General features: G+C 65.6%; 38 protein-coding genes and 1 pseudogene (1 of these 39 running past the window's edge). 29 read left to right on the forward strand and 10 right to left on the reverse strand.

What is annotated here, in order from left to right:
- The coding region (locus ACIBJI_RS39410) for a hypothetical protein (protein WP_397088134.1) at positions 1 to 518 on the forward strand (518 nt) is incomplete at its 5' end.
- A 178-nt stretch (positions 519 to 696) separates the two neighbouring features.
- On the opposite strand, the gene ACIBJI_RS39415 is transcribed toward ACIBJI_RS39410, so the two are convergent.
- Positions 697 to 1,905 (reverse strand): hypothetical protein, encoded by a 1,209-nt coding sequence (locus tag ACIBJI_RS39415; protein ID WP_397088136.1) that lies wholly within the window; start codon positions 1,903 to 1,905, stop codon positions 697 to 699.
- A gap of 382 nt (positions 1,906 to 2,287) precedes the next feature.
- Here ACIBJI_RS39415 and ACIBJI_RS39420 point away from each other — a divergent pair, with 382 nt between their 5' ends.
- From ACIBJI_RS39420 to ACIBJI_RS39500, 17 genes are all read left to right on the forward strand, one after another.
- Positions 2,288 to 3,094 carry a C40 family peptidase gene (locus ACIBJI_RS39420; protein ID WP_397088138.1) on the forward strand — a complete coding sequence of 269 codons (807 nt, stop codon included), beginning with the start codon at positions 2,288 to 2,290 and terminating at the stop codon, positions 3,092 to 3,094.
- A gap of 528 nt (positions 3,095 to 3,622) precedes the next feature.
- Positions 3,623 to 5,377 (forward strand): type VII secretion AAA-ATPase EccA, encoded by a 1,755-nt coding sequence (gene eccA, locus ACIBJI_RS39425; protein WP_364357231.1) that lies wholly within the window; start codon positions 3,623 to 3,625, stop codon positions 5,375 to 5,377.
- Between the two features lie 4 nt (positions 5,378 to 5,381).
- The gene (eccB, locus tag ACIBJI_RS39430; protein WP_364357228.1) at positions 5,382 to 6,932 is read left to right on the forward strand and encodes a type VII secretion protein EccB; all 1,551 of its coding nucleotides are present in this window, start codon (positions 5,382 to 5,384) and stop codon (positions 6,930 to 6,932) included.
- Positions 6,929 to 10,939, forward strand: a complete 4,011-nt coding sequence (gene eccCa / locus ACIBJI_RS39435; protein WP_364357225.1) for a type VII secretion protein EccCa — start codon at positions 6,929 to 6,931, stop codon at positions 10,937 to 10,939. Before eccB ends, eccCa begins: the two co-directional genes overlap by 4 nt.
- Positions 10,940 to 11,045: 106 nt before the next feature.
- The gene (locus ACIBJI_RS39440) at positions 11,046 to 11,363 is read left to right on the forward strand and encodes a hypothetical protein (RefSeq protein WP_364357222.1); all 318 of its coding nucleotides are present in this window, start codon (positions 11,046 to 11,048) and stop codon (positions 11,361 to 11,363) included.
- A 31-nt stretch (positions 11,364 to 11,394) separates the two neighbouring features.
- Positions 11,395 to 12,753: a PPE domain-containing protein gene (locus ACIBJI_RS39445; RefSeq protein WP_364357219.1), complete on the forward strand. Its 1,359-nt coding sequence runs from the start codon at positions 11,395 to 11,397 to the stop codon at positions 12,751 to 12,753.
- A 43-nt stretch (positions 12,754 to 12,796) separates the two neighbouring features.
- Positions 12,797 to 13,141: a hypothetical protein gene (locus ACIBJI_RS39450; RefSeq protein ID WP_364357216.1), complete on the forward strand. Its 345-nt coding sequence runs from the start codon at positions 12,797 to 12,799 to the stop codon at positions 13,139 to 13,141.
- A gap of 45 nt (positions 13,142 to 13,186) precedes the next feature.
- Positions 13,187 to 13,489: a hypothetical protein gene (locus tag ACIBJI_RS39455; RefSeq protein ID WP_364357213.1), complete on the forward strand. Its 303-nt coding sequence runs from the start codon at positions 13,187 to 13,189 to the stop codon at positions 13,487 to 13,489.
- 83 nt (positions 13,490 to 13,572) lie between these two features.
- A complete protein-coding gene (locus ACIBJI_RS39460) occupies positions 13,573 to 14,403 on the forward strand; it encodes an ESX secretion-associated protein EspG (protein ID WP_396958027.1) in 831 nt (276 codons plus the stop codon).
- A gap of 245 nt (positions 14,404 to 14,648) precedes the next feature.
- Positions 14,649 to 16,034: an AAA family ATPase gene (locus tag ACIBJI_RS39465; RefSeq protein ID WP_397088142.1), complete on the forward strand. Its 1,386-nt coding sequence runs from the start codon at positions 14,649 to 14,651 to the stop codon at positions 16,032 to 16,034.
- Positions 16,031 to 17,566, forward strand: a complete 1,536-nt coding sequence (gene eccD / locus ACIBJI_RS39470; RefSeq protein WP_397088144.1) for a type VII secretion integral membrane protein EccD — start codon at positions 16,031 to 16,033, stop codon at positions 17,564 to 17,566. Before ACIBJI_RS39465 ends, eccD begins: the two co-directional genes overlap by 4 nt.
- Complete coding sequence (mycP, locus tag ACIBJI_RS39475; RefSeq protein WP_364357201.1) at positions 17,566 to 18,924, forward strand: type VII secretion-associated serine protease mycosin; 1,359 nt, start codon at positions 17,566 to 17,568, stop codon at positions 18,922 to 18,924. The genes eccD and mycP overlap by 1 nt, the downstream gene beginning before the upstream one ends.
- Entirely contained in the window at positions 18,921 to 20,654 is a 1,734-nt protein-coding gene (eccE, locus tag ACIBJI_RS39480) for a type VII secretion protein EccE (RefSeq protein WP_364357198.1), read from the forward strand. The genes mycP and eccE overlap by 4 nt, the downstream gene beginning before the upstream one ends.
- Positions 20,655 to 20,665: 11 nt before the next feature.
- Positions 20,666 to 21,007 (forward strand): helix-turn-helix transcriptional regulator, encoded by a 342-nt coding sequence (locus ACIBJI_RS39485; RefSeq protein WP_364357195.1) that lies wholly within the window; start codon positions 20,666 to 20,668, stop codon positions 21,005 to 21,007.
- Between the two features lie 71 nt (positions 21,008 to 21,078).
- Entirely contained in the window at positions 21,079 to 22,113 is a 1,035-nt protein-coding gene (locus ACIBJI_RS39490; RefSeq protein ID WP_364357192.1) for a discoidin domain-containing protein, read from the forward strand.
- The gene (locus tag ACIBJI_RS39495; protein WP_364357189.1) at positions 22,110 to 22,856 is read left to right on the forward strand and encodes a hypothetical protein; all 747 of its coding nucleotides are present in this window, start codon (positions 22,110 to 22,112) and stop codon (positions 22,854 to 22,856) included. Before ACIBJI_RS39490 ends, ACIBJI_RS39495 begins: the two co-directional genes overlap by 4 nt.
- A 157-nt stretch (positions 22,857 to 23,013) precedes the next feature.
- On the forward strand, positions 23,014 to 27,921 hold the full coding sequence (locus tag ACIBJI_RS39500; protein ID WP_397088147.1) for an NAD-glutamate dehydrogenase: 4,908 nt from the start codon (positions 23,014 to 23,016) through the stop codon (positions 27,919 to 27,921).
- Positions 27,922 to 28,560: 639 nt separating this feature from the next.
- Here ACIBJI_RS39500 and ACIBJI_RS39505 read toward each other — a convergent pair.
- Positions 28,561 to 29,625, reverse strand: a complete 1,065-nt coding sequence (locus ACIBJI_RS39505) for an SPFH domain-containing protein (RefSeq protein WP_364357178.1) — start codon at positions 29,623 to 29,625, stop codon at positions 28,561 to 28,563.
- 198 nt (positions 29,626 to 29,823) lie between these two features.
- Between ACIBJI_RS39505 and ACIBJI_RS39510 the strand changes: the two genes are divergently transcribed.
- Positions 29,824 to 31,356, forward strand: a complete 1,533-nt coding sequence (locus ACIBJI_RS39510) for an amino acid permease (RefSeq protein WP_364357175.1) — start codon at positions 29,824 to 29,826, stop codon at positions 31,354 to 31,356.
- Between the two features lie 371 nt (positions 31,357 to 31,727).
- Positions 31,728 to 33,950, forward strand: a complete 2,223-nt coding sequence (locus tag ACIBJI_RS39515; RefSeq protein ID WP_364357172.1) for a tetratricopeptide repeat protein — start codon at positions 31,728 to 31,730, stop codon at positions 33,948 to 33,950.
- A gap of 12 nt (positions 33,951 to 33,962) precedes the next feature.
- On the opposite strand, the gene ACIBJI_RS39520 is transcribed toward ACIBJI_RS39515, so the two are convergent.
- Positions 33,963 to 34,316, reverse strand: coding sequence for a DUF1707 domain-containing protein (locus tag ACIBJI_RS39520; protein ID WP_364357169.1), 354 nt, complete (start codon positions 34,314 to 34,316; stop codon positions 33,963 to 33,965).
- Between the two features lie 169 nt (positions 34,317 to 34,485).
- Here ACIBJI_RS39520 and ACIBJI_RS39525 point away from each other — a divergent pair, with 169 nt between their 5' ends.
- Both ACIBJI_RS39525 and ACIBJI_RS39530 read left to right on the forward strand, forming a co-directional pair.
- Positions 34,486 to 35,220: a MerR family transcriptional regulator gene (locus ACIBJI_RS39525; RefSeq protein WP_364357166.1), complete on the forward strand. Its 735-nt coding sequence runs from the start codon at positions 34,486 to 34,488 to the stop codon at positions 35,218 to 35,220.
- Between the two features lie 223 nt (positions 35,221 to 35,443).
- Positions 35,444 to 36,025, forward strand: a complete 582-nt coding sequence (locus ACIBJI_RS39530) for a hypothetical protein (protein WP_364357163.1) — start codon at positions 35,444 to 35,446, stop codon at positions 36,023 to 36,025.
- Between the two features lie 271 nt (positions 36,026 to 36,296).
- On the opposite strand, the gene ACIBJI_RS39535 is transcribed toward ACIBJI_RS39530, so the two are convergent.
- The 3 genes from ACIBJI_RS39535 to ACIBJI_RS39545 all read right to left on the reverse strand — a co-directional run bounded on the left by ACIBJI_RS39535 (position 36,297) and on the right by ACIBJI_RS39545 (position 38,746).
- Positions 36,297 to 36,584 carry a hypothetical protein gene (locus ACIBJI_RS39535; protein ID WP_364357160.1) on the reverse strand — a complete coding sequence of 96 codons (288 nt, stop codon included), beginning with the start codon at positions 36,582 to 36,584 and terminating at the stop codon, positions 36,297 to 36,299.
- Between the two features lie 362 nt (positions 36,585 to 36,946).
- The gene (locus ACIBJI_RS39540; RefSeq protein WP_364357157.1) at positions 36,947 to 37,522 is read right to left on the reverse strand and encodes a hypothetical protein; all 576 of its coding nucleotides are present in this window, start codon (positions 37,520 to 37,522) and stop codon (positions 36,947 to 36,949) included.
- An 18-nt stretch (positions 37,523 to 37,540) separates the two neighbouring features.
- Complete coding sequence (locus tag ACIBJI_RS39545) at positions 37,541 to 38,746, reverse strand: phosphotransferase (protein WP_396958031.1); 1,206 nt, start codon at positions 38,744 to 38,746, stop codon at positions 37,541 to 37,543.
- Positions 38,747 to 38,947: 201 nt separating this feature from the next.
- Between ACIBJI_RS39545 and ACIBJI_RS39550 the strand changes: the two genes are divergently transcribed.
- Together ACIBJI_RS39550 and ACIBJI_RS39555 are read left to right on the forward strand one after the other, a co-directional pair.
- A complete protein-coding gene (locus ACIBJI_RS39550; RefSeq protein WP_397088149.1) occupies positions 38,948 to 41,722 on the forward strand; it encodes an AAA family ATPase in 2,775 nt (924 codons plus the stop codon).
- Positions 41,723 to 41,760: 38 nt separating this feature from the next.
- Positions 41,761 to 42,090 (forward strand): cytochrome P450, encoded by a 330-nt coding sequence (locus tag ACIBJI_RS39555; RefSeq protein WP_397088151.1) that lies wholly within the window; start codon positions 41,761 to 41,763, stop codon positions 42,088 to 42,090.
- On the opposite strand, the gene ACIBJI_RS39560 is transcribed toward ACIBJI_RS39555, so the two are convergent.
- The gene (locus ACIBJI_RS39560; protein WP_397088153.1) at positions 42,087 to 42,731 is read right to left on the reverse strand and encodes a class I SAM-dependent methyltransferase; all 645 of its coding nucleotides are present in this window, start codon (positions 42,729 to 42,731) and stop codon (positions 42,087 to 42,089) included. The two genes, ACIBJI_RS39555 and ACIBJI_RS39560, sit on opposite strands and share 4 nt — an antisense overlap.
- Positions 42,732 to 42,906: 175 nt before the next feature.
- On the opposite strand from ACIBJI_RS39560, the gene ACIBJI_RS39565 reads away from it, so the two are divergent.
- From ACIBJI_RS39565 to ACIBJI_RS39585, 5 genes are all read left to right on the forward strand, one after another.
- Entirely contained in the window at positions 42,907 to 43,347 is a 441-nt protein-coding gene (locus tag ACIBJI_RS39565; protein ID WP_397088159.1) for an FAD-dependent monooxygenase, read from the forward strand.
- A 43-nt stretch (positions 43,348 to 43,390) separates the two neighbouring features.
- The gene (locus ACIBJI_RS39570) at positions 43,391 to 46,474 is read left to right on the forward strand and encodes an AAA family ATPase (protein WP_397088155.1); all 3,084 of its coding nucleotides are present in this window, start codon (positions 43,391 to 43,393) and stop codon (positions 46,472 to 46,474) included.
- Positions 46,475 to 46,553: 79 nt separating this feature from the next.
- Complete coding sequence (locus ACIBJI_RS39575; protein WP_396958033.1) at positions 46,554 to 47,723, forward strand: FAD-dependent monooxygenase; 1,170 nt, start codon at positions 46,554 to 46,556, stop codon at positions 47,721 to 47,723.
- A 149-nt stretch (positions 47,724 to 47,872) separates the two neighbouring features.
- On the forward strand, positions 47,873 to 48,850 hold the full coding sequence (gene egtD, locus ACIBJI_RS39580) for an L-histidine N(alpha)-methyltransferase (RefSeq protein WP_396958034.1): 978 nt from the start codon (positions 47,873 to 47,875) through the stop codon (positions 48,848 to 48,850).
- Entirely contained in the window at positions 48,847 to 50,253 is a 1,407-nt protein-coding gene (locus ACIBJI_RS39585) for an MFS transporter (protein ID WP_364357133.1), read from the forward strand. The genes egtD and ACIBJI_RS39585 overlap by 4 nt, the downstream gene beginning before the upstream one ends.
- Before the next feature lie 467 nt (positions 50,254 to 50,720).
- Here ACIBJI_RS39585 and ACIBJI_RS39590 read toward each other — a convergent pair.
- The 3 genes and pseudogenes from ACIBJI_RS39590 to ACIBJI_RS39600 form a co-directional block, all read right to left on the reverse strand.
- A pseudogene (locus tag ACIBJI_RS39590) lies at positions 50,721 to 51,374 on the reverse strand (response regulator transcription factor); the annotation flags it as partial.
- A gap of 330 nt (positions 51,375 to 51,704) precedes the next feature.
- On the reverse strand, positions 51,705 to 53,150 hold the full coding sequence (gene gndA, locus ACIBJI_RS39595; RefSeq protein ID WP_396958035.1) for an NADP-dependent phosphogluconate dehydrogenase: 1,446 nt from the start codon (positions 53,148 to 53,150) through the stop codon (positions 51,705 to 51,707).
- Between the two features lie 183 nt (positions 53,151 to 53,333).
- Positions 53,334 to 57,671, reverse strand: the 3' end of a protein-coding gene (locus ACIBJI_RS39600) for an MFS transporter (RefSeq protein ID WP_397088157.1). 11,598 nt of this gene lie beyond the right edge of the window; 4,338 of the gene's 15,936 nt are visible here — the last part of the coding sequence; its start codon lies off the right edge, out of view; the stop codon is at positions 53,334 to 53,336.

Here is a 57,671-nt window from a genome sequence, read left to right on the forward strand (position 1 = left end):
CCGCCGCTACGGGCACACCGGTATCAGCGAATCCGAACGCGATGGTCGATGCGAAAATCCCCGGCCTCGGAGATGTGAAGCTGCCGGCGGGGCCGATCGCCCAAGCCTTCAACCATGCGATCAACGAACCGAACGTCGCCGACGCGCAGGCCGCATATACGGGCACGTCAGGGCAGGAAATGCATACGGGCACGGGGGGGCAGCAAACCGACACCTGGACGAACATCAGCGAGAGTCAGGTAAAAACCGGGGACGTGGTGCAATTCGAGCACCGGAGCGCGCTGGTTTATGTCGATGGTGAAAATAAACTCTTCGCCATTGTGGGCGGCGGCGCGATACCGCTGAACACCGCGTTTCCACCGGATTCCAGCTTCGGCGGCTTCGTGACATTCAAGCATCCCTCTGGACTCGATGGCATCGGCAATGCCACCCAACAGGCCGCGCTTCCGCCGGTGACCGCCGCGGCGACGGCACCGTCGTCTACGCCGCCGGTTACAGCTGCCACGACCGCGACCTGAGAACCCGATCTCGCGGCGGGAAGGCTCTACTCCGCCGCGAGATTCCGGAGTTCTTCAATCCAGATGTGATAGCGAATGCCCGCTGCCCGGAACATATTCCGGGTAATAAACCGGTCGGCGCGGGCGTGCAGCCGCACATCCAGGGCTGAGGGGCTCAGCACATGCCTGGACTAAGCCGTCAGGCCTGGGCTGCGGGGGTGACAGCCGGGGGCGCACTCGGATCGCTCGTCACGGATGGAACGGGCGCGGCGGGTGCCTGCGTCGCAGGTGTGGTGACTGCTGGCGCGGCCGTGGCCGCCGCGTTGGGGTCGGCAGGTACTGTCGCCGCGGCGGTGGCGCCCTGTGCCCCAGGCGCGGTGGCGCCCTGCGCCGCCTGCTCGGCCTTGGCTTTTTCTTCCTCTTTTTCCCTGCGCTCTTTATCGTTCTCCATCAGCGCCGTGACCACGGGTGTCGCGGCCATGACTCCCACCGGGACCAACATCGCGAGCGTCTGGAAAATCTGCCCGAGTCCGCCGTCGCCGCCACCGGAGCCACCACTACCGCCCGACGAATTGTTGCCGGAGGAGCCGTTACCGGAGGAGCCTTTGTCCGAACTGCCACTACCGGAGCCGTCGGCGCCACCCTTTCCGGCCATGTTCTGGTTGTTCTGGTAGACCGCCTCGACCTTCCGGTACACCTGTTCGACCGCGGTGGCGATCTTCTCCATGAGCTTCATTTCCTGCTCGGCCTTATGCTTACCAGTGATCGGCACCTTGAGGTCGGTCTGCAGGGTGTGCACGATTTCCATGATGGCCGCGAGCGTCTCATCCTTTTTGGCGACGACTTCGATCGCGGTTTTGGCGACCTCATTGTCGTACTGGAGCAGTGAGGTCTGCCGGGCACGCACGGCATCCATGGCCTGCTGGTAGGCGACGGTGGCTTCGCCCTTGCCGAGCGCTTTGTACACCACTGTCCGCAGCAGATCACCGACCTCGGGCGGCGGTTCCGGAACACCACGACCGAGTAGATCCACTGCGGACTGAATTGCGGCCTCGGCCATGGCGACAAATGATTTCAGCGCCGCTGAGGCGCCCGGCGGGGGATCCAGTTCGATAGGCGGCCCATAGTGCTTCGCCGTGGTGGGCGGCTTGTCGCGGGGATCGGGCCGCTTGTCCTTATCCGGCGGCGGGTTTTTGTCGCCGGGCGGATTCTTGCCGTCGGGTGAGTTCTGGCCTCCGGGCGGCGGGCCTTGCGGATCGGGTGGCAGCTTCTTGTCGGCACCGGTGGTGTGATCGGCGGTGGCGCTGGGCGCACTCGCCCAGGCGACTGTACCGGTCGCGACCTGGTGGTGCTGGGTCGCAAGCTGACCCAATACGCCAGGGTCGATTTCCGTGCTCCCGTCCGCCATACGCAATCAGATCCTTTCCCGCCACCCGACGTCCACCATTGTCCAGCCTTCCCGCAACTGGGAAGTGGGATCGTTTCCGTTTCTCGGCGCGATTGCCGCATAGTCGTGTGCGACTTCGTAGTTCGAGAAGCTTCTACATTTCGTCGGCGACATGACAGCTGCGTCGATTCGGAAGGCGGTCGATGATGAGCGATGGCGGGTCGGTCCGATGACGCCGCAACTCACACTCGACCTCAACGGGGTCTTGAACTCTTTACTCGGACTTTACGGTTCGGGCCAACCGAGTCCGAGTACGATCGCGACCACCGTATCGTCGGTTGCGGCCCGCACAGACGACGGCCATCGCGGTTCATTGATGGTCGGCTACGGCGACATGCGAGGTATGCATCATTCTGTCGCCGAATCCCACGCTGGCAAGGACAATCTCGTGAACCGGGCGGTCGCCTCGTCCGGTGACGGAACCATGGTCGGCCGCAACATGGTGAACAATCAGATCGCCGATCTGCAGACTCGTCTGCAGGCGATCGCGACAGTCGGCGATACCCGCTTCAGCGGTCCGGCGCTGCTCGATGCCGCCCAGAACACCATCACCAAAGTTACCAAGCAGGTCGACGCCGATGTCTCGGCGGCGCGGCACCAGGCGGCTCAGATCATGCCGCCAGCCGTACCGCAGGTCACGCGGGGCCGCGTAACAGGTGGTGGGAGCCGTCGCCGTCGCCGGAGCCGAGCGCGCACCACGGCGCGGACGGCGGGCCGTGCGACCTCACGATTGCAAGCGATCGCCGGGCGTCCCGTGCCGTCGGACGGAACCACCGGCAGTAAGGCGGTCAGCGCGGCCAGTGCCTGGCTGGGCACGCCGTACATCTGGGGTGGCGGCGGTGCGGGTGGTCCGAGCGGCGGCGGCTTCGACTGTTCCGGACTCACCCAGTATGCCGTCGCACAGGCCACCGACGGTCGAGTCGTATTGCCCCGCACCACTTATGATCAGATCTACTCCGGTGTTCGAATTTCCCCGCACGACGTCCAGCCCGGCGACCTGGTTTTCCCGGCGAGCTCCTTCAGCGCGCGGGGGCCCGAGCATGTCCAACTCGCCGCAGGCAACGGTCTGGTGATCGAGGCGCCGTACTCGGGTTCGACGGTCAAATGGTCGCGCATGTCCAATGACGCCGTTGTTGTGCGAGTGATCTGAAGTCTGGACACAGCACAGCGGCCGATGGCTGCTGAATGCCATCGGCCGCCAGGGGAGCCGTCGGGGATGGGGGGTTCGGCGACTCGCCACGGATGTGGGGAATCCGTTCCGCACGGCGGCCTGTTGCCGGGTTGCGACTCCAGGCCGCCGCTCGAGGTTGTGGGCTGTCAGGATGAGGACCGCCAGCCCACTGTGAACTCTACCGCTAAATAGCGGTGCGATCAATAGTGTGCCGTTAAGTGAGCTGCGACCGGTCGGTCGATTCTTGATCTTCGCAGGGGTAGCGGTCGGCATCTGGGGAAAGAGCCGGGCCGACCGCTGTCATGGCCACCTGAAGGAGTGGGATTGGGAAGCGCCCAGGTGAATGTTACCGTTGAATGACGGCGCTATTTGTAACGGCTCTTTACTTGGGGGTGTGCGTTTTCGCTGCCCACCGGGGCTTCCCAGTGTTGGGAATTGGGTGGCAACGGCGGCCGCCTCGGAATGTCTATCGTTCCCGCAGGCGAGAGTGGCGGAAGGGAAGTCCAGGTGTCAGCGGCCGAGGACGCGTTCTACACAGGTGTTCAATCTTTGGGATTGCTCGCCGGGGGAGTGCGAAACGAACAGCATGCGGTGGCAGCGTTCCGAGCCGCCACCGATCTTGATCCGGATATGTGCGATGCGTGGCTCGGCTGCGCCATGGCCGGTGAAGTCACCTCAGAGGTGATCTACGGTGCCTACCGGTCCGTGCACAATCTCTATCGCGACCAGCAGCGCGCGGGTCTGGTCGACCGCTCGCTGTGGTGCCAGGTCGAGATCGGCATGTACGGACTGCGCGTCGCGATGGCCGATCGCGACCAGATCGCGATCGCGCAGGCGTGTTCGTACGCCGAGGGCGGTGAATGGCAAGAGGCCGCGGCGATTCTCGATCAGGTGCCCAGCGACGATGTGGCCGATTTCGTCCGCATGTCACTGTTCTTCCGAACCAAGCAGTGGCTGGACGTGCTCGGTGCGCGCAGTGCGAAGCCCGTGCTCGAGGACGGATTGCTGGATATCGCGGCCGAACTGATGACCGCCCAATCGCTGGCCCATCTGGGTCGGATGGGCGAGGCGATGCCGCGCGCGCAGCGCATCGCCGAGGATGCCGCCTCGGGCAATCTGTCCTACATCTGGGCGGATGCGCACTTCCTGTTGGGCATGCTGTATCGGCATAACGGCGATCACGAGAACGCCGACCGAATCCTCAAGGGGCTGCAGGGATCCGGCCTGTGGACCGAGCGGGAAGAGTGGCAGCGCGCAGTCAAGGACAAGTCGTATCGGCTCGAGATCACCACGCCGGACCTGCTCGCCTCGCGCACCGACAAATGGGATCCGAAGACCGGCGCGGATCCGGCCGAGGCCGCGGCATCGGCCGCGCGCGAGGAGCGCGAGACACTGCTCGCGGAAGCCTCGGAGCTGCTGCAGTCGCAGATCGGTATGGATTCGGTCAAGGAGCAGGTCGACCGGCTGAAGTCGGGTGTGCTGATGGATCAGGTGCGGGCCAAGCGCGGTCTGGCCGTGGAATCCAAGTCGCAGCATCTGATCTTCTCCGGTCCGCCCGGCACCGGTAAGACCACCATCGCCAGAGTTATCGCGAAAATCTTCGCGGGCCTGGGAGTGGTGGAGAATCCCGAGGTCGTCGAGGTATCGCGCAACGATATGGTCGGCACCCATCTCGGCCACACCGCACCCAAGACCAATGCGCTGATCGATTCGGCGCTCGGTGGCGTGCTGTTCATCGATGAGGCCTACACACTGATTCAGGAGGGCCTCTCCGGCGGCGACGCGTTCGGCAAGGAAGCCGTCGATACGCTGCTGGCGCGGATGGAGAACGATCGCGACAAGCTGGTCGTGGTCATCGCCGGATACGAGGACCAGATCGACCGGTTCCTGGCGTCCAACGACGGTCTCGCCTCGCGCTTCACCAAGCGCATCCGGTTCTCCAGCTACGGCGCCGACGAACTGACGCAGATCGCCGATCATATTGCGCGCAAAAAGGATTCGCTGCTGTCTGAATCGGCGCGGGAGATCCTGCGGGATCGCTGCGAGCAGCTGGCCGGACAAACGAAGAACGGCCGCAGGTTGATCGATCTGGCCGGTAACGGTCGCTTCATCCGCAATGTCGTCGAGGCCGCGGAGGCCGAGCGCGACTATCGCTTCACCAAGGAGAATGTGGATGTCGCGGCGATGAGCAATGAGGAATTGATGACCATCGACGCGTTCGACATTACGGCCGCGCTGGCAGGTTTGGCGCCGACGGGCTGAGCCGGTGGCGCGTTTCCGGGTGGTGACCAAACACCAGATATCCGGCTGGCGATTTCTCCTGCGCCGTATCGAACATGCCCTGGTGCGCCGCGATGCCTCGATGGTCGACGACCCGCAGCGCGGGCGGTCCACCGCCCTGTCGATCGGCATCGCGCTCGCCTGTGTGGTGGTGGCGGGTTCGGCCGTGCTGGCATTTTTCAAGCCGGCCAAACAGGTCGGCAACTCGAATATCGTCTCGGAGAAGGACAGTGGCGCATTGTTCGTGCGCCTCAACAACCGGTTGTATCCGGCGCTGAATTTGACTTCGGCGCGGCTGATCGCGGGTACAGCCGAGAATCCGGTGCCGGTCTCCCGCGATGTACTGGCGAAGTATCCGCGCGGACCGTGGGTCGGCATCCCCGGGGCGCCGGGCACCATCGTCGACAGCGGTACTCGGGATTCGTCGTGGGCCATCTGCGATACCGCCTACATCGGTTCGGCCGCGCCGGTGAATCAGTCGACCGGACTGCCCACCACGGCCTCCTCCGCGGTCCGCACGACCGCGATCGGTGGCTCGCTCACCGTCGACGGTGACGCCATCCGCCCGCTCGGTGCCGATGAGGCCCGGTTGGTGCGCAACGGCAACGACACCTGGTTGCTGTACAACGACGGCGAGAAGGGTGTGGTCCGCGCGGCGATCAGCCTCGCCGACTCCGCGGTCACATTGGCACTCGGCATCGACCCGACCGCATCGGTGCCCAACGCGTCCAGCGGACTCATCGATGCGACGCCGGAAGTGCCGCCGGTACGGGTACCGGATGTCCCGGGCGCGGGCGGTTCGACCACATTGAGTTCCGGACTGTCGGTCACGATCGGCTCGGTGTTGAGCATGTCCACGCCGGATCGCGGCGCCTCGTACTACCTGGTGTCCCAATCGGGCTTGGTCCAGGTCAGCGCGGTATTGGCGGCAATCATCCGCAATGCCGACTCACACGGTATGCCCGCGACCACGGCTGTCGGGCCGGATATCATCACGGCCAATATGCGACCGGGAGCTTGGCCGGGCACGGCCGATTATCCGGCTCGCCCGGTCAAGATCGTAGATGCCACCCGTTTCGGGGTGAGTTGCTACCACTGGTCACGTGACAACGGTGATCCGAATGCCCGTACCGAGTTGCTCGTCGGTCGGCAGCTGCCATTGACGACCGAGGAACAGGTTCGCGTCGTCGATCTGGTGACCGCGCCGAGTTCGGGTGGCGCCACTGCGGATTCGGCCTATCTGCCCGGTAGCAGCGGCCGTTTCGTGCAGGTCACCGGGGCCGATCCCGCCTCACCTCTGCGTGAATCGCTGTATTGGATCTCCGACAGCGGGGTGCGCTACGGCATCGATCCCGGCGACACCGGTAGCCAGACCTTGTCCGCACTGGGTCTGCGCAGCCCGGTGCCCGCGCCGTGGAGCATCGTCTCACTGTTCGCCGTCGGTCCGGTGCTGTCGCAGAAGGATGCCCGCGTTCAGCACGACGGGATTCCCACCGACAAATCGGCCACCGGCCTGAGAACGGGCGGTACATCATGACGACCACGCGTCGCTTCGTGCGCCCGGCGCGCGCCGTCCGCGGTCCCAAGGCGCCCGCCGTAACCGAGCTGCGCTTGCAGCCACCCACCGAACTGCCCAAACCGGTGCCGCCGTCCCGAATCAAAATGATCATGCCCGTGGTGATGGTCGCGGGTATGGGCGGAATGATGGTGATGATGTTCCGCAATGGCGGGCAGATGTCACCGATGATGATGATGTTCCCGGTCATGATGCTGGTATCGATGTTCGGCATGATGGGCGGATCGATGGCGGGCGGTGGCGGCGGCAACGCGGCCTCGCTCAATGAGGAGCGCAAGGACTATCTGCGCTCGATCGCCGATAACCGCAAGACCGTCCATGCCGCGGAATCGGAGCTCTTCACCTTCCTGCGCTACACCCATCCCGGCCCCGCGGAGATCTCCCGATTGGTCGGCGGCACCCGGATGTGGGAGGTGCAGGTCGCGAGTCCGCAGTTCCTGCGGGTACGGGTGGGGCGGGGCCGGATCGCCAACCAGGTGCGCGTGATCGTGCCGGAGGCGGCGCCCACCGCGGATCTGGATCCGGTGGGCGTTGTCGAGGTCACCCGGTTCGCCAAGGCCTATTCGACCGTCGGCGGTATGCCGGTCGCGATCAACCTGCTGTCGGCGCCACAGGTCGGATTCGACGGTGACGAGGGTGCGGTGGCGGCGCTGGTGCGCGCGATGATCGCCGAGATCGCGGTTTTGCACGGACCCGACCAGGTGGCGATTGCGGCGGTGCTGTCGGACCCGGACGGACCGGAGTGGTCCTGGCTGAAGTGGTTGCCGCACACACAGCATCCCAGTGAGACCGACGCCATCGGATCGAGCCGGATGGTGTACCGGTCCATATCGGAATTGCGCACAAAGGTTCTCGCCGGTCTGAATCGCGGTCCGTTCTCCGCCAACTCACAACCCACACTCGACCGCACGCACTACATCTTGATCGTGGATGTGGGCGGGGCGGCCAATGAGCGCGATATCTCCGGTGTCGACGGCTGCACCTGGCTGCGGCTCGGCGCGGCCGAACAGACGCTGCCGCGGGCGCTGAAATTCATGGTGAGCGAGAACCGGGACCTGCACGAGGTTACCGCGCGTGGTCCGCGCCGGGTCGGGACGTCCGATGCCATGTCGGTACCCGCGGCAACCGCGTTGGCGCGCAACCTTTCTCCACACCGCCTGTCGACCGTGGTGGAGGCAGTGGCCGCCGAACAGGCCAGCGGCGGTACCTCCTGGGAGGATATGGTCGGCATTCTGGATCCGGGCAATATTTCGGTCGAATTGCACTGGCCGCGCAGGCGTGACAGCGATCGGGCGCGGCTCAATATTCCGTTCGGCCACGATCCGACCAGTCAACTCGTCTTCCTCGATATCAAGGAATCGGCCGAGGAGGGCATGGGCCCGCACGGCATGTGCATCGGCGCCACCGGCTCCGGAAAGTCGGAATTCCTTCGCACACTGGTGCTTTCGGCAGTCGCGACGCATTCGCCGGATGTGCTGAACATGCTGTTGGTCGACTTCAAGGGTGGTGCGACCTTCCTCGGCTTCGACCGGCTGCACCACGTCACCGCCGTGGTCACCAATATGGAAGAGGAAGCCGATCTCGTCACCCGTATGGAAGACGTGATCAATGGCGAAATGGCCCGGCGGCAGCGGATTCTGCGCGATGCGGGCAACTTCGCCAGCGTCGCCGATTACGAACGGGCCCGCGAACAGGGCGCACAACTACCGCCGCTACCGACCCTGCTCATCATCCTGGACGAATTCGCCGAACTTCTCGAACAGCATCCGAATTTCTCCAAGCTGTTCGTGGCCATCGGTCGACTCGGCCGCTCGCTGCGCATCCACTTGTTGCTCGCCTCGCAGAAGGTGCCCGCGAACCGTATGGGTGAGCTCGAGGCACATCTCTCGTATCGAATTGCGCTGCGCACCAACCAGACCGCTGATTCCCGCGATGCCATCGGCACCGCCGATGCCTACCATTTGCCGAAGAAGCCGGGCTCGGGTTATCTGCGGGTCGGTTCGGGTGATCTGCAGCGATTCCAGGCCGCCTACGTGGGTTCCAGCTACACCGCACCTGCCCAGGCCGCCACGGCCAGCGCGCAGCGCGCGCGTCGAATCGGCGGCGGATACCGGCCGCCACAGCGGTTCACCGCCACCCAGATCATCAATGTCCGGTCGGAGCCGGTTGTCGCACCCGACCCGATCGCGCCCGAGGCGGATCCCGACGGCGAACCGGTCACGCTGATGGAGACCGTGCTGCAGCAGTTGGCCGGTCATGGTCGTCCGGCGCACAAGATGTGGCTGCCGCCGCTCGGCGTCCCACCCACCCTGGATCGGCTGGTCCGAACGGTCACTCCCGGCGCACTGCAGATGGCGCTGGCGATCATTGACAAGCCGCGTCAGCAACGTCAGGACGTGTGGACGGTGGATCTATCCGGCGCAGGCGGGCATATTGCCGTCGTCGGTGGTCCGCAGTCGGGCAAGTCGACCGCACTGCAGACCTTCGTGATGTCGGCCGCGCTAACCCACACTCCGGAACAGGTGCAGTTCTACTGTCTCGATTTCTCCGGTGGTCTGACTCCATTGCGCAATGTTCCGCACATCGGATCCGTCGCCTCCGCGCGCGACGGTGACCGGATCCGGCGCACCTTCGCCCTGATCACCAATCTTCTCGCGAGTCGGCAGGCGCTGTTCTCCGAACTCGGTATCGAGTCGATGCGCGAGTTCCGGCGTCGCCGCGGGGTGCCGCGGGAGTCGTCGGAGCTCACGGCCCACGGTGACGAACATGGCGATGTCTTCTTCGTCATCGATGGATGGGATATCGGTTTTTCGGTCAACGGCCCGTACTACGACGAATATGTACCGGTCATGGAGTCGATCGCGCTGCAGGGTCTGAACTATGGCGTGCACCTGGTGGTCAGCAGTTCGCGCTGGGCCGCCATCCGCCCGAACATCAAGGATCTGCTGCAGACGCGTCTGGAAATGCGCCTGGGTGACCTCACCGACACCGTCTTTTCACAACACCGCAGCGTGGTGACGGCGATTCCGGCGGATCGTCCAGGACGCTGCCTCTCCAACGATGGGCTGCATATGCTCACCGCGCTGCCGCGCATCGACGGTGTCGGGGATGCCGAGTCGGCGCCCGCTGGTATCGCGGGCGCGATCGAAGAGCTCACCCGTCGATACCAAGGACGCCGGGCACCCGAGGTCAAGCTGCTGCCAGATCGGATCACCCTGGCCGAGATCCGTGCGAATCGGCCGGATCCGACCACTCTGGCACAGCGACTGATTGTGCCGTTCGGTGTGCGGGAATCCGATCTGCGACCGGCCGCCATCGATTTCGGTGTCTCGACACATATGGTCGTGCTGGGCTCGTCGGGCTGTGGCAAATCGACGGTGCTTGCGGCGATGCTGGAGTCGATTCGGACGCAATTCACCAAGGACCAGGCCCGGGTACTCCTGGTGGACTACCGCCGCCAGCACATGGAGACAATTCCGGATGAACAGCTTGTCGGGTATCTGACCAGCGAGCGCGATCTGAAGGACGGGCTGCCTGCCTTCGCCGCGAAGATGCGCGAACGCCGTCCACCTGATGGAGTCACCCCGCAGCAGTTGCGGGACCGCTCATGGTGGAACGGACCGGAGATCTTTGTGGTCGTCGACGATTACCACATGGTGGCGCCACGCGGTTCGATCAACCCGTTGGACGCGCTGCGCGACCTCATCGTCGACGGCCGCGATACCGGTTTCCATCTCATCGTGGCGCGCAATATCGCCCAGGCCGACATGGCGCTTTACGACAACGTGCTCGGGCAGCTCAAGAATCTCAACAGCTCCGGACTGATCATGGATGGTTCAAAGTTGGACGGCATGCTCATCGGTGATGTAAAGCCGAGCAAGCAGCCCGTCGGGCGTGGGATCTTCGTCGAGCCGTTGCACTCCCGCAAGGATCTCGTGCAGGCCGCCTGGACTCCGCAGCCGGAATGATCCCTGGTCAAGGACTTTTCCGTGCGCATTCCCAGAGTTGGGAATGCCTTAGCGTTCTTGGTGTATCGACTCGCGAAGAGTCGGCACCTCTCGTTAGGAGACTTCCATGAACCTGGATGTTGTTCCGGACTATCTCCCGGTTATCGCCTCGCAGCTCGGTGTCAGTGCCGCCGATCTGATGCAGATGCTCGGTTCGGTCGCGACGGTGGCAGTCCCGTTTCCGCCGGGATTGGACGATGTGAGCGCATGCATTCCCACCGCATTCGGTCGGCAGGCAGAGCTTGTAATCCCTTGCACCGCAAACGGAGTCGTACACGGGGTGAACGGTGCGGAGGCACTACCCGAAGTGGGTGTCTCGTACGCGGTTACGGATGTGGGTGGCGGCGTCGAGGTCATCAGTAACACCGTGATGGTCGGCAAGTAATCGAGGATAGCCCGAGCGAAAGCATGATGATATGCTCGTGCCTTTTTTCATCGCGCAAACACCCGAGGAAATAATTGCCCGACTACTCGGCGGTCCCGGGATCACGGGAACGCTGCTGACGTCGGCGGGCTATCAGGCCATGGCCATGCAGTTGCACGCTGCTGCTGCGGCTACCGAGGGCTCGATGACCCAAATGAGCGGATCGTGGCAAGGGCTGTCGGCGGAGAAGGCGCAGCTGGCATTTCGCAACCATGCGATGTGGTTGCGCGAGCAGGCCACTGTGGCCGAGCAAACCGGCCTGTTGGCCGACCAGGTGGCAAGTATCTACTCCGGCGCGGAGACCGCCATGGCGGGGGTAGCCGCGTGGCTGGCCGAGTTCCGGTTGAAGGAGGCCGCCTTGGTGGCCACGACCGCCATGGGGGCGCCGACCGGTCCATTGCTGATCGCCCAGGAGATGGAGTATTTCGCGATCAAGGCGGCTGCTACGGGTGTGATGGTCAGCTATGCCGGAGCGTTGCTTCCCACGCTCGCGGCGCTTCCGCCGCCGATCGAGGCGCCCCCCATCGTGACCGGCGGTGATCCGGGCATGCAAATGGACTACACCACCTACGACAACCCGACGACCTACGACGGGACCGACCACACCACTACCGGAACGACCGAAACGACGACGACGACCCATACCCCGTCGGACACCGGAGGTCCGAACGACACCGGCGGTGGTGACAACGAGACCGGTGGATCCGATAACGGCGGCTCGGGCGGCAATGATTCGCCGACCGATCCCACACCGACGGATCCGACGAACTCGGCAACACCCACCGATCCCGAACAGCTGGCGCCGCAGGCGGATCCCGGTGCGCTGAGCGGTGATTCGGGCGCGAACGGCCTCGACTACGGTTCGGCGGACCAGATGGAACTCGTCGGCACATCGCAGTATTCGACGACACTGGCGGGATTGAACGGCGGGGTCGGCAGCCTCGTCGCGCTCAATATGTTGCGCGGCGGCGTCGGATCAATGCCGGGCGCTTCGACTGGATTCCGGATGCCTTCCAACTGGAATCTGGGTGCGAGTCGGGTCTTCGGTGCTACGCCTGCCCAGACGGGATCAGGTCCGATGGGGCCGCGCAACGGGCCGCCGCGTGGTGCGGTCGCGCCCAAGTCTCGGATGCGGCGTCGCCGCGACGACGAGAAGAGGCCGTCGAAGGTATTCGTACCCGGCGAACCTCAGGAAGTGCCGGTACTCGAAAAAGCTCCGGTCATCGGCGTTATCGAGTACGCGGACGGCAGTGGACGCGACGAGCCCGTGCTCGAACCGGTCCTGGCAGTCGGCGTCATCGAGCGAGTCGAAGACGAAGCCGTACTCGCCTCGGCAGAACGTCCCCGGTGAAGCACACCGAGGCCGAATATCCAAATGATGGAGAGGAATAACAATGGCCATTACGGATGTCGATCCGGCCCTGGTCCAGACCACCGCGAATAACACAACCATCGGTATGGGTGAGCTCGAAACGCATCTCGGAAGGATGCAGGGCGCCGCGATCGAGTTGCACAGCGCGATCAAGGGTAATACCGGTGATGCGGTCCAACAGGCGATGGGTGATGCATTCCAGCAGGGAAAGAATCTTGCCAAGGATTTGCAGCATATCATCGATATAATGAAAATAAACGGCGTCAGTTTCGATGATAGTGATATGTCCGAAGCTCAAAAGGTTTTGGCACATATCGGTGGCGATGGGGTCAACTCCACGCAGAACCTCAACTTGAATTTTCAGTGAGGTTTCAGGTAACCGCCGTACTCGAAATTAGGAAGGACTAGTTCGATGACTAAACCTATTCACCTCAATCACGGCGCCGCGGCAACCGCCGTTGGCGATGTCAAGGCGCTCGTCACCGCGATGATGACGAACACCGAGCGATTGCGTGGGCTCCAGAAGGGGTTGGAGGCCGTGCTGCAGGGCGCCATGGGCGATGCGTACCACGGCACGATGACCAGCTACAACAACGACCTGAGTGCCTACGACACGCAGGTCCAGAAGTTGAACAACGCTGTCGAGGCGGCCGCCCTCGAGATCAACCACACCGATCACCTGGCGGGCAATAGGTTCGCAGGCGGCAGGGCGTAACGATCGCGCCGTCCCTTTCCGTACCGTTGCATGTTTCGCGGCGCGGCCGGGCTGTTTCCGATTACTCGACATTCGGTGAAGGTGTGGAAGACGATCCAATCGCAATCGACCTGAATGTCGATGCCGCCCTGCTGCTTCAGCGGCTGGTCGGCATCGACTCCTATCCACCGGTATTGGCGCTGCTGCCGAATATCTATCGGCCCGAGGACCGGGACCGGGTAGACGCCGTTGTCGTCGAACAGCTCACCGAGGTGGGCGTGCTCGAGGACGGCGTGGTCAACCCGGTCGTCGAGCATTGGCTGCGGTGTCTTTACCGGCCGGATGTGGAATTGGTTGCCCGGATCCTGGATGCCGGCTGGGATGACGAATCGCAGGCAATGCTGCGGTTGTCGCTGGTGCGCGCGGGCGAGACGCATGTGCTCGCGGTGCGCTCCGACGACCATGTGGTCATCCAGTCGGTATTCCAGCCGGATCGCCAGCTCGGCACGCTGACCGCAGCGATCGGCGCCGCGCTCGGTCCGATGCCTGCCGTGCGGTTCGAGCCGGTGACCGCGACCGCCGAACAATTCGGGGAGGTGCCCGACGACCAGGACGAACGGCGGCGCGCCCTGGTGGAACTCGGTGCCGAACCGCATACCGCCGGAGTGCTGAGCCGAGTAATGGATGAGGTGGTAAGGCGGGCCGAGGTGGTGGTGATCGAGCACCACGACGGCCGTGAGGCGCAGCCCGGATTCTGTGTGAGCGTGCTGGACGCCCCTTCGGGGCGGATCATTGTGACTCCGAGCGTTGCGATGGACGGGCAGCTGTGGTCGACATACGCACCCGGCGACGACGCGGCATTGCATGCGGGCGTAGGGGCACTGGTCGATCTTTTACCCAGCCGCAGCTGGTTCGAAACCAGCCGCGCCGACTGAATTGTGCCGCCAGTGTTTTCGAGAGGATGAGCGAAGTGAACCGAGCACCGAGTATGAACGGTCATTCGACCGAGTCCGTCCGGGCTCGAGGCGGATACGATGCCTTCTTCTCACCCGTTCCCGAACAGAGCGGTCCCCCGGCTGCGGACGGATCGGCTCCCGCGGCTTCGAGCGCGGCCGGTGCATCGGCCACAACTGGACCTTCTGCCGGGGCGGATCGTGCTCCGGGCGGTACGGTTCCGCCCGTGCCGCATTTCGATGGTGGTGAGCCCGTGATCGGGGCCCCACCGCAACCGCCGAGCCAGACCGCCGCGCCGGAAGGTGTCGGCGCTCCCGTATCCGGCGCGCAACCGCCGCAGCCGAATACCGCTGCCGCGCCTGTCGTCGGCCCGCCGTCGGTGCAGAGGCCTGCGCCTACTGCCACGCCGCAGGCCACCGTCGAACCGCCTACCGCCGCGACTCCGCCGCCAGCGTATCCGTCCCAGGCTGCGACGGCCGAAACATCCGGGACGGCATGGCAATCCACCCAGACCTCGGCCCAAACCGCTGGCGCACCATGGCAATCCGCCGCGAACCCGGAACCTCCGAGAGCCGCGGAGCAACCCGCGTCGTGGTTGCCGGACCGCATCCAACACGCGTCCCATGATCCGTCCGAGCGTGTTGAGGTCCTGCCCGCGCTGACATCGGCGGATCTGCTCTCCGATATCGCGGCCGCTCGGCGTGCGCAGTTGAAGTCCACCAGCGGAATGCGCGGTGCGCTGAACAAGGTCGGCTTCAATCTGGGCCTGTCACCGGCCGAACAACGCAAACAAGACCGGCGCGGTCGGATTCGCCGACAGCTCACCGCCCCCTATCAAATCGCGGTGATCAGTGTGAAAGGCGGTGTCGGCCGGACGACTCTCGCGGCGACCCTCGGTTCCACCTTCGCGCATCTGCGCCCCGACCGGGTAGTAGCCGTCGATGCCAATCCGGACTTCGGCGATCTGCCCACCCGCACGAGCCCGCATCCGTACGGCCTGACCCTGCGTGATCTGGTGCGCTCATCGAATCTCGAGGCATTTTCCGCAGTGCATTCGTTCACCTCGATCAATGACGCCGATCTCGCGGTCATCGCGTCGCCGTGGAATACCGAGGCCACCGAGGCGCTTTCGGGCCGGGAGTACTCGATGGCGGTCGAGATCCTGCGCAGGCACTACAACCTGGTGCTGGTGGATTGTGGTACGGGTGTGCTGGATTCGGCGACGAGCACCGTGCTGCAGACCAGCGACGCGGTCGTGGTGGCCACCCCGGCCACCGTCGGCGGTGTCAAGGGTGCGGTCGCCACCCTCAACTGGCTGAACTCGCACGGCATGCAGCATCTGATCGCCAAGTCGATCGTCGCGATCATGCACCACCACCCGACCAAGCCGACCGTCGAGGTCGACCAGATCGAGAAGCTGTTCGCGACCGCGCAGCGGCCGACGTTTGTGGTGCCCTACGATGAGCATTTGGCCGAGGGTGGGCCGGTCGATCTGCGGCTACTCGATTCCGAAACTTTGCTCGCCTTCGAGGAACTGGCCGCGACACTGGCCGACGGTTTCGACGGCTACCAGGCCCAGCGTCCGTCTCAGGACCGCGGAGAGTGGCGATGAGCACTGCCATAGCGCCCGCGCCCCCGCCGTCGCCGGCGGCGCCGCCGCCTTCCGCGGAGGTCGCTCGGGCCCGGATCGCGGTCCTGGTCGCCTCCTATCAGGTCGACGTGGTCGTGCCGACCAAGTTCACGATCGAAACCTTCATCGATGACCTGCTCGGCGTGTTGGTGCGCGCGATCGGTGACGACAACCTCGACTTCACACCGCCCAGCGGGCAATGGAGTCTGGGCCGTCCCGGTGAACCGCCGATGCCGCGCTGGCGCAGCCTCGCCGACCACGATGTCGTCGACGGCACCGTGCTCATGCTTTCGGTGGTCGAATCGGCGGAGGTGTTCACACCGGTCGTCGAGGACATCACCGATGCGCTCGCCATGATCAATGAGCGCGAATTCGCCGAATTCAACGTCGAGACCGCGGCGATCGTCGGCCTGAGTGCGCTCGGCGTCGGCTCGGCCACCATGGCGGGTCTGCTGTCGTGGTCGTGGACCGAGAGCGGTTCGATCCTGTGGTGCGGGCTGCCCGCCCTGTTGCTCGGGGCGATCTGCTGGGGTGCCGCGCTGGTCTCGGGTCGGCGTCGGGCCGCACCGCGGGTCTGCCTCGGCCTGGCCCTGGCCGCCCTTCCGCTGCTGTTCGCCGGTGGCGCGATGCTGGTGCCACCGGCCTATGACGAGCCGGGCGGCTTCGCCGCTGCGAATGTGGCGGCGGGGTCGGTGGTGGCCGCCATTGCCGCAGCGACCATGCTGCGCTTGACCCGGCTCGGCATCGCCACCTTGATGGCGGTGACAGTGCTCGGCGTCGTGGTTACCGCAATGGTGCTGCCGGTGACCTATCTCGATATTTCGGTGCGGCAGGTCACCGGTGGCGCCGTATTCGTCGGACTGGTGCTGCTTACCTCGGCCCCGAGGTTGGCCGTGGTGGCCGCGCGAATCCGTCCGCCCGACCTGCCGGATCCGGGCACCGATGTGGCCCCCACGAGCCTGACGGACATCTTCGACGCCGAGGCCGCCAGGGATGCGGAGCCGGAACAGGATGATGCCGAACTGCGCCGCGAACAACTCGGCCACGGTATCGAGGGTCGCGCGCGGCTCGCGGTGACGAGTCTGCGCGGATTGATCGCGGCGGTATCGGTGCTGCTGTCGGTGTCGGTCGTGCTGTCGGCCGCGGCCAGTCCGGGCGGTATCCGGGAAATCGTCATGGCAGCGGCCGTTGCCGGTCTGCTGGCCATGCGGGCGCGCTGGTATCCGGACCTGGTGCAGGCCATCTCCCTGCTCACGGCGGCCGCTATCACGGTGGTCGGCGTCGCATTCGTGCTGGTCGGAGCCTATGACACGGCGTTCGCGCGCCTGGCGGTAGCGTTGGTGGTCGCGCTCGCCGGTATCGCCGGCTGCGTCGCCGCGACCCGGTTGCCGGGACGTCGGCTCTCGCCGGTCACCCGCCGGGTCATCGACCTCATCGAATACGCGCTGATCCTCATCGTTCCCGTCATCGCGTTCTGGATCATGGGCATCTACACGGCGATGCGAGCGATCTGATGCGGATCGGCAAGGCCGCGGCCGTCGGGTTGGCCGCGGTGGCGCTGGCCATTGGCGCCGCGCCCGCGAGTGCGCTGGAACCGCCGCAGGTGGTGGTAGGTACACCGCCTGCGGATGGTCCGCCAGGACCGGAAGCACCGACCAAACAGGACAAGGGCTGCTTGGCCGCGGGCGTGCTGCCCGACAGCGATCTGACCCAGGCGCCGCCACCGGAACGAGCGCTCGATCTGCCGCGCGCGCGGGCGTTGAGTCGCGGAGGTGGTGTCACCGTCGCCGTGATCGATACCGGTATATCGCCCGGTGCGCGGCTGCCGAATCTGACCGGCGGCGGCGACTATGTCGCGACCGGCGGTGACGGGCTGTCGGACTGCGACGCGCACGGGACGTTGATCGCCGGAATCATCGGCGCCTCGGCGAGTACGAGCGACGGTTTCGTCGGGGTGGCGCCCGATGCCCAGCTGATTTCCATCCGGGTCCGATCGGGTGCGTTCAGTCCCGAGAACAGCGCCAATAGTGATGCGAATCAACAGCTTTCACTTGAGATCCGGACCCTTGCCCGCGCCATAACACATGCGGCGAATCTCGGGGCCGGCGTCATTACCGTGGCATTGCCGGTCTGTGTTCCAGTGGATGCCAAGGTCGATCAGTCGATCCTGTCGGCGGCCATCGGATACGCGGTGCACATTCGCGGTGCGCTCATCGTGGCCGGTGCCGGCAATACCGGTAGCTCTGGCTGCGAGCAGAATCCGGCGATCGATCCGGCCAAACCGCTCGATTCCCGGAACTGGAAACAGGTGAAGACCATTTCGGTACCCGGTTGGTTCGCACCCGACGTGCTGACGGTCGGCTTCACGACGGCCACCGGTGCGCCGATGGCGGATTCGCTGTCCGGGCCATGGGTTTCGGTGGCCGCGCCGGGCACCGGCATCGAATCGCTCGGGCCGGGCGGTGGCGGGCTGATCAACGGCGTCGGCTCGCCCGACAAGCTGGTACCGGTGGGCGGCGCATCCTTCGCCGCGGCGTATGTCAGTGGTGCTGCCACGCTGCTGCGATCACGTTTTCCGAATGAGACCCCAGGGGAGATCAGCGCGCGGCTGCAGGCGAGCGCACATGCTCCGGCCCGCGGTATCGATAATGCCGTGGGCGCGGGTGTGATCGATCCCCTTGCGGCGCTGAGCTTTCGCACACCGCCCAAGCCGCCGGCCGGGCTGTTCCGATCATCGACTCTGGTCATGCCGGAGCCGCCGCGTGCGCGAGACCGTCGACCCGCGGTCGTGGCTACGATCATCATCGCGGCGGCCGTGATATTCGGTCTCGGCGCGAGTTATGCGAACAAGGTGATCGGGAGACGTCGGTGAGCTTTCCGAGCATTCGAGTCGGCGGTCTCGAACGCGGACCGGTTGCCGTGGTGGTGATCGCCAGTAGTTTCGTGCTGGTCGGGTTGTGGGCCCGGGTCCCGTTGTGGGTCGGCCCCGCGGTGGTGACCGCATTGCTGGTGACGGTGATTGTGCGGGTCAACGGCCGTACCACGGCGCGCTGGCTGCTGGACTGGGGTGCGTATCGGTCCGGCCTCGAGGCCAGGGCACGTGAGCGTGCCGAACGGCTGGCGCTGCGCGATGTCGAGGTGGCCGCCGGGGTCTGCGGTGTGCACGAGGCGGGCTCGACGCTGGTCGCGATGATCCAGCTGGCACCGAATCTGGATCTGCCGACCGTCATTTCCGAGAAGAGCCTCTACACCGAGGATGTGGTGCCGGTCGGTGCACTGCTGCCGCTGCGCGATCAGTTCGGCATCACCGTCGATATCGATATCGTGACCACCGGTCAGCGCGTCCGTCCGGCCAGCAGCTACAGCATGCTCTACGACCAGCTCATCGGATCTCATCCGGTGGTGGGCAGCCGAGTGACCTGGTTGGTGGTGCGCCTCGACCAGGAACGCAACCTGTCGGCGCTGTCGCGCCGTGGGCCGGTCGCGGTATCGGCGCCAAAGGCACTTGCTTCCGCGGCGCACCGAATCGCGGGCCGGCTGCGCGAACGCGGTATCGCCGCCCACGCGCTGCCCGCGGACGCACTGCGCGACGCTACTCGGCTGCTACACGCCGGTGTCGAACTGTCCGACCTGCGCGAGAAATGGGGCCATCTGGAATCCTCGGCACCGGGGCGGCTGGTGACCAGTTTCCTGATCGACTGGACCCAGCTCGACGATGCCGGACTCGACGACTGCTGGTCCTGGAACCGGGGCCGGACCACCGTTGTAGTGAGTCTGGCCGGGGGTGCGCTCGGCTCACGCGGTCTCGTCCGCTGTGTTGGGCCAGCGCCGACCAGCGAACCGCCCGGATTCCTGCGTCCGCTCGGCGGCCGACAGTCGACGGCTCTACTGGCGACACTGCCGACCGGCACGTCGGTGCACGATCTGGCGGTCGACGAAACCGGCGTCGATATCACGCCGGACGATCTACTCGATCTCGCCGTCACCATCGGTCCCAACGGCCAGATTCTCGGCGCGATCAGCGGACAGCCGCGACATACCCTGGCGCTGCCACTGTTCGATCCGGCGCGCTACAACCCGCGCAGGCGCACCATCGATGTGCACGCGAATCTGGCGGTGGCACAACAGATCGTGCTGCGCGCGATGGTCGTCGGTGCCGATGTCGAGGTCCATTCGGCCCGCCCGGATCGGTGGTCGCAGCTGGTATCCGCGGTCGGCGATCCCAATTCGTTGCGCCTGGCCACCGAAAGCCGGGAAGTGAATCCGGATGCGGATTCGGCCACGCCGCCCGCGACCATCGCGGTCTTCGACCAGGTGCCCCCGCAGGTATCCGCGGCGCATACGACCGTCACCATCAGTGAGCCGGGCACCCCGCGGCGCCGGTCGGTGGATCTGGCGATCAATCAGGTCAGTGCCACCGCGGTCGACGTCAGCATTCCGATGCGCACGGTCCGAGTCGATCTGATCGAGCCACGCGGCGAGACCAGGTACTACGACGCCTCGATCGGCCCGCCCGCGCGCAACGACAACGGAAACCTGCCCGCGCAGCCGGCAACGGTTCCGCAACCGGGTGAGGCGAGAACGGACGAATCGAGACGGTAATGTTTGTCGGTGTGGTAGCGGACCCCCAGTCGGATAGCGGCCAGATTCCCACCCAGGATGGCGAGGACGCGCTCACCCCGAGGCAAGCCGCGGCTTCGATCTTCTCCAGTCGACTATCGGAATTGATCGCGGAATCGGTGGTTTCGACCGAAGACGGGTCGACGCGCGGTTTGACGCTGTACTCGTTGGCGCAGCATTTGGAATTGGCGTATCCGGATGTCCCGGTTTCCCAATCCGGCCTGTATCGACTGATCCACGGTGACGCGATTCCGCGGCTCGATCTGATCATCGCGCTGGCCCGGGTATTCGACGTTCCCCCAGAGTATTTCGTCACCGAGGAAAAGCAGCGCTGACGAGCGGCTGTTCCCCCCAGCGGGAATAGTCTTCCCCGAGTGCGCCGTCCGGCCTGGATACGATCCGGATTATGCCCGCCGAGGACTCTGGGGATGTGATTCTCCGCCATCGAACCGCGGTATTGGACGCACTGCTGTCCGATCCGTCGTTCAGCGAAACCGGTGCGGGGATCGATACGCCGGAACTCAGTGGGCCGTTGACCGGTGAACCGACCGAGGCCCTGGATGATCTGGCGCATGCGATCGGCGGCTTGCCACCCGAGGCGGCCGGCCGCCGATCCGCCGACGGCCCCAAGGCCAGCGAACGGATCATCGCGCTGCTGAACGGCCAGACATCGGATTCCGCACCGGCACTGGACTTTTCGTCGGATTTCTCCGAGGCCGCCAGCCGGACGGCACCGGCGGAGTCCGCTTCAGCTGGCGCCGAGACCCGGGGATCGTCGGCAAAGCAGCCGGAGTTCTCCGAGCGGGTCACCAAGGTCGTCACGCACCTGAAGAATCCGAAGGTAGCCCTGGCCGTCTGCGCCGTCATGGCAGTACTGCTGGTGCTCGCGCTGATGACGACCGGCGGCAAAGACGAGACGAAACGACCGCAGCAGCTCGCGGTCGTCACCCCGACCGCGGCGCCGTCGTCGAAGCCCGAGCAGTCCGCGGTCCCGACCAGTGGGGGACCGCTGCAGGTGAAAGCCGCTCAGTCGCACTGCCCGTCGGGTAGTACGCCGGGTATGGACGCCTTCAGCGGACAGCAGGGCAAGGCTTGGTCGTGCGTGCGTGCCTTCAAGGTCGACGGTCAGGTGCTGACCATCGATCTCGGCAAGAGTTATCAAGTCGATTCGATCGGCATCGTCCCCGGCTGGGACAGCGTCGGTACCGACGGTTCGGACCAGTGGGCGAAATACCGTACGGTCAGCCGGGTTTCGTACCAGTTCGACGATTCGAACAAGACCACCTATACCCAGCAGACGTTGGATCAGCGAACCTTGGTGGTCACGAAGATGGAGCCGCCGGTGAGTGCCTCGAAAATAACTCTCACGGTCCTGCAATCGAAGGGCGAACAGACGATCAATACCGTTGCCATCTCGTCGATCGTGATAACGGGACATTGACCTTCGTCGAACGGGTCTGCCAGTACTGCTCGCACCCGAACGCGGGCACGGAATCCCGGTGCGCACATTGCGGCGCGCCGTTGCATCGCCTCGCGGCCGCAACCGGGGCGGCTGCGAGGGCGGGGGAGACCGTCGTCGGCGACACCGAAAAGGCGGTCGCGGGTGCGGAGAACGTGGTCGCGGGTGCGGAAAACGTGGTCGCGGGTGCCGAATCCGTCGCGACCGGTGTGGAAAAGTTCGCCCAGCGGTATCCGCAGCACTGGCAATGGCGCGCCGCTATCGGCGGAATTGTGGCGACGGTACTCGGCTTCGTCTTCGCGATCGTGCACTCGTGTTCGGGGCCGCTGGTTCCGTCGCTGCCCGATCTCGGTGCCTCCGTCGGTGCCTCTGCGGCTCTGCCGGAAGCGGTACGTGCGGCCGCGTCCTGTCAGCAAATCGATACTTCGGCAGAGCAATGCGTCATACGGTCCGATAATCCGCTACTCGCGGGCGGTATCACCGGCGGTCGGGAACTGTCCCTGTCGGTGACGCGGGATTCGCCGGATCGCTTGCCCGCCAACATCTCCCGCTGGCGGGCCGCGGGTGGCACGGTGATCGCCGATGGACCGGTCTTCGTGGCGATCGGACCGTCGGCAACGGTGTGGTACGCCAATATCGCGGCCGGGGTGCGCATCGAAACAGGCTCGTTCACCGGCCGCGCTGGCGCGCAGACCTTCTTATCGCGATCGGGCCTCGCAAGGTGAGCCGCCGGGCCCGAGTTGATCTATGCCCTTGACCAGTACCGATTCGTCGGGGCACGTTTGTTACACATCTAACGTACCGCTATACAACGGCACATTAAACAGGTAACGTATGGGAACCGTACACAGCGGTCTCAAAATCTCGGGAAGGCACGGGTCGATGGCGGCACCCACCCAACAGACGATTTCTTTCAAGCGGTTCCGTGATGATCCGACCGATCTCGAGGCGGCCTACTTCCGGTGGATCCAGCCGGGCGCCACCGCGCCGACGATCACCGATCGGGCCGAACAGATTTTCCGCCACCACCTGGAGCTGGCGGCTACCCGCCTGCCGGGGGCGGCGATCACCCGGGTGTACCGGCCCGAGGACGCCAGTGGGCTCGGCCCGGCGATCCAGATCGTCAACGACGATATGCCACTGCTGGTCGATACGGTGACCACCGCGCTGCGTCGGCTCGGCGCCACGGTGACCGAGGTAGTCCACCCGGTCTTCGATATCGTCCGCGACCGCCGCGGCCGCCTGCGCGCGATCGCCCCACGCGAGCGCGAGGGCGGCCAAGTGCCCGACAGTCAGACCCTGCCCGAGTCCTGGATCCACGTCCAGCTGAGCCCTTCGGTCGGTGCCGCGGAGTTGGACCGGATCAATCGCGAACTGCCGACACTGCTGCGAGTGCTGCGCAAGGTCGTCGACGATACGCCGAGCATGGCGAATGCGATGGTCGCGTTGGCCAGTCGGCTCGACCACATCGCGAACCGGTCCGATGACCCCGAGATTCCCGAATGCGCGAAGTTGTTGCGCTGGTTGTCCGATGGTCATTTCACCGTGCTCGGCTACGGCTACTACCGGTACAACTCGTCGGCCACGGCGGTCGAGCCGCAGCAGGCCCCGGGCACCGGCCTCGGCGTGCTGTGGAACGGATCGAATATCGATATCGACGTCCCGGTACTCGGCGGCGCGCGGCCGGTGCTGCGCCTGGCCAACGGTTCGGTCGATTCGCTGATGCCGGGTTCTGGTGAGCTCTACTTCGTCAGCGTGGCCGACTACGGCAGTGGCGGCGTGGGAGCCAAGGGGCTGGGTCCGGTCCAGGGTGAGCACGTATTCGTCGGTTCCTTCACGGTGACCGGCCTGCACGAGAACATCCTCGACATTCCGGTGATCTCCCGCCGCGTGCACCAGGTCATCGAATGGGCCGGCTTCGAACTGAATTCGTTCTCCGGGCAAGCGATGCTCGAGATCCTGCAGTCCTTCCCTCGGGCCGAGCTGTTCTCCACCGATGCCCGACGGATGTTCGAAACCGTCTCCGCCGTCACGAATTTGGGACTGCGTCGCCAGGTACGACTGTTCATCCGGCGCGACGGCCGCAGCGGCGCCGTGTACTGCCTGGTCTATCTGCCACGCGATCGCTATTCGACCGAGGTCCGGCTGCGCATGGAGGCCATCCTGCGGGTGCAGTTCGACGGCGAGCAGGTGGATTACTCGGCGCGTGCGAGCGAATCCGAGCTGGCCGTAGTCTATTTCACCGTGCACCGCCGTCCCGAGGCGGATCCGGCCGATGTCTCCGAATCCAATCGCGAGCGCATCCAGGAGTTGCTGTTCGCCACTACCCGGACCTGGGCCGACCGCGTGGTCGCGGAGGCCACCGGGGTGAGCGCGGTGACATCGAAGGCCGCCACGGCCTATGCGGCCGCATTCCCCGCAAGTTATCAGCAGGAGTTCGAGCCGGCCCGTGCGCTGGCCGATCTGCAGCGTCTGGAGAACCTCGCCGACGGGGCCGTCGATACGAATCTGTACCGAAACGTCGAATCACCCTCGGGGGAATGGCGATTCACGCTCTATGTCGCGGGGGAGGGGGTATCGCTGAGTCGGGTGCTGCCGGTGTTGCACAGCCTCGGCGTGGAAGTGGTCGACGAGCGGCCCTATCGCGTCGCGTTCGAGGACGGGCAGCAGAAGTGGATCTACGACTTCGGGCTGCGCGTGCCCGCCACGCTGCTGCGCACCGCGATCGATGCCGATCTGGAATCCGATCTGACCCAGCCCGCCGACGAGCCCGTCGCCGAAGGCAGTGTGCGCAGACGCTTTCCGGAGGCCGTCGCGGCCATGTGGTTCGGTCGCGCGGAGGTCGACGGCCTGAACGAACTGGTGCTGCGTGCCGGTCTGCACTGGCGGCAGATCTCGATACTGCGCGCCTACGCGAAGTATCTGCAGCAGGCCGGATTCGCCTACACGCTCGGCAACATCTCCCGGGTCCTGTTGGCGCAACCGGCGATGGCGCGGCTGTTCACCGAACTGTTCGATGCCTACTTCGACCCCGATGGCCTCGGCGCCGTTGCCTCGGCTCGGGCCGCCGGTATCGCCGAGCGGCTGCAGTCGGAGATCGACGCGGTCGTCAGCCTCGACACCGACCGCATCCTGCGCGCCGTGCTCGGACTGATCACCGCGACCCTGCGCACCAACTACTTCCGGCGCGACGCCGACGGAAACGCACCGGAATCCCTGTCGTTCAAGTTCGATCCGCACGCCATTGCCGAATTGCCGCGGCCTCGACCACAATTCGAGATCTTCGTGTATTCGCCGCGGGTCGAGGGTGTGCATCTGCGCTTCGGTCCGGTGGCGCGCGGCGGGTTGCGCTGGTCGGACCGTTTGGAGGATTTCCGCACCGAGGTCCTGGGTCTGGTGAAGGCGCAGGCGGTAAAGAACGCGGTGATCGTGCCGGTCGGTGCCAAGGGCGGGTTCGTGGTCAAGCAGCCGCCGACGGCGACCGGTGATCCAGCGGTGGATCGGCAAGCGCAGCTGACCGAGGGCATCGCCTGCTACCGCACCTTCATCTCCGGTCTGCTGGACTTGACCGATAATGTCGACCACGCCTCCGGCGAGGTGCTGCCGCCGGAACGGGTGGTGCGCCGTGACGGTGACGACACCTACCTCGTCGTCGCCGCCGACAAGGGCACCGCCACCTTCTCCGATATCGCCAATGATGTTGCGCGCCAATATGGTTTCTGGCTGGGCGACGCCTTCGCCTCGGGTGGCTCGGTGGGCTACGACCACAAGGCGATGGGCATTACCGCCAAGGGGGCGTGGGAGAGTGTCAAACGGCATTTCGCCGAGATGGATATCGACACGCAGACAACAGACTTCACCGTGGCCGGTGTCGGCGATATGAGCGGCGACGTCTTCGGTAACGGCATGCTGCTGTCCGAGCACATCCGCCTGGTGGCCGCGTTCGACCACCGGCACATCTTCCTGGACCCGAATCCCGATGCGGCGACCTCGTTCCGGGAGCGGCAGCGGATGTTCGCACTGCCGCGCTCGTCCTGGGCCGACTATGACAAGTCGCTGATCAGCGCGGGCGGCGGCGTCTACGATCGGTCCGCCAAGGCGGTTCCGGTCAGCCCCCAGGTGCGCGAGGCACTGGACCTGGATCCGAGTGTGACCACCCTGTCGCCGCCGGAGATGATCCGGGCGATCCTGCTCGCACCGGTCGACCTGTTCTGGAACGGCGGTATCGGCACCTACATCAAGGCATCCACCGAGACAAATGCCGATGCCGGTGACAAATCCAATGATTCCGTGCGTGTCGACGCGAACCAGTTGCGCGCCAAGGTGATCGGCGAGGGCGGCAACCTGGGCGCGACCGCGCTCGGCCGTGTCGAATACTGCGCCAACGGCGGCCGGATGAACACCGACGCCCTGGACAATTCGGCTGGTGTCGACTGCTCGGACCACGAAGTCAATATCAAGGTGCTGCTGGACGCGGTCATCTCTTCCGGTGAACTCGACGCCGCCGACCGCACCGAACTGCTCGCCGCGATGACCGACGAAGTGTCCGAACTCGTTCTGCGCGACAATATTTCGCAGAACTTCCGGATGGGGCTCTCGCGCGCTCAATCGGTGCCGATGTCGGGCGTGCATCGCCGTTTGATCGCCGACCTCGAGTTCCGGCGCGGTGTCGATCGGCGGCTCGAGGCACTGCCCTCGGATAGCGAGCTGAAAAGGCGGGCCGCCGGCGGAAGCGGACTAACCTCGCCCGAACTGGCGAATCTGCTTGCGCACGTGAAGCTTTCGCTCAAGGATGACCTGCTGGCCGGGGATCTGCCGGATAGCGCGGCTTTCGCCGCTACGCTGCTGGCGTACTTCCCCGCGCCGCTGCGGGCACGGTTCGCCGACGCGATCGGCAGGCATCCGCTGCGCCGTCAGATCGTGGCCACCATGGTGGTCAACGACATGGTGGACCACGGCGGTATCACCTATGCGTTCCGACTGGCGGAGGAGGCGGGTGCGAGCACTGACGACGCTGTGCGCGCCTTCACCGTCGCCGTGGAGATCTTCGATCTGCACACGCTCTGGCAACGTATTCGGACCACGCCGATGCCGACGGCGGCGCGCGACGAACTCGAGCGCGAGACCAGGCGCACCCTCGACCGGGTCTCCCGCTGGTTGCTGACCAGCCGCCCGCAACCGATTGCCATCGGCGCCGATATCGCCCGCTACCGCGACGGAGTCCGCAAGCTCGCAGCCCACATGCTACCCGCCCGGCTGCCCGCGGCGCACGCCGAGGATCTGGCGACGAATGCGCGCGCGGCCGTCGAGCGGGGTGCGCCGGCGGAATTGGCTGAGGAGGTGTACCGGCTCATCCACCTGTTCCCGCTGTTGGACATCCTCGACGTGGCCGATATCGCCGAGCGCGATGCGCTGGAGGTCGCCGAGCTCTACTACGCACTCGACGATCACTTCCAGATCGAGCGTCTGCTGACCGCCGTGAGCAACCTGGCTCGCGACGACCGGTGGCGCACCCTGGCCCGGCTCGCGGTCCGCGACGATCTCTACGATTCGCTGCGCTCGCTCACCCTGGACGTGCTCACCGCGTCCGAACCGAACGAGAGCACCGCCGACAAGATCGCCGAATGGGAGTCGGTCAACCGCCCCCGCTTGGCCCGCGCCGGTGCGTCACTCGGCGAGATCTTCGCCGCCGGGACCCACGACCTGGCTACCCTCTCGGTGGCCGCGCGGCAGGTGCGCAGCATGGTCAGCAGCGGTGAATCCGCTGCGGCGGCACCAGTTTCGAGCTAACCGGCCGCATGCCCCCGCGGTCTCGGCCGACGGTCCGCCGAGACCGCGGGGGTGCGCAAAGGGTTCGGCGAAAGTTTCCCCGTCATCCCCGCGAACATCGGGACCCATACCTCCGCAGTGGGTCCCGGTGTTCGCCGGGATGACGGGGATTTTCCTTCGGAGCTGCACCACCGGAACACGGTAGCGATCGCTGCGGTAAAAACACAGGTGTCCTGGTCGAGGTCGCGCTGGCTGTGGATGCAGGCGGCGTCCGTCGCGAGGTCGGGCCGCACCAAACTTTGTGGAGTCTGGTGCTGTGGAATCCATGGTTCATGCTCGGTGGTGTGTTGTTCATTGGGGCGGGGCAGGGTATTGCGAAGCGTTGTTCACGGCCGACTGGCCGTGCCGAGGCTCAGGACGGGTCAAGACCACTTGCTGCGAGTTGACCGGACCCAGCGATAGCGGCGGCAGTGGCGCGGGAGGACGTGGCAGGAACCCGACCTGTTGCCGGTCACAAATCTGAACTCACGCATAGCTTCTGGTCTTGCTACCGGTGCGTCGTGCGGTGAGTCGATGTGCGAGCGCGTCGAAGGTATGCGTGAGCTTCGGAAGGTGTGCGCGCGTCAGGGACTGACGGCGGGGCGGCTGGTATGAGAGCGGTCAGCTTGTGGCGGTGCCGCAGTTGCCGCAGAACTTCGCTGCGGCAGCCAGGTCCGCGCCGCATTCGGTGCAGTGGCGCGGGCGGGCCGCCATTGGGTCACCACAGTTCATACAGAATCGCGCATTTGGGGGATTGTCGGTTCCGCAGCTGGCACATACCGGCTGCGTGCCGGCAGGAATCGGTTGTGCGACAGCTGGAACCGCCTGTCGCTGCCATGGATTGCTCGGCGATTGCTGCTGGATGGCGTTCAAACCCAGTGCGGCGCCGAGGAATCCGTCGCCACCGCCGTGGCCGTGGGCGAACCCCTGACCCGCGCCGAGTGCCAATTCGCCTGCCGCGTAACGCTGGAAGTCACCAGCAAGGCGAATGTAGGTGACATCCTTGGCAAGTCGCTTGATGCGGTCGGCGTCTTCCGGCGCCAAGGTGATATCGAAGTTGCCGAGCCGTGGGATGCGCAGGCCGTATTCGTAGAGTGTCAGGTTGGTCTGGCGCACCACGGCGGCCTCGATCGGCTCCAACTGTCCGGACAGGCCGAGCACGGGCCAGTCACCTCGGGAAATGCCCTGTGTGACAGCGACTTTCATGGACTTCAGGAGCAGGTCCGAGCTCCAGGACTCCACCGTCGCCGGGGTGCTCAGGTCGGTGGTGCCCGCCAGTGAGGTGACCAGTTCGGCCGGATCCCGCACCGACAGCGCGAATTCCCCGAAGACCCGCAGTGTCACGACCTGTTCGCTGACCGGATCGGCGATATCGGCGAGGCGACCGCCGAACTTGATGCCCGGAAACTCGCGGGTGGAGACGAAATACAGTTCGGCGCGGTAGAAGTTGTTGCCGGTCAGCGTATCCACGAGCGCGCCGAGTACCGGCAGCTCATCGGCATCGATCCGATGCCGACCCGGGCCCATCGTGGCCAGGACCTGCCCGGACTTGACGAACAGGGCGATCTCGTCGGCATTGACGATGGCACGGCTGTAGCGCCGGATGTTGACATCCGGCCACTTGTAGACAAGTTGATTCTTGCGGCCCTCAGGGACCGCGATGAACTCCCGTTCGAACCATGCCATGCGCGCGCTCCATCAGCCGTAAACGTATCCAGCGTACCGATATTCAGCGGCACGATCAACTAACGCCGAGGTCACGGCGGGTGACAGGCCTCCACTTCGTTTCCGTGAAGTTACAACTCTTGACTCTCTATTGAACGTGCCGTTGAATAGCGATACATTAAGCAGCGATATGATCGCCGTCACGTGAAAGGCCTCACCATGACAACCGTTCAACACTCCGCGGAAGTGCCGGCGCCCGCGGACGCTCTGCATGCTGAGGATGCGGGCTATCACAAGGCGTTGCGCCCGCGCCAGCTGCAGATGATCGCGATCGGTGGCGCGATCGGGACCGGACTGTTCCTTGGTGCGGGTGGTCGGCTGCACACGGCCGGTCCCGGACTGTTCATCGTGTACGCGGTCTGCGGCATCTTCGTTTTCTTCATCCTGCGGGCGCTGGGCGAGCTGGTGCTGCATCGTCCGTCCTCCGGATCGTTCGTCTCCTACGCGCGTGAGTTCTACGGCGAGAAGCTGGCTTTCGCGGTCGGGTGGATGTACTTCTTCCACTGGTGCATGACCGGCATCGTAGACATCACCGCGATCGCCACCTATGTCCATTTCTGGGGAGCCACCGAGGCGATACCACAGTGGTTGATCGCGCTGGTGGCATTGGCCATCGTGGTCAGCATCAACCTGATCTCGGTGAAATGGTTCGGTGAGCTGGAGTTCTGGGCCGCACTGATCAAGGTCATCGCGCTGGTCGCATTCCTGATCATCGGTACCATATTCCTGGCGGGTCGATTCAAGGTCGACGGTGAGACCACCGGTTTCACCGTGATCCACGACAACGGCGGCCTGTTCCCGACCGGGCTGCTGCCGCTGGTCACCGTCACCACCGGTGTCGTATTCGCCTACGCCGCAGTGGAATTGATCGGCACGGCCGCCGGTGAGGCGGAGAACCCGGAAAAGATCATGCCGCGGGCCATCAATTCGGTCATCGCCCGCATCGCACTGTTCTACGTCGGCTCGTTGGTGCTGCTCGGCCTGCTGCTGCCCTATGTCGCCTTCAAGTCCGGCGAGAGCCCGTTCGTCACCTTCTTCTCCAAGCTCGGTGTCGGCGGTGCGGGCTCGATCATGAACCTGGTGGTGCTGACCGCGGCCTTCTCCAGCCTCAACGCGGGCCTGTACTCGACCGGCCGCATCCTGCGGTCGATGTCGATGAACGGTAGTGCGCCCAAGATCGCCTCGCGGATGTCCAACGGCGGTGTGCCCTACGTCGGTATTCTCGCCACCGGCGCGATCGCGCTGGTCGGTGTCGGACTCAATGCGATGGTGCCGGACAAGGCCTTCGAGATCGTGTTGAACATGTCGGCGCTGGGCACCATCGCGGCGTGGGGCGCGATCGTGGTCTGCCAGCTGCAGCTGTTCCGTTGGTCGAAGAAGGGGCTGGCCAAGCGTCCGTCGTTCCAGCTGATCGGCGCGCCCTATACCAGCTACGCCACGCTGGTGTTCCTGGTCGCGGTGATCGTGCTGATGGCATGCAGTCACGAAATCGAGCAGCGCGGTGCGGTGATCGCCATGGCGGTGGTCGTGGTTCCGGCATTCGTCGGCGGCTGGTTCCTGGCCCGCAAGCGGGTGCTGCAGGTGGCTCAGGAACGCGAGGGCATCACCGGTCAGTTCCCGGTGCTGGCCGAGCGGCCGCCGCGCAAGCATGACGACCCGGTCGTCGTTCTCGACAAGCCCGACGAGGAATAAACCCGAAGCTCCGCCCCGGACAACATGTCCGGGGCGGAGCTATTCCCATAGCGGGGAACAAGGCAGGCGCGCGGCGGCGAACGGCGGAAGAGAATGGGACCGCGATTCAACAGGCTCGAAAGGTTCCCATGCCGGAGCAAGCCAGGCCCTCCGATAATCCGCTGCCGCACCCATGGGCGAATCGGCGGATGCGCGGCACCGAGGTGCCACGGCGAACTCCGCTTCCCTGGGCGACCAGAGGCATGTCGAAAGTCGATACGTCCCAACGTCTTCCGCATCCGTGGTCGCGCCCACGCACTATCGAGGGCACGCCGTCGCAACGGTTCCCGCTCCCCGGTCCTGGGCCGCGGGGCTCGCCGGTCGAGGCGACCATGACCCAGCCGATCGCGGATACCTCCGAGCCGGTCTCCGGTCCGATCGTCGGACTCGACGAGCTCGACGAGGCCGACGAGCCCGGTTCCGGGCGAAGTGGTCGCTCGCGCCCGAGTGTGCGCCGACTCGGCGCCGGTCTGGTTCCGATGCCACAGGTGGCGCCGGTCGATCCACGCAGCGCCATTCTCGCCAATCCCGAAGTGCCCGAACTCAAACGGTTCTGTTGGAAGTGTCAGGAACCGGTGGGTCGGCGCAGCGAATCCGGGCCGGGCCCGGTAGTCGGTGAATGCGGGCGCTGCGGATCCCCGTTCAATTTCCGACCCGCCCTGCAGCCGGGCGAACTGGTGGCCGACCAGTACGAGGTCCAGGGGTCCCTGGCACACGGTGGCCTCGGCTGGATCTATCTGGCCGTCGACCGCAACGTGAGCGACCGCTGGGTCGTGCTCAAGGGATTGCAGAATCCGCTCGACTTCGAGGCGCATGTGGTCGCGCTCGCCGAACGACAATTTCTTTCCGAAGTTGCCCACCCTGGCGTTGTGAAGATTTACAACTTCGTCAAGCATCGGTCCGGCCGTGACGTTCCGGACGGCTATATCGTCATGGAATATGTCGGCGGGCAATCGCTGAAGAAGCTGCTCGACTCGCGCGGCAAGGAGCGTATTCCGGTCGTCGAGGCCATCGCTTACATAATGGAAATTCTGCCCGCGCTGGACTATCTGCATTCCTTCGGCTTGGCCTATAACGATCTGAAGCCCGACAACATCATGGTGAGCGAGCACGAGGTCAAACTCATCGATCTGGGTGCGGTCGCGGCCATGGACTCTTACGGCAGTATCTATGGCACGCCCGGCTTCCAGGCACCCGAGATCACCGAAACCGGACCAACGGTGGTGTCGGATATCTACACCGTCGGCCGAACCCTGGCCGCCCTTGCGCTGAACCTGCCGAGGGACCGGGACGGCCACTTTCTCGGCGGGATACCCGAGCCCGATGAGGATCCGCTACTGGCGCGCTATCAGTGCTTGTATCGAATTCTGCTGCGAGCCACCGATCCGGAGCCGGAGCGCCGGTTCCCGTCCGCGTATTCGATGTACTGCCAACTCGCCGGTGCGCTACGGATGGTGCTTGCCATCGACACCGGACTGGAACATCCACAGCCATCGGTCGAATTCAGTGCGATGCGCGACGATTTCGGCACCGACACGCTCATCGGCCAGACCGACGGGATCACCGACGGGGTGACCCGCATGCCCATGCTGACGGTCGGTGATGTGGTGGCCGCACTGCCGACACCTTTGATCGACAGCGAGGATCCGAGCGCCGAATTGCTGTCCAGTCTGTTGCACGGCGAGCCGAGGCATGCGCTGGATGCCCTGCGCCGCGCCCATGAGCGCATCCGCTCCGGCACGATCGTCGCCCCGGAATCCTTCGAGTTGGAGGGGCCGCTCACCGCGGTGCGCGCATACCTCGACCTGGGGGAGACGGCAACGGCCCGCCAACAGCTCGCCGATCTGCGACCGAGCTACAGCGCGGACTGGCGCATAGAGTGGTACGAGGGTGTCGCCGCATTGCTCGACGGCCACTATGACCGGGCCTGGCAGCATTTCGAGATCGTGCACGCGATGCTGCCCGGTGAAATCGGCCCGGAGCTGGCACTGGCCGCCACGGCCGAGCTGGTGCTGCAGCATCTCGATATTCCGGTCGATACCGAGCGCTGGCACCGGGCCGCGATGGAGCACTACCGGGCAGTATGGCGGACCAACCACGGGGTGGTGAGTGCGGCCTTCGGTCTGGCTCGGCGGCTCGCGGCCGACGGAGAACTGCTCGAGGCCGTCGCGGTGCTCGATCAGGTGCCGGCCGCGTCACGCCATCACGGCGTCGCGCACACCACCGGCTGCCTGCTACTGGTGTCGCGGCCGATTGCCGAAATCACCGAGGCGGATATCTGTGCCGCGGCGGGACGGCTCGAGACACTGCCCGATGACGCTCGTACATTGCAACTTCAGGTCATCGTGGTCGGCGCCGCGATGGAGTGGCTGCGCGTGGGTGGTCGACCGCGGAAATCGAGTCAGACCATCCTGGGTTTTGCGCTCACCCCGGCGGGGTTGCGGCTCGGACTCGAGACGAGTCTGCGCGCGCTGGCCCGAACCGCGCCGGATCGCTGGCATCGCTACCGGCTGGTGGATCTGGCCAACTACGTCCGACCGCGCACCAGGTGGTAGGGCGGCCGTCACTCAGCGCAGTCGCTCGACCACCCATACGACGACGATGCCGGTGCCTGCCAGCAACCACAGCCAACTCCCCGTCGCGACGGCGAGTACGACGGCGATGATCGCGATCACCGCGGCGACTGTCGAGAGCTGTCGCAGTCGATTGTCGGGCTGTACCAAGGGTGCGGCCGGTGTGGTACCCGGCAGGTCGACGAACAATTCCGCCAATTGTCCTTTGGTGGTCGCCGCCGCGGCAATGGCACTGCGTTCGTCGAACTCGGTCAGGCTCAGCCGCCCTGTCCCGAGGTGGTGCGACAGTTGCTCCAGCGCCCGTTCCCGTTCCGTCACGGTAATTCGAGAAGCCTGCGCCTCGGTCATATCGGAAGGATAAGCCCCCGCTGCCTCCGATTCGGAGGGTCGAATTGCCAACGGCGGGAATAGGTGGGGGTGTCATTGGGGGTTGACAGCGCCTCACTGACCATAGGTGTCCGACATCACTGACGTATGCTTACCTCTGGGTAATGTTTCTGTGTGGTTTCCTAGACATATGGCAGGGGACGTGGAATACACGATCGACGAGCTGGCGCGCGAGGCCGGTACGACCGTGCGCAGCCTGCGCGTTTACGCCGAGCGCGGCATCCTGCCCCCACCACAGGTGAAGGGCCGCACCGGTTTCTACGGACCGGATCACCTCAATCGGGTACAGACGATCAGCCGTCTGCTGGACCGGGGGATCAAGCTCAACGGAATCAGGGAACTGCTGGAGGCATGGGATCGCGGTGACGATCTGGGCGACATCCTCGGCGTCGCGGAGCCCGGTGCGACGCAGACCACCGCGCCGTCAACGGATGACACGATCGCGGCGACCGAACTCGAGCAGCGCTATCGGGATGTGCCCAACGGCTTGGCGCGCGTGGTCTCCGCCGGTCTATACGAACCGGTCGACGCCGCCACCTACCGCATTGCCGATCCGCAGCTGATTCGCACCTTCGACCAACTGGAGGGGGCGGGCATTCCGGTAGATGACCTGCTCGGTGAATTGGAGCGGCTGCGGGCGGACTGCGACCGGATCGCCCGCCGATTCGTCGACCTGTTCCATCGGACCGCCTGGGAGCCCTATCAGCGGTCCGAACGTACGTCCGCGGATAAGGCGGCCCTCGCCGCGCGGGCGGCCGAGACCCGGGTGCGGCCAGGGGAGGCGACCGCCGAACTCGTGAATCGCTTTATCGCGCGGTATCTCGAGCAGGACAGCGAAATCGCTGAGGCGCTGCCGGACGCCTGAGGCGTTCTCGTTCATGCGTCCGTTGGCGGGTGTGCCTTTGCCCGATCGGCGAGGTTGATCAATCTGGCCTGGCCAGGACCTTCCCCTTTCATCGTTCCCACGTGTGGTGATACTTAGACCAACGTGCCGTTAAATAGCGTTACATTAGGCAGCGGGAACAGCACCTCCCGTCGGCCCGTATCGACGTCGGCCGGTGGGCGAGACAATGATGAAGGAGACGTCGATGATCAACGTCAGCGAACTGCGCGGCACACCCAGACCTACGGAATGTCCCGACCAGGCACGTAATGCCAAGGGGCGCAATAAGATCCGAGCACTGTCGTTGCTTGCGGCGATCGCGGCGGGAATCGGCGGATTCGGTATCGGTACCGAGACACCCGCGGCCAACGCCGATATCGGCGTGCGCTGCCTGTGGGCCGGTGAAGCCGTGCCGCAGGGCGTGGCGATCGCCGCGGGCGGCTGGATGTACCGGTGCCAGTCCGATTTCTTCGGCTTCGCGCGCTGGAACCGTGAGGGGTATGCCTCCGGTCGCAGCAGCGTGTACAACCCCGGCACCAACGGCAACCCCGCGGGCAAGTTCAGTCCGGGCGCGCGGCAGCCGGGCACCGATTACATGGACTACTGCGTCGGCAGTCAGCTGATCGAGGGGCGCGAAGATATCTACGAGGCCGTTGCGGACGGTCGCGGTGGGCTGTATTGGCGTGCGGCCGGGCCGATTTCGGACTGGACCTTCGATATGGCCGCGAACCGGCCGGGACCGTCGTGGCGGTCGTCGAGCCTGTGCGTCGACGGCAATTTGACCTGAGTCATCGACCGCGAAACTTCATACCGCCGATGCCCTTTCGGACGGTCGTGCAATTCCGTGCACGCCAACCGGGAGGGCATCGAGCTGTGTCGAGGAGTCAATTGCGTACTCGCGGGGTGCAATTGACTCTTTGGCACGGTTTGCGCTGGCAGGGGTAGGCGGTGCGGATGTCGAGGTGATCAGTCGGGTACGTCGCACATACGAATACGACCGCCGCTCCATCCGGAGCGCCGGTCGCATTCGTAATATTAAGAGCCGCAAGGGGAGTGGGTCAGCGGCTGTTACCCTCGCCGGGTACCCAGACCCACCGTCCGCCGTCCTTGCTTTCGTAGCCGCCCCGGCTCGAGTTGTCGCCGGAGGCGGCGTGATCCTGATCGGCGACACGACGGCTGCCCGAGTTGCTGTTGCTGTACCCGCCGCCGCGGGCACCCCCGCCATTGCTGTTGCTGTGGTTCCCAGGGGCCGCGACGGTCGACTGAATCGCCATCGCGGCGGGCGTGATCACCAGTGCACCGGCAACCGCACCGGCTATGACGACCTTCTTCGACTTGAGGTTCATGGTTACCGATATCTCCTTCGTCCCGCCGAGCCCGGACTTGGTCGGTAAGTGAAGTGTGCCGGGAATGCAGGTTGTCTGAGATCTATTGTGCCGCTATTCAGCGGCACAATCAATAGTGACCCGTTAGGAAATTCAAATCTTTCCAGATTCGAGGGCTCAGGCGGGGTTCGGTGCATGCTGATTCGAACGCCAGTGCGGCAAGTGGATTCGGCCACGCACGCACAGTAGTGGGTGCTGTACCAAGCTCCTTCTCGAGAGCGGGGACAACCTGCTTCAGGCGGGCAGGTGGACGACGCGCTGCTCCCACACGCCGTCGAGAACATCGGCCTGCCAGCGCTTGTTCAAGCCGGACGGCTCGGTGTTCAGCGTCGGCCACGCTCAGGAGTCACGCATACTCTCGTGACCCGCGCGGCGAGCGCCGAATGCGCGAGGAACTGCGAGCGCGGGCCGGGCCAGCGCAGCACCGGTTCGCACTGTCGGTTGTCATCGGCCGACATATGGATCACATGCTGTGACCCGACCTCGTCGAGCGGGTCGATCCGACAGTTCTTGTGCCAGCCGAACGGCATGAGATGTACCTGCTCACCATGTTCCTCCAGCCGCTCGGTGACCTCGGTCAGTACGTCGAGCGCCTCGGCGAGTTCGGCGAGCACATCGAATCCCGCTGGCGTGCTGTGTCTTTCGCCGGGACGCGGCAGGCACGCGAAGCCCTCGACGACGATCGGTCCGGCATCGGATTCGGTGACGATGCGCCGGAGCAGTTGCACGACGGTGCCGACGAGTGTGCGATCGCCGCGATCCACCCCGATCGTGATCAGCAGGCAGTCGTGGAAGCATCGGCGTGCTCCGATCACCGACGGTTCGATATCAATAGCGCACGGGCTCGCCGTCGTCACCGTGTATTCGACGGTGCGGCAACGATTACTGACGATGCGCATCGGCTACCTTCCGTCCGTTCATCCGGCCGCCTCGACGGCACCGGCGGCATCGAGGTCGACTACGGCGGTCGCCGTGCGCTCGATGATTCCGAGGCAGACCTCATCGGGCTGGTACTTCGGCTGAATGGCGCTGTGGCCGATGGTCGAGAGCCAGATGAAGTAGGGGTACAGAGCTTGCTGGCGGTAGGCCAGCCAGGCAGTGTCGAAGTCCGGTGCTGGCGCGCCGCAGGCCGCCAGGCGTTCTAGGTACACGGTTAATAGCTCGCGTTCCCAGGCTCGCCGGTCGGCCACGTCCAGACCGGAGGCGACAACATACGCGAAGTCGTAGGCCCAACTGCCGCGCAGCACGACCTGCCAGTCGGTGAAACCCATCCGGCCCGCGGAGGTGACGTAGGTATTGCCGATATGGCTGTCGCCGTGCAGGAAGGTCTGCGGTCCGGTACTGGCGATCTCGAGCGAGCGTTCCAGCGTGCGGTACAGCCGATCATGTTGGGCGGGAAGTACTTCCGGAATCACCGAAGCCGCGCGTCGAGCCCCGACCCGCGCCCGCTTGGACATGCCGATCAACCGGTCGAGATTGGCGAAATGCGAACGCGGCGCCTTGAGCCAGCTGTGCAGTCGGAGCCCTTCGTCGTCCCAGTACCGGGCGTGCCAGGTTGCCATGGTGCGCAACAGATCTTCGATCTGTGCGCGTCCGATGGGCGTGGCAGGGGTGCAGAAGCTTGCGCCCTTAGTGCTGACGATGTCTTCGAGCAGCGAGATCGAACGCCCCGACCGGCTGTCGACGGCGCTGTGATAGCCGCGCGGTGCCTCGATTTCCAGATTGGGGCGTACATGTTTGAAGAAGCCGGGTTCACCGTGCAGGATACCGGCCAGGTCGAGGGTGAGCCGCTGTTTGAAGTCCGCGGTGGTCTTCCCGAACAGATTTTCCGGCAGGCCCGCGACCTGGCCGATCTCGTTGTAGCCGACGGTGAGTTTCCACCGTGTCGAGGTACCGCTGCTGTTGCCCCCGATATCGAACGCTTCCACCTTCGCACCCGGATGGTCGTAGCACAGCACGGCGCTCAGCCAATCGGTGGTCAATTCTCGACCGGTCACCGGCACATCGCCCGCACGCAGGGCCTGTGGGCGGGTGACCGCTTCCCGCGCGAGATGACCACCGATGCGGGTGATTCCACGCACAACCGCGAGGGCGGGGTGCCGGGCGGGTGCCTCGGACTGCAACGGATCTCCTCTGCTCGGCGACCGATCGGATGCGCTGCCGATTCGCTGGTAGCGAGCCGCCGCTCTCGGACCCTATGGCAAACCGGGTAGCCGGAACATCCGTCATAGCGGGTAGGAATATCCGCATCGCGCGGCGAAATATCGCGCTGAGCGGGGGCGTGCATTCTGCACAACGTCGTGCTGGGGCATAGGATCTCCTGAGTGCAGGGTCCCCTTACCTCCGTATTCGTCGGTCGAGACGCCGAGGTCGAGCGTGTGGTCGCGCACGGTCTGCGAGCGACTGCGGGCAAGGGGGTGGTGGCGCTGGTCGAGGGCGAGCCCGGTATCGGCAAAACCGCGCTGCTCGATGCGGCTGTTGCCCGATACAGGACCAACGGTCTGACCGTGCGCCGGGGAGCCGCGAAGGAGTTGCAGCGGCAGGTGCCGTTCGCGGCCGTGTGCTCCTGGCTGGATAGCGATCGTGGCTCCGATCCAGTGCGTGCGCTGCTGCGCAGTGGCGATCGAGCGGGCGACGGTGCGGCCACGCACGAGTTCGCGATCACCGAGGCAATCCTCGATCTGGTCGACACTTGGTGTGCCGCTGGTCCGGTCGCCTTGATCATTGATGACGTGCACTGGGCGGACCGGCAGAGTCTCGCGGTGCTGAACCGGCTCTGCGGTGTCATCGCCGATTTGCCACTCCTGCTGGTCCTGGCGGCGCGTCCGCTGCCGCGCGACACCGGATTCGTCGCGTTGACGGCCGAACTCGCCGAACGTGGTGCGCCGACGATCCGGCTCGGCGCACTGCCCGAACCGGCCGCTACGGAACTGGTTCGGCATATGGTCGGTGCGACGCCGGGGCCGGGCCTGATGCGACAGGTCGTCGGTGCGGGCGGAAATCCGCTCTACATCACCGAATTGGTGGCCTCGCTCTTGCGTGACGAGGCGATTACGGTGGTCGCCGATACCGCCGACCCGACCGACCCGGCCGATAGTCCCTCCGCATCGCTGGCGGGAGCGATCGCGCAGCGGCTGGAATTCCTGTCACGGTCGGCTCGGCAAGTACTTCCGATGGCCGCCGCACTCGGGCCGACCGTGTACGTCGCGGAACTTGCCGCAGTACTGGACAGTCCGATCCTGGAAATCTGGAATGTCGTCACCGAGGCGACCGACGGTGGTCTGCTCACCCGCGCCGACTCCGAACTGATCTTCCGGCACGACCTGATTCGTCAGGTGCTCGCCGATCAGCTCCCCGATTCACTGCGCGCTGGATTGCTGCGCCGGGCCGGTCAGATCCTCTTGGCCACCGACGCACCCATCGAGCGGATCGCGTACTACCTGTCGGCGGGGGAGAACGAGCTCGATTCGCAGACGCTCGACTGGTTGGTTGCGGTGGCCGACAAGCTGATCGTGCGCGCACCCGAGATCGCGGTGCAACTCCTGCAGCGCGCGGCGGGCACCGCGCACCTCGGCATGCGTCCGGTACTGCTGCGGCTGCACGCCCAAGCGCTGCTGTGGAACGGTCGCGCGGCCGAGGCCGAAGCCTTGGTGCGCACGGCTCTGCTGAACCGGCCGGAGGATGATATTGAACTGCGTTGGTTGCTGATGCAGGCCTGCCATGCGCGCGGCGATCTGCGCGAAGTCGTCGCGGTTGCCGAAAAGGCCCTTGCCACACCGAATCTCACGGCCGAGGATGCGGGCAGGTTCCACGGGATGAGCGGCTTGAACAATTTCTTCCTCGGTCGGTTCGACGCGGCGGAGGCGGCCGGCGCGCAGGCGCTGGCGATCGGGGACGTGACCGAAAATCCGCTCGTGACCGGATACGGACTGTTGACCGTGGGTGCGGTGCGCTATACCCACAGCTATCTCGACGAGGCCCTGGAGCTGAGCAGCCGCATCCTGGCCGTCTTCGAGAATGGATTCGGTTCCGACCAGTTCGATCCCTATGTGCTCTACGCGCACTGCTTGATCGAGCTCGATCGGCTCGCCGACGCGGAAGCGGTGCTGCACAAGGCGATCGGGCACAGTCGGCGGATCCACGGTGTCTATCTGGGTGCGAGTGTGGTCGCCAAGGCCCGGCTCTATGTATTGGACGGCCGCTGGGACGATGCGCTGGTCGAATGTACTTCCGGCCAGTCGATACCCGACGCCTTCGGCTACACCCCGATCCTGCACAGTCTGTCCGCGCTGATCGGCATCCACCGCGGCACCTTCCTGCCGGATCCGGACGGCATCCCCGCACCGAACGACCAACTGGGCAGCAGTGGTTACGGCCAGTTCTATCCGTGGGTCAAGGCCCTGATGCTCGAGACCCGAGGTGACCCGCGTGGCGCGCTGGATCTACTCGTCGATGCGCATCAGCGCCTCGCGGGCGGATTGACCTCGCCCACGCTGTATTACATCTTCCCGGAGATAGCCCGTCTCGCCGCCGATGTCGGCGACGAGAAGGCGGCTGGCGCGGTGGTCGTGGCCTCCGCCGAGCTGGCTCGACGCCAACCGACCGCGGCCAGAACCGGCACCGCTCTGCTGTGCCGCGGTGTTGCCGAGCGCGATCCCACCGTCCTGCGCGCCGCTGCCGCCGAGTTCCGACGGGCGGGACGACCGTTCTACGAGGCGCAGGCATACGAGAACGCGGCACTATTGTTCGCCGCAGATGGGTCCGGCTCCGACGCCCGTAGCGCCCTGGATGCTGCCATAGAGCTCTATACCGGCCTCGGTGCATCTTGGGATACCGCCCGAGCGGTAGCGCGCATGCGCCCGTACGGAATTCGCCGCGGCGTCCGCGGACCTCGCAACCGCCCCAAGTCTGGACGGGACGCCTTGACCGAGACCGAACGCAAGGTAGCCGCCTTGGTGGCCGAAGGCTTTTCGAACTCCGATATCGCGGCGCAGATGTTCCTGTCGCGCAGGACAATTCAATCCCACGTCTCAAACATTCTGGCGAAACTCGGCATCGGATCCCGCCGCGACATCGCCGCCGCACTCTCTGGGAAATAACGCTGACTTCGAAGTCCCGCATGGTTTGTGGCAAGCCGATGCACTCGGGCGGAGATCTGCCTCGCCCGCCTGCTCGGCACACAATCACCCTAGTCATCCTGCCCGACACCTTCGACCCGGACCGTTTCGCTCCCGCCGCCGTCGCGGCTCGGGACCGGAATTCATACCTGCCCTTCGGCGCGGGCGGTCGCTTCTGTATTGGCAACGCGTTCGCGATGATGGAGATGCAATTGGCGCTGTCCACCATCGTCCGGCGGTTCGAGGTGACCATCGAGAACCCGGACTTCACCCCGATGTCCGGCCTTACCCTCAACCCCAAGTTCCCGATCATCGCCAAGGTAGCCGAACGGCGATCGAGCGTCGGCTAGACCCGTTCGATAGTCGCGATCCACGCGGGTGCGCCACTGTCGTGGTATCTCGTGTGGAGTCGATCCGGTTCGATCGCGCTGACCTTCCATTGATTGCCCGCATCGAACGCCGAAGTCAGCTCCTCCCGACTTACCGGGTGCGGGCCGATGTCGGGACCAATGTCGCTGAAGCACAACACATACAGGGTGCCGTGGTGCTCGGTCACCGACGACAGACTCGCCACGTATTCCGGGCGTTCGTCCGCGTCGAAGGTGTGGAACAGTCCACAGTCCAGCACCGTGTCGAATCTGCGTCCCAAACGCTCCAACCGCAATGCGTCAGCCACGGCGAACTCGACCGCGATCCCACGCTCCGCGGCCTTCGCCCGCGCGAGCGCCAATGCCGTCTCGGCCACGTCGACGCCGAGCACCGGCAATCCCAGCGCGGCAACGTGCAGCGCATTCTCGCCGGACCCGCACCCCGCATCGAGCACGGCCCCGCTGAATCCGCCTGCCGCCGCCAATCGCACGATCGCCGGCTGCGGCCCGACATCCCAAGGCGCAGGCCCGTCCTGGTACGACGCATCCCACGGCAGCCCCGTCGTCCGCTCGTGACTCGTCGGCCGCCGACCACCGAACGAATCCCCAGCCCGTTCCGCCACCGCCATCACCTCCAACACCATCCTGGCATTCACAAGGCCGCCGCACGCGGCATTCCGTCCATCACAGCTGGTCAGACGATCACCGTGCGTTGCCCTGGTTTCTCGCCATTCGTCGGGGAGAACCGGGTCAGCGCTTCGATGACGACCTCGCCGAGGTCCGTCGCCACATCGGCTCCTGGCACGACCCGATTCCCGCGCTGCTCGACGCGACACCGCTGGATTAGATACTGCGCCACGACATTTCCGACCTCGACCCGCTCGCAGCGGCCGCATCGTCTTACTCGGCGACGCCGCCCACTCCATGGCACCGTTCCGCGCCCAAGGCGGATGCCAGGCGTTCGAGGAGGCCGCCGTGCTCGCGGCTGAACTCACCGGCACTGTCGAATCCGCACGGCTCTCGCGCAATACAATCGGCGACGCCGCCCGCGGGTGCAGCGCATGGCCCGACATGATCCGAGGATCAGCCTGCCTGTCCACCGGTCCGCTCGGCTACGGACTGTTGACCCGGTTCACCCGGATCGTCGGTGGCGGCGTGGCCGCACGCGAGGCCGTCCGCCTCTGGAACTGGACGCTGCCAACCTCCCGGCACCGAGAAGAAAAATTCGGCAGGCGCTAGTGTGCGCTCTGATCGATGGTGTGCGAGGTGCAGGAGCAGGTGGATGCTGTATGGCCGGACGGCGGCGCAGCGGACGATCGACGAGCTGCTCGTTGATGCCGTAGCGGGGCGGCCGGGTGCCCTGGTCGTGCGTGGTGAAGCGGGAATCGGCAAGTCCGCGTTGCTGGAATACGCCAAGTCGGCGGATGCTCGCCTGCTCTGGGTTACCGGCATCGAGTCGGAGACCGAGCTTCCTTTCGCCGCACTGCATGTGCTGTTGGGTCCAGTGCTGGAGACGGTTTCGCAGTTGCCGCGACAGCAATCCGATGCGCTGCTGGCGGCACTGGGGTTCGGTTCGGCGACACCGGCGGACCGTTTCCTGATCGGTCTGGCCACCCTGAGCCTGCTGACCGAACTTTCGATGGACGGACCGCTGCTGTGTCTGATCGATGACGCGCACTGGCTCGATCAGGAATCGGCCGACGCACTGCTGTTCGCGGTGCGTCGGCTACACAGCGAGCCGGTCACGCTGATCTTCGCCGCCCGCGACGGGGAACGTCCCTTTCTCGCACCCGGCGTGCCCGAGCTGAATTTGACTGGGTTGGATCCCACGGCTGCGCAACAGCTCGTCGATGCCACCGCCACCCTTGCACCGTCCGCGCGCGACCACGTGGTTGCCGAGGCCGGTGGCAATCCGCTCGCCCTGCTGGAGATTCCGCGGACGCTCACACCCGCGCAGCGCGCTGGATCCGCGCTCGCATACTCACTCGGAGGTTCCGAACCGCCGTCGAGTCGGGTGCTGACAGGATTCCGTGAACGGATCCGGGCGCTGCCGGACGCCGCCCGACTCTGTCTGCTCGTTGCCGCCCTGGAAGACAGCGGGCATATCGAGCCGGTGACCCGCGCCCTACCCGCGGTTGGTGCGGCACTGACCGATTTCGCGCCCGCCGAGCATGCCGGTTTGGCCCGAGTCACGTCCTCGGGCATCGAATTCCGGCATCCGCTCATCCGTACCGCCGCCCGCTTGGCCTGCGATGTCGCCGAGCGCGTCGCGGCGCATACGGCGCTGGCCGGAGCCGTCGACGACGACCGCAGGGCCTGGCATCTGGCGGCGGTGACCGCGCTGCCGGACGAGGAGGTGGCCGCACGATTGGAACGGGCCGCGGTGCGAGCACGACGGCGCGGTGGGCAGATCGCGGTCAGTGCGGGCTATGCCCGCGCCGCCGAATTGTCGCCCGCCGCCGCGGACAGGGCACGACGCTGGACGATCGCGGCCACCGCCGCATATGAAGCCGGGTTACCGCAGCGCGCAACCGAGTTGACCGAGCGTGCGTCCGAGTTGACTGAGCGTGCACCTGGGTTGGCCGAGCGTGCGTCTGGGTTGACTGAGCGTGCACCTGGGTTGACTGAGCGTGCGTCTGGGTTGACTGAGGGTGCGTCTGGGTTGGGCGGTCGTGCACCTGGGTTGAATGAGAGTGCATCCGAGTCGACGGAGGGTGCATCCGGGTCGGTGGAGCGCGCAACCGGGTTGGCCGAGCGTGCAGCTGGGTTGGCCGAGGGTGCGTCTGGGTTGACTGAGGGTGCGTCCGAGTTGGCCGAGCGTGCATCCGGGTTGGCGGAGCGGACAACCGGGTTGGTCCAGTGTGGCCCCGGGTTGGCCCAGCATGCACCCGGGGCTGAGCCTGTAATCGAATCGGCACGGCACGCGGACTCAGCGGCGCTGCCCATCGAGCCAGCGATCGTCGCGGAACTCGCCAGGGTGCGCGCCGGGCTGGCCTTCGAGGCGGGACATCCGCTCGAAGCCACGCGCCTGCTACACGACGGTGTCCTCGCACTCACCGCGGCACAGGATCAACAGGCCAGCCTGGCGATGCTCGGCTGGGCCGCCATCTACGCCTGGTCCAGCCGCCCGCATCCGGATCAACTCGTACTGGCCCGCCGCACCGAGGAACTCGCCGCCCAGGTGTGCGGGCCGGAGCACGCGATTCACGCGCTCGCGCGCGATATCCGGCTGTTGTTGGAAGGGGATCGGCTGGCGGTCAATATCGCGCCGCACGATCTCGGCGATGTTGCCGCCCTACCGATCGACCTGCATCTTGTCGCCGCCTATCTGGGCTTCGCCCGCGGCGATGTGGACGGTATGTACCGCGACGCGACGCGCCTGGTCGACGCCTGCCGCACCGCGGGCCGAATCGGACGCATGCCCCAGGCCATGATGATGCTCGCGATCGCCGAACTCTCGACCGGTCGGCACCGGGCCGCACAGGCCACCGCCGCCGAGGGACGGCGGCTCGCGGAGGACATCGGCCAGCACTACTGGAAGTACTACCTGGCCGGTATCGCCGCATGGTTGGCGGGAGTGGCGGGTGCGGAGCAGGAATGTGCAGCCCTCGCCGCGGAAGCGATCGAGGAGGGTGGGATGTGGATGACCGGCATGGCCTGGGCCACCTACGCACTGGCCGCGCTCGACTGTGGTTACGGCCGGTATGCGCAGGTGCTGGACCGGCTCGACAAGGCGGCGGCCGGTCCGTGCAGGCACGCATTCGTCTGGCGCTACGCCTATCCCGACTATGTCGAGGCCGCCGTCCGTACCAGCGATCCGCAGCGCGCACAGCAGGCGCTGACCCGGTTCACCAACTGGGCCAAGGCGATCGACCAAACGTGGGCACTCGCGGTCCTGCATCGCTGCCACGCCCTGCTGACCGACGGCGATGCGGCCGATCTCTATGAGCGCGCACTGCGATTGCACGCGCGCGGCGATCAGCCCTTCGAACAGGCCAGGACCGAGCTGATGTACGGCGAATGGCTGCGCCGCCACAACCGCCGTATCGAGGCGCGAACACAGTTGCAGGCGGCGATGACGACCTTCGATCTGCTCGGTGCGGTCCCGTGGTCCGAGCGTGCGGCGGCGGAATTGCGGGCGACCGGGATCTCGGTATCGGACCAGAGCCGCGGATCCGATCCGCTGGCTTCGCTTACCCCGCAGGAACTTCAGGTGGTTCGACTGGCCGCGACCGGGGCTACCAACCGGGAAATCGGCACCCAGTTGTTCCTCAGCGCCCGAACAGTCGGCTATCACCTGTACAAGGCTTTCCCCAAGTTGGGTGTGGCCTCGCGTGCCGAACTCGCCAGGTACGCGATGACCTAAGTGTCTGTGCGAATCTTGCGGGCTACTACAGTCATTCGACAGACGCGGCCACGCTGTGTTCGTCCGTAGCGTCACCGGCATGAACATCCCCACCCAGACAGATGTGCTCGTCGTCGGCGCCGGACCGGTCGGCATGGCACTGACCGCATCGCTCGCCGATAAGGGCGTTCCCGTCGTCCTCGTCGACAAACAGGCCGCAGGCGAGAACACCTCGCGGGCCGCCGTGGTCCACGCCCGCACACTCGAGGTGCTCACCGAGCTGGGCGTCACCGAGAAGATGATCGCGCGCGGAATCATCGTGCCGCAGGCCACCGTTCGGGAACGCGACCGGGTGCTGCTGCACGTCGGTTTCGACGATCTGCCCACCGACTATCCCTATACCCTGCTGATCCCACAGGACAGCACCGAGCAGATCCTGCTGGAGCGACTGGAGGCCACGGGTACCCGGGTGACGCGGCCGTGTGAACTGACGGCGCTGGCTCAGGACCCGGACGGTGTCACCGCCACCACGGCCTCCGGCGACGTCATCCGGGCGCGCTATGTCGTCGGCACCGACGGTATGCACAGTCTTGTTCGGGAGCAGGCCGGTATCGCCTTCGAAGGCGACAGCTACGCACAGTCCTTCGTCCTCGCCGACGCCGTGCTCGGCGGTGATGTTCCTGATGCGGAGATCCGGCTGTACTTCTCGCCGGAGGGCGTTACCGTCATCGCACCGTTGCCGGGCGGACGGCACCGCATCGTGGCGACGGTGGACGATGCCCCACCGCAGCCCGACCAATTCCATGTCCAGCATTTGCTGAGTACCCGTGGTCCACAACGGAATCCGGCTACCGTCGAGAAGATCGTGTGGAGTTCGCGTTTCCGTGTGCATCATCGTTTGGCCGAGCACTACCGCGCCGGGCGGATCTTCCTCGCCGGTGACGCCGCGCATGTGCACAGCCCGGCCGGGGGACAGGGCATGAACACGGGTTTGCAGGACGGACTGAATCTTGCGGCCAAACTCGCCGCGGTCATCCGCGACGGTGCCGAGGACAGTGTGCTGGATACCTATGAGGCCGAACGACGTCCGGTCGCGGAGAACGTCGTCGCATTCACCGACAAGATGACCCGCGTCGCGACCGTCGGCAGCGCACCTTTGCGCGGCCTGCGCAATACGGTACTGCGCGCGCTGGACTGGGTCCCGGCCGTGCACCACACGATGGCCATGAACCTCTCCGAACTGGGCATCGATCCGCAGCGCGTCGGCTGAAGGTGACGAAAACCTAAGCCGATGTAAATGTGCGATTCGCCGGTTGGCGGGGGTGTGGTGGCTGCGTCAACAATTCCGTTGTCGGAGAAGTGGACCGCAAGGTTTGTACTCGACGGCGTAGGCGATTCAGCATCGATCGGAGTAAGCCAGTGCGGCCTCACGTCAGTATCGATATCCAACTCACCGAGGACGATCTCGCGGCCGCACTGCGTGCCGATGTCCTGCGGGGGCTGACCGGGCGCCGGAAGTGGCTGCCGTCCAAATGGTTCTACGACGCGCGGGGCAGCAAGCTGTTCGAAGCGATTACCGAGCTGCCCGAGTATTACCCCACCCGCACCGAACGAACGCTGCTTCGCCGCTCGGCCGATGCGATCGCGTCGGCGGCGGCCGAGGCCGGGGAACTGATCGAACTCGGCTCGGGTTCATCGGAGAAGACACGTCTGCTCTTGACCGCATTGTGCGCGCATGGATCGTTGAAATCCTATCTACCGCAGGATGTTTCCGAATCCGCGCTACGCGCGGCCGTGACCTGGATCCACGAGGAGTACCCCGAACTCGCGGTGCACGGTGTGGTGAGCGACTTCACCAGCATGCTGCATACCTTGCCGCGCGGTGACCGGCGGATCATCGCCCTGCTCGGAGGCACACTCGGCAACCTCATCCCCGAGGAGCGCGCGGATTTCTATCGGTGCGTCCACGAGGTCACCGAGCCGGGAGAACAGCTGCTGCTCGGAGTCGGATTGGTGGTCGATCCCGCCGTCATGGTCCCGGCATACGACGATGCCGCGGGTGTGACAGCCGAGTTCAACCGCAACATCCTGCAGGTTGTGAATCAGCGGCTCGGCGCGGATTTCGAGCCGGATCGTTTCGCGCATATAGCGGTATGGGATCCCGACAACCAGTGGATCGAGATGCGGCTGGAGGCCACCGCCGATATGTCGGTCACGGTCGCCGAGCTGGATCTCGTCGTCGACTTCGCGGCGGGCGAGCAGCTGCGCACCGAAATCTCGGCGAAGTTCCGGCTGACCGAATTTCATCGAGAACTCGAAACTTCCGGCTTCCAGGTGCAGCAATCGTGGGCCGATCCGGATGATCGGTTCGCGCTGGTTCTCGCCCGCAGAGGATGAGCGACCTCGTCGCACCGAACCGGGTCGCGCCCGCACCACCGCGGCTGCGTTCGGTCACCGGAGGCTGGATTGTCGCGGCGGCGGTACTCGGTTCGGCGGTAGTGGTGCTCGACGCGTCGGTCGTCAATATCGCTGTGCCACGGATCGGCTCGAGTCTCGGCGACGATGTGGCCGATCTGCAGTGGGTAGTCGGTGGTTACACCCTGGCATTGGCATCGCTGATTCTGGTCGGCGGGGCGCTGGGGGATCGGTTGGGGCGGCGCACGGTATTTATCTGGGGCAGCGTCGGTTTCGCGTTGGCGTCACTGTTGTGCAGTGTCGCGACCTCGATGGAAATGCTCGTCGCGGCGCGGGTGGTGCAGGGTATCGCGGGTGCGTTGATCACACCGGGCAGCCTGGCACTGATCTCGGCCTCGATCGATCGTCGCGACCGCGGTGCCGCAATCGGCTTGTGGGCCGGGCTCATCGGCATCATCGAGGCGGTGGGTCCGATCGTCGGGGGCTGGCTGACGGAGCTGGCCGGGTGGCGCTCGGTATTTCTCGTCAATGTGCCGTTCGCCGTAGCCGTTGCCGTCGTATCGGTGCGCTACCTTCCGGAATCTCGGGATGCGGACGCGCGGCCGCTGGACCTGGCGGGTGCGGCGACCGCCGTGGCCGGGTTGGGTGCGCTGACCTACGGGTTCATTGGTGCGCGCGGGTGGATATCGCTGCTCGGCGCGGCGCTGCTGGGGATATTCGCATTGATCCAGATGCACGGGGCACATCCGCTGTTGCCGCCGGCACTGTTCTCCTCGCGGGTGTTCACCGCGGCCAACTTGGTCACCGCCGCCGTTTACGCGGGTCTCGGCGGCGTCTACTTTCTGTTGCCCTTGCAATTGCAGATGGTCGCGGGGTACTCGCCGCTGGCGGCGGGCCTGGCGACGGTGCCGATTAGCGGCATCATGCTGGTCTCGTCCGCGTCGGTCGGTCGGTGGGCGCAGCGACACGGCGCACGGATCCCGATGATCCTCGGGCCTTTACTCGCCGCGTGTGGCGCCGTTCTACTGACCGGGATCGGTTCGCGCGCAACCTATCTCAGCGCAGTATTCCCGGGAACTGTCGTGCTCGGTATCGGGTTGGCGGTGTTCGTGGCTCCGCTTACAGGTGCGGTGTTCGCGGCGGTATCCGCAACGGACTCCGGGATCGCCTCCGGGGTGAATAATGCCGTCGCCCGCACCGCGCAGTTGCTCGCCGTCGCCGCGCTGCCGGGGCTGGTCGGTATTTCCGGCGCGCGACTCACCGATGCCGTCGTGTTCGGCAGTGGCTTCCGCATTGCCGTGTTGATCTGTGGCGCACTGCTTCTCACCGGTGCCGTGCTGGCCGCGGCCTTGATGCCGCGGCGGTCGGACTCAAAGCTGCGGTGATCGAGCTCGGTGGTGTGCTGGCCGTACACGTGCTCGCCGTCCCCGAACGGCGGGAAGGCATTTCCCGGGCGCGACTCGTCGTAGCGTTCGGTATTGGCTTCCGTGTCGCTCTGTTGATCTGTGGCGCACCGGTACCGGCCGTGGCCTTGATCCTCGGCGGTCGCAATCGCCGACGGTGATCGAGCCTGATGGTTTGAGGATCGGCCTGTTCGCCCGGTGCCGAGCTGATCCACGGAATCCCGGAATTTCGCGTCGGAATGGGTGCTGACGCTCATCGAACGGCCCGAATGAAGGCCAGTGCGGTGCGACTAGCTTGATTGCGAGTGCGTCACTCGCCGCGGCGTCGACGCCGTGCGGTGGTCGCAAATCGCGGATCCGGTGCCCGGTCGGGCGGTGCGGCTCACCAGCGTGCTCATGGTCAGCGCCGCTTCGGCATCGACCGAATTCACCGCGGCGGCAGCCGGATTCCATCGGTAGCCGTAGCTGTGGATGGTCGTAATCAATCCCGGGCGGTTCAACTTGGTTCGCAGCGCATTGACGTGCACGTACAGCGAATGCGATACCGCGACGAACGCATCTCCCCAGATACGATCCAGCAATTGCTGACGGCTGACCGCCGCACCGGGCTGTTCGAGCAGGGCCCGCAACACCGCGAACTCGACCCGGGTCAGCTGCACCTGTCGACCGGCGACCTCGACCGTCTCGGTCTCCAGGTCCACCTGAACATCGCCCGCGACGACCGCCGTTGTCGGCGCTGAGACGGCGGCCACTGGAATGCGTCGCGTGATCGCATACAGCCGAGCCGCCAACTCGGCCACCCGCGGCGGTTTCACCAGATAGTCGTCGGCGCCACTGCGCAAGGCCCGCACCACCGAACGCTCATCGGTATCCGCGGTGAGCACGACCACCGGCACCGAGCTGACTTCGCGCAGCTTGCGCAGCGCCGTCAGCCCGGACATATCCGGCAGATCGAGGTCGAGGATGACCGCGTGATAGCGATGATGCGTAACCAGCAGATCCGCGCCCCGACGTTTGCGATCGACATGATGCCCACGCAGGCGCAGCTTGTGCACCAGTGCCTCGCCCGCATCGTCGTTATCGTCGACCACGATCACCCGCATACCCGACACCTCTCGGCAGCATTCGAATGCACTGCCCGGCCGACTTTCGCCGGGACCGGACTACTGCAATTCGAAATCTAGGGCAGTGGCGCGGCAACATCATCCGCCATCCGGGACCGAAATATCCGCATCGGCGATAGGTAGGGAGGGCCGAGACGCCGAGTGTCTCATTCAGCGGTCCGGCACGCAGCGCGCCGAACCGACCGTGCCGCAATCAGCACGGTCGCCCATCCTGTCCTGAACTCCGGGCAGCCGCGAGACTATCCTCGGTTCATCCCGCGACACCCGTACCACGGTAAGGCGTTGCCACGGTTGGGAATCGCCCTCGAATCAGTCGGCCGAAACCTCGCTGCGATCGCCGCTCCACAACGTGTGGTACTTGCCGGGTGCGTCGATGCGCTCGTAGGTGTGGGCACCGAAGAAGTCGCGTTGGCCCTGGGTGAGGGCGGCGGGCAGTCGCTCGGCGCGCAGTGCGTCGTAGTACGAGAGCGAGGATGCGAACGCGGGCACCGGAATTCCGAGCAGCGTGGCGGTGGCGACCACGCGACGCCAGCTGTCGATTGCCGTCTCGATCGCCTCACGGAAGTACGGCGCGAGGATCAGGCTCGGCAGTTCCGGGTTCTGGTCGTAGGCCTCCTTGATCCGGTTCAGGAAGCGGGCCCGGATGATGCAGCCGCCGCGCCAGATGGTGGCGAGGTCGCCGGGGTGCAGGTCCCAGTTGTATTCGGCGCTGCCCGCGGCGACCTGATCGAAGCCCTGGGCGTACGCGACGATCTTCGACGCGTAGAGCGCCTGGCGGATGTCCTCGGTGAATTGGGCGACGTCGGTGGGCTTTTCGCCGAGCTTGCCCGCGGCGAGACCGACCGCCGCCTTGCGCTGCGCACGCGATCCCGACAGCGCACGTGCGAAAACCGCCTCGGCGATTCCGGTGACCGGGATGCCCAGATCGAGTGCGGACTTCACGGTCCAGCGCCCGGTGCCCTTCTGCTCGGCCGCGTCGACGATGACATCCACCAGCGGCTGACCAGTCTTCGCATCGACCTGGTTCAGCACCTCGGCGGTGATCTCGACGAGGTAGCTCTCCAGTTCGCCGGAGTTCCACTGCGTGAAGACATCGGCGATCTGCTTGGCGCCGAGGCCGAGCGCGTCACGGAACAGGTGATAGGCCTCGCCGATCAGCTGCATATCGGCATATTCGATGCCGTTGTGCACCATCTTGACGAAGTGTCCTGAGCCGTCGGGGCCGATATGCGTGCAGCACGGTGTCCCGTCCACCTGCGCCGCGATGGACTCGAGCAGCGGGCCGAGGGATTCGTAGGATTCCTTCGGGCCGCCCGGCATGATCGCCGGACCGTTGAGCGCACCTTCCTCGCCGCCGGAGATGCCCGCGCCGACGAAGTTCAATCCGCGCGCCTTCATGGCGGCCTCGCGGCGAATGGTGTCGGTGTAGAGCGCGTTGCCACCGTCGATGATGATGTCGCCGGGCTCCATCGCGGCGGCGAGTTCCTCGATGACCGCATCTGTCGGATCGCCCGCCTTGACCATGATCAGCACCCGACGCGGTTTCTCCAGTGCCGCGACGAACTCCTCGATCGTCTCGGTGCGCACGAAGTTGCCGTCTCCGCCGTGTTCGGCCAGCAGGGCGTCGGTCTTGGCGATGCTGCGGTTGTGCAGTGCCACCGTGTAGCCGTGCTTGGCGAAGTTCCGGGCGATATTGCTACCCATGACCGCCAGGCCGGTAACCCCGATCTGTGCGGATCCTGTTGCGGACGCCATATATCAGCCCTCTCCGTTCGGCGTTGTTACCGTCGGTCGAAGCCTAGTCCTAGTCCTACTCGGCGCTTCGCTGGTGTTCGCCCGCTTCGAACAATTGCGGGTCCGTCGGAGTTCCGCGCTTCGTCCGGGGGCGCCGGGTAGCAGTTCGGGTTCGTCGGCGGGCTCATCCCGGCGACCGGCGTCTCAAGGGCCGAACTGGGTGAGGACCATAGGATTCGGTCCGCCGTGGACGGAGGCGTTCGCCTGGTCCACCCAGATCTCGTGCGCACGGCGCGGGCTGATGCCGAGGGCCGCCGCGATGGTGTCGGCGCCAGGGGGCATCGCGCCCCGCGCTGGGACGTCCGTCGGATCCGGTGGGGGGCCGCCGACCGCCGTCTGCGTGTCGGGATCCGGAAATACGCTGAGTGCCACGCGCCGCGTCCAGTTGCCGATTCTTCCGAGCACGTGTGCGATGCCAGCTAGGGCATCGGTTCCGGTGCCCCACACCAACTCTCGCAATTTCCCGGGAAGAATGCCGAGCAAGTAGCCGTCGACGACCTTCATCATGTATTCCTCGGCCCGTCGACTGCCGATCATCGACCAGAGTCGGGCGGCCAGATACCGGGAGCGCAGGTACTCGTCCGAATCGGGGTCGAGCGCTCGGCAGCCGGGGAAGTGCAGTGCCGACCACAGGTCGTCTTTCAGGTGCGCATTCCAGATCTTGTATTCCTCGGGGGTGAGTACTCCGCGCATCCGCTCGCGGTCGCCGTCGAGCATCGGCCTGCCCGAGAAGTACTGCATCCGGCCGCGCGCGATCGCCAGGAGCTGGGGCAGTTCGTCGAACGATGTGTCGCGTGCGAACTGCTGCCCCCGGCTGATGCGCTCGGCGGTGTCGCGGTTGCTCGGTTGCTCCGGCTCTTCCTCGGGCATGGTCCGGAACTTGTACACGATGGTCGTCTTATCGCCCTGCACCCGTTTGACCTGTTTGAAGAACAGTGAGCCAGGGCTGGTGCGCGGCAGGTGCAGTAGCTGCTCGGCCTTCAGACCCGTTGCGACGAGCAGGGTCAGGGTCACATAGGCGGGAAATCGCTCGAGTATCCGTCCCAGTTCGAGGAAGTCCTTCTCGGTGAGCTCCACCTTGCGCAGCGTCTTGATATCTCCCGAGAACAACGCGTCGAACCATTTCCCTCGATTGCTGACCCACTCGTCGCCGTACAAGTCCTCTGGTTCCGGCATCGGCAGGTCGCGGATATACCAGAAGGCATCTGGATCGATCTCGAGCAGTTGCCGCTTCAGGTCGGCGATCGTTTCGAGTTCCTCGGCGGTGAATGTCTTCGGATTGTCCGGCGGTTCGGGTTCGGTGTGTGCCGTAGCGCCGCGCGCCGATTCCTGCTGTGTGCCCGCTGTTCGGGTGAGTGGCACTTTGTCAGCGGCAGCAGCGGCGTCGGAGGCCGCCGGTGGTCCCGTGATCGGGCCTCGGCGCGGGAATGATCGGGCTGCGTCGGGGAGCGGTTCGTCGCGGGCGGACAGCTTGTTGCCAGCGGATTTCAGACGGGCGACGAAGGCTTCCTCGATATGCGGGTAGGGCTGCTCCCACTTGTCGAGCATTCGGATGCGGGGCGTCGACGGCTCTTCGGCTTCCGGGTCGGCGTCTGGATCGGGGTCCCCGACGTTGGTGTCGAAGACGATGACGTCGTCGTCGACTCCGGTGACCAGCCAGCTGTGCATTTCGGTGCCGTCGTCGACGAGGAACGCAATACTGTCGGTTCCGTTGTCCCGGTTGCGGACCTCCTCGATGCTCGACGCGAGCATATCGGCCACGGTCGCGCCGGTCGGCGGATGCACCGGGACGAGCTGTGCTGTGATGGCTGCTTCCAGGGCTTCCCAGTCGTTTTCGCCTGGGGCGGGCTGGATTCCGGCGTCGACGCCGAGCGCCCAAGCTGCCCGCGATGTTTGGTTGACGCAATCCTCGAGGGGGTGACCCACGCGGCGGAGCCGGGTCAGTGTTCGTTCGAGTGCGTTCGTGCCAGGCATCGAGGGCGCGAGTCGGCTGGACGCCAGGTTCGTTATTTCGTCGCCGCGGTCCTGCGTTGTGTCGGCGAGCAACGACGTGAGCTCGCCGTGTAATCGGCGTATCTCGCGATGGGCGGTCCCCGGTGCCTGCCCGAGTGTCAGCCGGGTATCGACCACGGACAGGACTTCGGTGATTCTGCTCAGCAGGTCGAGTCCGGTGGTGCGATCGCCGGTCTGCGTCAGGTGATACCGCGCGACGGTCATCAGATCCGATAGATACGCGTGCGCCGCGGCGGCGAAGTCGCGGTCGGAACCTGCCTGAATTTGCGTGAATGAATCCGCGTGGTCGGGCAGCGCCCGCTGGGCATCGGTCACCGGATCAGGGACCGGTGTCGCGGCGTTCTCGGTCGAGACCGCCTTTCGGTGCCAAAGCAATCCGAGTAAACCACCGCCGCGGTTGACCACGCGGCGGGCGGCAGCCCCGGCTGCGGCGGCTCCGATGACAGCCACCGGAATCCAGCCGGCCGGCGTGATGCCCTGAGACGACAACAGGGCGCCGCCGAGTAATCCGCCGATTGCGGGGCCGGCCCCGAGGACCAGACTCTTCGCGCTTGTCGCCCGGCCATAGACGCTGCGCGGAAGAACATTCTGCTCGTAAGACGCAATCCTGGCGTTCATGCTGACACCGAGCGCTGAGATACCGAATGCGCCCGCTGCGAGCGCAATAGGGTTGGTGCTGACCGCCTGTAGCGCGGCGACACCCGTGAACCCAGCCAGTGACACCGGATACACGACATCGGCCCGCACCTTCTCGATGAACCGGACCGGCAACAGTCCGCCGACAACGCCACCCACCCCCGTGGCGGCCAACACCGCCCCGGCGGCGACACCGGGCAGTGCGGCATCGTTGAGCACGGCGGCGGTGCGGAGGTTGAGGGCCGCGAAGCTCGCGTTGGTGAGCAGAGTGAGACCGGAATATTCGCGCAGAAACGGCTCCTGCCATACCGCCCGCACACCCTCGCCGATATGGCGCACCGAATCTCGGAAGCCATGCGTCGGCGCCGAGGTGCGGCGCGGAAAGGCGTCGCGCAGCCGAGACAGCGTTCCCAGGTTCCATGCGTAGGAGGCGCCATTGGCGGCGAACGGCAACGTTTTCACCGCATCCAGCAGGATGGGGCCGAGTGCTCGTCCGCCGGTCGCCGCGATGGAGGCTTCGATTTCGGATAGGCGGTTCGCTCGCGGGCGCTGCGCGGGTGTGACCAGGTCCAGGACTACCGACCGGAGACTGCGCAGGTAGAAGATGGTCGCTGTACCCTCGACCATCGTTGCCGCGGCGAGCGCAGTGCCGAGATGCCCGCGCGCTCCGGACAGGACCAGCGCGCCGGCGCCCGCGGTACTCATCAGACCGACGGACTGTGCGATGAGCATTGTCCGCCACCGGTCATGGAAATCGGCGACGTAGCCGGCGGGGAGTTCGAACAAGACCTGCGGGATGAACACGGCGAATGAGGCCAAGCCGGCGGCCATCGGCGAGCCGGTCAGCTCCAGCATCAGCAGCGGCAGCGCCGACCGTTGCACGTTGTCGCCGATGCCGGTGAGGGCGTTGGAGATGTACAGCTGCCGGTAGGGCTTATTGGTGCTGAGCAGTTCGCGCAGCGAAACCGGTTCTTCGGCAGGCGGATTCGGCTGTCCGTCCGATGGTCCGGTCGCGTGGGCGTCACCGTCGAGGTTCGGGTCGCGGGCAAATACCATCCCCATGCTGTGTTGTCCGGGCAGCGCCGGGATTCGATCGAGATCGAGGCCGGTCGGGTCCGGGCGCTTGCCTTTGGGGAGGTCGAGAGCCTCGACCACATCGGGTACGGCACCGCGGCGGTGAGGTGCGGGTTCGAGTCCGCGTCCGGCGTCGGCGTCGGACCGTTGCCACGGCGACGCGGTGGTCGCGTGGGTAACCGGACCGGTGGCGCGCCGAGTTCCATTGTCCGGCAGTATGTTCGGCTCGTCCTCGGATTCCGGCGCATCGGCGCCCATGGCCGCGGCCAGTGCCGTCGCGTTCGCTCGCCACCAGAACAGGTCACGTAGTCGTCCCGCCGCGTCCGAGGGTGGACGGTGCTGTGCACGTTCGGCCAGGTCGGCCTTACCGGCGCAAACCAGAGCGATATTGCGCAGCGATATCGTCGGCACGCGCAGCTCGGAATCGAGGTAGATCAGATAGCCCCCATGGATCCGCTTGACGCTGCGGACGGTCGACGGCATAGCGGCGGCGAGCCGGACCGCGCCCCAGCGGCCCACCGGGTTACGGCCGCGGCTGAGGCCCAAATACCGGTCCGTCGCCTGCGGGGCGGAGCCGCCGGCATGCGTCACCGGATCGCGATCGTCGGCCACGGCGAAGACATTGTCGGCACCGATACCGAATTCGTCCGCGTGAGCCATCGGCCCGGCCCCCGGGGATCCGGTGAGGACCACCTGATCGATATGGGCGGCAAGTCGGCGGCCCATTCCCGCGTAGCAGAGTGTGGTCGAGCCATAGCT

Source organism: Nocardia sp. NPDC050408, from assembly GCF_044458905.1.
Classification (GTDB): domain Bacteria; phylum Actinomycetota; class Actinomycetes; order Mycobacteriales; family Mycobacteriaceae; genus Nocardia.

Coding starts and splice junctions, on each gene's coding strand:
- ACIBJI_RS39415 (WP_397088136.1), bottom strand. CDS start 1,905: ATGGCGGACGGGAGCACGGAAATCGACCCTGGCGTATTGGGTCAGCTT.
- ACIBJI_RS39420 (WP_397088138.1), top strand. CDS start 2,288: ATGCATCATTCTGTCGCCGAATCCCACGCTGGCAAGGACAATCTCGTG.
- eccCa (WP_364357225.1), top strand. CDS start 6,929: ATGACGACCACGCGTCGCTTCGTGCGCCCGGCGCGCGCCGTCCGCGGT.
- ACIBJI_RS39440 (WP_364357222.1), top strand. CDS start 11,046: ATGAACCTGGATGTTGTTCCGGACTATCTCCCGGTTATCGCCTCGCAG.
- ACIBJI_RS39445 (WP_364357219.1), top strand. CDS start 11,395: ATGCTCGTGCCTTTTTTCATCGCGCAAACACCCGAGGAAATAATTGCC.
- ACIBJI_RS39450 (WP_364357216.1), top strand. CDS start 12,797: ATGGCCATTACGGATGTCGATCCGGCCCTGGTCCAGACCACCGCGAAT.
- ACIBJI_RS39455 (WP_364357213.1), top strand. CDS start 13,187: ATGACTAAACCTATTCACCTCAATCACGGCGCCGCGGCAACCGCCGTT.
- eccD (WP_397088144.1), top strand. CDS start 16,031: ATGAGCACTGCCATAGCGCCCGCGCCCCCGCCGTCGCCGGCGGCGCCG.
- mycP (WP_364357201.1), top strand. CDS start 17,566: ATGCGGATCGGCAAGGCCGCGGCCGTCGGGTTGGCCGCGGTGGCGCTG.
- ACIBJI_RS39490 (WP_364357192.1), top strand. CDS start 21,079: ATGCCCGCCGAGGACTCTGGGGATGTGATTCTCCGCCATCGAACCGCG.
- ACIBJI_RS39500 (WP_397088147.1), top strand. CDS start 23,014: ATGGCGGCACCCACCCAACAGACGATTTCTTTCAAGCGGTTCCGTGAT.
- ACIBJI_RS39505 (WP_364357178.1), bottom strand. CDS start 29,625: ATGGCATGGTTCGAACGGGAGTTCATCGCGGTCCCTGAGGGCCGCAAG.
- ACIBJI_RS39510 (WP_364357175.1), top strand. CDS start 29,824: ATGACAACCGTTCAACACTCCGCGGAAGTGCCGGCGCCCGCGGACGCT.
- ACIBJI_RS39515 (WP_364357172.1), top strand. CDS start 31,728: ATGACCCAGCCGATCGCGGATACCTCCGAGCCGGTCTCCGGTCCGATC.
- ACIBJI_RS39520 (WP_364357169.1), bottom strand. CDS start 34,316: ATGACCGAGGCGCAGGCTTCTCGAATTACCGTGACGGAACGGGAACGG.
- ACIBJI_RS39525 (WP_364357166.1), top strand. CDS start 34,486: ATGGCAGGGGACGTGGAATACACGATCGACGAGCTGGCGCGCGAGGCC.
- ACIBJI_RS39530 (WP_364357163.1), top strand. CDS start 35,444: ATGATCAACGTCAGCGAACTGCGCGGCACACCCAGACCTACGGAATGT.
- ACIBJI_RS39535 (WP_364357160.1), bottom strand. CDS start 36,584: ATGAACCTCAAGTCGAAGAAGGTCGTCATAGCCGGTGCGGTTGCCGGT.
- ACIBJI_RS39540 (WP_364357157.1), bottom strand. CDS start 37,522: ATGCGCATCGTCAGTAATCGTTGCCGCACCGTCGAATACACGGTGACG.
- ACIBJI_RS39555 (WP_397088151.1), top strand. CDS start 41,761: ATGCACTCGGGCGGAGATCTGCCTCGCCCGCCTGCTCGGCACACAATC.
- ACIBJI_RS39570 (WP_397088155.1), top strand. CDS start 43,391: ATGCTGTATGGCCGGACGGCGGCGCAGCGGACGATCGACGAGCTGCTC.
- ACIBJI_RS39575 (WP_396958033.1), top strand. CDS start 46,554: ATGAACATCCCCACCCAGACAGATGTGCTCGTCGTCGGCGCCGGACCG.
- ACIBJI_RS39585 (WP_364357133.1), top strand. CDS start 48,847: ATGAGCGACCTCGTCGCACCGAACCGGGTCGCGCCCGCACCACCGCGG.
- gndA (WP_396958035.1), bottom strand. CDS start 53,150: ATGGCGTCCGCAACAGGATCCGCACAGATCGGGGTTACCGGCCTGGCG.